55 protein-coding genes, 2 tRNA genes and 1 other RNA gene are annotated in these 52,473 nt (G+C 45.1%); 30 read left to right on the top strand and 28 right to left on the bottom strand.

All coding sequences use genetic code 11. The features are described from left to right. Window positions 1-241 precede the first annotated feature (241 nt). Window positions 242-1,246 carry an oxidoreductase gene (locus C6H04_RS02980; protein ID WP_104732284.1) on the top strand — a complete coding sequence of 335 codons (1,005 nt, stop codon included), beginning with the start codon at window positions 242-244 and terminating at the stop codon, window positions 1,244-1,246. Window positions 1,247-1,536: 290 nt separating this feature from the next. On the opposite strand, the gene C6H04_RS02975 is transcribed toward C6H04_RS02980, so the two are convergent. The 4 genes from C6H04_RS02975 to C6H04_RS02960 form a co-directional block, all read right to left on the bottom strand. Continuing rightward, window positions 1,537-2,262: an HpaA family protein gene (locus C6H04_RS02975; protein ID WP_104696069.1), complete on the bottom strand. Its 726-nt coding sequence runs from the start codon at window positions 2,260-2,262 to the stop codon at window positions 1,537-1,539. A 161-nt stretch (window positions 2,263-2,423) separates the two neighbouring features. Continuing rightward, entirely contained in the window at window positions 2,424-3,863 is a 1,440-nt protein-coding gene (glnA, locus tag C6H04_RS02970; RefSeq protein WP_104732283.1) for a type I glutamate--ammonia ligase, read from the bottom strand. A 46-nt stretch (window positions 3,864-3,909) separates the two neighbouring features. Further along, window positions 3,910-5,964 carry a carbon starvation CstA family protein gene (locus tag C6H04_RS02965; protein ID WP_104732282.1) on the bottom strand — a complete coding sequence of 685 codons (2,055 nt, stop codon included), beginning with the start codon at window positions 5,962-5,964 and terminating at the stop codon, window positions 3,910-3,912. A gap of 277 nt (window positions 5,965-6,241) precedes the next feature. Next, complete coding sequence (locus C6H04_RS02960) at window positions 6,242-7,606, bottom strand: COG3014 family protein (protein WP_104732286.1); 1,365 nt, start codon at window positions 7,604-7,606, stop codon at window positions 6,242-6,244. An 80-nt stretch (window positions 7,607-7,686) separates the two neighbouring features. Between C6H04_RS02960 and ffs the strand changes: the two genes are divergently transcribed. The 24 genes from ffs to C6H04_RS08265 all read left to right on the top strand — a co-directional run bounded on the left by ffs (window position 7,687) and on the right by C6H04_RS08265 (window position 24,766). Then, an RNA gene (gene ffs / locus C6H04_RS08350) (signal recognition particle sRNA small type) lies at window positions 7,687-7,784 on the top strand. Window positions 7,785-7,807: 23 nt separating this feature from the next. Next, entirely contained in the window at window positions 7,808-8,707 is a 900-nt protein-coding gene (gene fmt / locus C6H04_RS02955) for a methionyl-tRNA formyltransferase (RefSeq protein WP_104732281.1), read from the top strand. Next, window positions 8,707-9,327: a biotin--[acetyl-CoA-carboxylase] ligase gene (locus C6H04_RS02950; protein WP_104696073.1), complete on the top strand. Its 621-nt coding sequence runs from the start codon at window positions 8,707-8,709 to the stop codon at window positions 9,325-9,327. The genes fmt and C6H04_RS02950 overlap by 1 nt, the downstream gene beginning before the upstream one ends. A 47-nt stretch (window positions 9,328-9,374) precedes the next feature. Continuing rightward, complete coding sequence (locus tag C6H04_RS02945) at window positions 9,375-9,800, top strand: F0F1 ATP synthase subunit B family protein (protein WP_104696074.1); 426 nt, start codon at window positions 9,375-9,377, stop codon at window positions 9,798-9,800. A 9-nt stretch (window positions 9,801-9,809) separates the two neighbouring features. Next, the gene (locus tag C6H04_RS02940; protein ID WP_104732280.1) at window positions 9,810-10,334 is read left to right on the top strand and encodes a F0F1 ATP synthase subunit B family protein; all 525 of its coding nucleotides are present in this window, start codon (window positions 9,810-9,812) and stop codon (window positions 10,332-10,334) included. Beyond that, the gene (locus tag C6H04_RS02935) at window positions 10,331-10,849 is read left to right on the top strand and encodes a F0F1 ATP synthase subunit delta (protein ID WP_104696076.1); all 519 of its coding nucleotides are present in this window, start codon (window positions 10,331-10,333) and stop codon (window positions 10,847-10,849) included. The genes C6H04_RS02940 and C6H04_RS02935 overlap by 4 nt, the downstream gene beginning before the upstream one ends. Window positions 10,850-10,867: 18 nt before the next feature. Then, complete coding sequence (gene atpA / locus C6H04_RS02930) at window positions 10,868-12,373, top strand: F0F1 ATP synthase subunit alpha (protein WP_104696077.1); 1,506 nt, start codon at window positions 10,868-10,870, stop codon at window positions 12,371-12,373. Between the two features lies 1 nt (window position 12,374). After that, the gene (gene atpG / locus C6H04_RS02925) at window positions 12,375-13,268 is read left to right on the top strand and encodes an ATP synthase F1 subunit gamma (protein WP_104732279.1); all 894 of its coding nucleotides are present in this window, start codon (window positions 12,375-12,377) and stop codon (window positions 13,266-13,268) included. A gap of 39 nt (window positions 13,269-13,307) precedes the next feature. Beyond that, window positions 13,308-14,735, top strand: coding sequence for a F0F1 ATP synthase subunit beta (atpD, locus tag C6H04_RS02920; protein ID WP_104696115.1), 1,428 nt, complete (start codon window positions 13,308-13,310; stop codon window positions 14,733-14,735). 9 nt (window positions 14,736-14,744) lie between these two features. Beyond that, entirely contained in the window at window positions 14,745-15,107 is a 363-nt protein-coding gene (atpC, locus tag C6H04_RS02915; protein ID WP_104696079.1) for an ATP synthase F1 subunit epsilon, read from the top strand. Window positions 15,108-15,110: 3 nt separating this feature from the next. Continuing rightward, window positions 15,111-15,653, top strand: a complete 543-nt coding sequence (locus C6H04_RS02910) for a MotA/TolQ/ExbB proton channel family protein (protein WP_104696080.1) — start codon at window positions 15,111-15,113, stop codon at window positions 15,651-15,653. 2 nt (window positions 15,654-15,655) lie between these two features. Further along, window positions 15,656-16,057 carry an ExbD/TolR family protein gene (locus C6H04_RS02905; RefSeq protein WP_104732278.1) on the top strand — a complete coding sequence of 134 codons (402 nt, stop codon included), beginning with the start codon at window positions 15,656-15,658 and terminating at the stop codon, window positions 16,055-16,057. Beyond that, window positions 16,057-16,746, top strand: a complete 690-nt coding sequence (locus tag C6H04_RS02900; protein ID WP_104732277.1) for a TonB C-terminal domain-containing protein — start codon at window positions 16,057-16,059, stop codon at window positions 16,744-16,746. The genes C6H04_RS02905 and C6H04_RS02900 overlap by 1 nt, the downstream gene beginning before the upstream one ends. Beyond that, a complete protein-coding gene (gene tolB / locus C6H04_RS02895) occupies window positions 16,746-17,993 on the top strand; it encodes a Tol-Pal system protein TolB (protein ID WP_104696083.1) in 1,248 nt (415 codons plus the stop codon). Before C6H04_RS02900 ends, tolB begins: the two co-directional genes overlap by 1 nt. A 62-nt stretch (window positions 17,994-18,055) precedes the next feature. Continuing rightward, entirely contained in the window at window positions 18,056-18,601 is a 546-nt protein-coding gene (locus tag C6H04_RS02890; RefSeq protein ID WP_104696084.1) for an OmpA family protein, read from the top strand. Then, complete coding sequence (locus C6H04_RS02885) at window positions 18,601-19,572, top strand: tetratricopeptide repeat protein (protein WP_104732276.1); 972 nt, start codon at window positions 18,601-18,603, stop codon at window positions 19,570-19,572. Before C6H04_RS02890 ends, C6H04_RS02885 begins: the two co-directional genes overlap by 1 nt. A gap of 11 nt (window positions 19,573-19,583) precedes the next feature. Further along, a complete protein-coding gene (locus C6H04_RS02880) occupies window positions 19,584-20,087 on the top strand; it encodes an FKBP-type peptidyl-prolyl cis-trans isomerase (protein ID WP_104696086.1) in 504 nt (167 codons plus the stop codon). Between the two features lie 19 nt (window positions 20,088-20,106). Then, window positions 20,107-21,309, top strand: a complete 1,203-nt coding sequence (locus tag C6H04_RS02875; protein ID WP_104732275.1) for a homoserine dehydrogenase — start codon at window positions 20,107-20,109, stop codon at window positions 21,307-21,309. Further along, complete coding sequence (locus tag C6H04_RS02870) at window positions 21,296-21,634, top strand: YraN family protein (RefSeq protein ID WP_104696088.1); 339 nt, start codon at window positions 21,296-21,298, stop codon at window positions 21,632-21,634. The genes C6H04_RS02875 and C6H04_RS02870 overlap by 14 nt, the downstream gene beginning before the upstream one ends. Window positions 21,635-21,699: 65 nt before the next feature. Further along, window positions 21,700-22,017 carry a thioredoxin gene (gene trxA, locus C6H04_RS02865; RefSeq protein ID WP_104696089.1) on the top strand — a complete coding sequence of 106 codons (318 nt, stop codon included), beginning with the start codon at window positions 21,700-21,702 and terminating at the stop codon, window positions 22,015-22,017. Next, window positions 22,014-22,952, top strand: coding sequence for a thioredoxin-disulfide reductase (gene trxB, locus C6H04_RS02860; protein WP_104696090.1), 939 nt, complete (start codon window positions 22,014-22,016; stop codon window positions 22,950-22,952). Before trxA ends, trxB begins: the two co-directional genes overlap by 4 nt. Beyond that, complete coding sequence (gene dapB, locus C6H04_RS02855) at window positions 22,949-23,716, top strand: 4-hydroxy-tetrahydrodipicolinate reductase (RefSeq protein ID WP_104696091.1); 768 nt, start codon at window positions 22,949-22,951, stop codon at window positions 23,714-23,716. The genes trxB and dapB overlap by 4 nt, the downstream gene beginning before the upstream one ends. Before the next feature lie 69 nt (window positions 23,717-23,785). After that, a complete protein-coding gene (ung, locus tag C6H04_RS02850) occupies window positions 23,786-24,520 on the top strand; it encodes a uracil-DNA glycosylase (RefSeq protein WP_104696092.1) in 735 nt (244 codons plus the stop codon). A gap of 111 nt (window positions 24,521-24,631) precedes the next feature. Next, complete coding sequence (locus tag C6H04_RS08265) at window positions 24,632-24,766, top strand: hypothetical protein (RefSeq protein WP_267892225.1); 135 nt, start codon at window positions 24,632-24,634, stop codon at window positions 24,764-24,766. 98 nt (window positions 24,767-24,864) lie between these two features. Here the strand turns inward: C6H04_RS08265 and C6H04_RS02845 are convergent, their stop codons facing one another. The 5 genes from C6H04_RS02845 to C6H04_RS07900 all read right to left on the bottom strand — a co-directional run bounded on the left by C6H04_RS02845 (window position 24,865) and on the right by C6H04_RS07900 (window position 28,949). Next, complete coding sequence (locus C6H04_RS02845; RefSeq protein ID WP_104696093.1) at window positions 24,865-25,989, bottom strand: NAD(P)/FAD-dependent oxidoreductase; 1,125 nt, start codon at window positions 25,987-25,989, stop codon at window positions 24,865-24,867. Then, a complete protein-coding gene (locus C6H04_RS02840; protein ID WP_104732274.1) occupies window positions 25,989-27,089 on the bottom strand; it encodes an NAD(P)-dependent alcohol dehydrogenase in 1,101 nt (366 codons plus the stop codon). The genes C6H04_RS02845 and C6H04_RS02840 overlap by 1 nt, the downstream gene beginning before the upstream one ends. Window positions 27,090-27,148: 59 nt before the next feature. Continuing rightward, window positions 27,149-27,994, bottom strand: coding sequence for a YihY family inner membrane protein (locus C6H04_RS02835; RefSeq protein WP_104732273.1), 846 nt, complete (start codon window positions 27,992-27,994; stop codon window positions 27,149-27,151). Then, window positions 27,994-28,833, bottom strand: coding sequence for a biotin synthase (locus C6H04_RS02830; RefSeq protein ID WP_104696096.1), 840 nt, complete (start codon window positions 28,831-28,833; stop codon window positions 27,994-27,996). The genes C6H04_RS02835 and C6H04_RS02830 overlap by 1 nt, the downstream gene beginning before the upstream one ends. 21 nt (window positions 28,834-28,854) lie before the next feature. Further along, window positions 28,855-28,949: transfer RNA gene (locus C6H04_RS07900), tRNA-Sec, on the bottom strand. Between the two features lie 222 nt (window positions 28,950-29,171). On the opposite strand from C6H04_RS07900, the gene C6H04_RS02825 reads away from it, so the two are divergent. The 3 genes from C6H04_RS02825 (at window position 29,172) to C6H04_RS02815 (ending at window position 30,779) form a co-directional block, all read left to right on the top strand. Continuing rightward, window positions 29,172-30,110: an LPP20 family lipoprotein gene (locus C6H04_RS02825; protein WP_104732272.1), complete on the top strand. Its 939-nt coding sequence runs from the start codon at window positions 29,172-29,174 to the stop codon at window positions 30,108-30,110. Window positions 30,111-30,234: 124 nt separating this feature from the next. Continuing rightward, window positions 30,235-30,504: a TrbC/VirB2 family protein gene (locus C6H04_RS02820; RefSeq protein ID WP_104696098.1), complete on the top strand. Its 270-nt coding sequence runs from the start codon at window positions 30,235-30,237 to the stop codon at window positions 30,502-30,504. Next, a complete protein-coding gene (locus tag C6H04_RS02815) occupies window positions 30,504-30,779 on the top strand; it encodes a competence protein ComB (RefSeq protein WP_104732271.1) in 276 nt (91 codons plus the stop codon). The genes C6H04_RS02820 and C6H04_RS02815 overlap by 1 nt, the downstream gene beginning before the upstream one ends. Here the strand turns inward: C6H04_RS02815 and murG are convergent. From murG to C6H04_RS02775, 8 genes are all read right to left on the bottom strand, one after another. After that, entirely contained in the window at window positions 30,770-31,843 is a 1,074-nt protein-coding gene (gene murG / locus C6H04_RS02810) for an undecaprenyldiphospho-muramoylpentapeptide beta-N-acetylglucosaminyltransferase (protein WP_104732270.1), read from the bottom strand. The genes C6H04_RS02815 and murG overlap by 10 nt on opposite strands. Window positions 31,844-31,846: 3 nt before the next feature. Further along, window positions 31,847-32,257 carry a flagellar assembly protein FliW gene (gene fliW / locus C6H04_RS02805; RefSeq protein WP_104696101.1) on the bottom strand — a complete coding sequence of 137 codons (411 nt, stop codon included), beginning with the start codon at window positions 32,255-32,257 and terminating at the stop codon, window positions 31,847-31,849. Window positions 32,258-32,329: 72 nt separating this feature from the next. Next, a tRNA-Ser gene (locus C6H04_RS02800) sits at window positions 32,330-32,420 on the bottom strand. Between the two features lie 94 nt (window positions 32,421-32,514). Continuing rightward, on the bottom strand, window positions 32,515-34,017 hold the full coding sequence (locus tag C6H04_RS02795; protein ID WP_104732269.1) for a hypothetical protein: 1,503 nt from the start codon (window positions 34,015-34,017) through the stop codon (window positions 32,515-32,517). A 3-nt stretch (window positions 34,018-34,020) separates the two neighbouring features. Further along, window positions 34,021-35,805 carry an AAA family ATPase gene (locus C6H04_RS02790; protein ID WP_104732268.1) on the bottom strand — a complete coding sequence of 595 codons (1,785 nt, stop codon included), beginning with the start codon at window positions 35,803-35,805 and terminating at the stop codon, window positions 34,021-34,023. Window positions 35,806-35,814: 9 nt separating this feature from the next. Continuing rightward, window positions 35,815-36,843 carry a hypothetical protein gene (locus C6H04_RS02785; RefSeq protein ID WP_104732267.1) on the bottom strand — a complete coding sequence of 343 codons (1,029 nt, stop codon included), beginning with the start codon at window positions 36,841-36,843 and terminating at the stop codon, window positions 35,815-35,817. Window positions 36,844-36,937: 94 nt separating this feature from the next. Next, window positions 36,938-39,376, bottom strand: a complete 2,439-nt coding sequence (locus tag C6H04_RS02780; protein ID WP_104732266.1) for an SIR2 family protein — start codon at window positions 39,374-39,376, stop codon at window positions 36,938-36,940. Between the two features lie 75 nt (window positions 39,377-39,451). Beyond that, the gene (locus C6H04_RS02775; RefSeq protein WP_104732265.1) at window positions 39,452-40,336 is read right to left on the bottom strand and encodes a hypothetical protein; all 885 of its coding nucleotides are present in this window, start codon (window positions 40,334-40,336) and stop codon (window positions 39,452-39,454) included. 307 nt (window positions 40,337-40,643) lie between these two features. On the opposite strand from C6H04_RS02775, the gene C6H04_RS02770 reads away from it, so the two are divergent. Further along, the gene (locus C6H04_RS02770) at window positions 40,644-41,210 is read left to right on the top strand and encodes a YceI family protein (RefSeq protein ID WP_104696106.1); all 567 of its coding nucleotides are present in this window, start codon (window positions 40,644-40,646) and stop codon (window positions 41,208-41,210) included. A 9-nt stretch (window positions 41,211-41,219) separates the two neighbouring features. Next, window positions 41,220-43,199, top strand: coding sequence for an ATP-dependent helicase (locus C6H04_RS02765; RefSeq protein ID WP_104732264.1), 1,980 nt, complete (start codon window positions 41,220-41,222; stop codon window positions 43,197-43,199). Between the two features lie 252 nt (window positions 43,200-43,451). Here the strand turns inward: C6H04_RS02765 and C6H04_RS08100 are convergent, their stop codons facing one another. The 11 genes from C6H04_RS08100 to C6H04_RS08335 form a co-directional block, all read right to left on the bottom strand. Beyond that, complete coding sequence (locus tag C6H04_RS08100) at window positions 43,452-44,000, bottom strand: BspA family leucine-rich repeat surface protein (RefSeq protein WP_233711833.1); 549 nt, start codon at window positions 43,998-44,000, stop codon at window positions 43,452-43,454. Next, the gene (locus C6H04_RS08095) at window positions 43,951-44,409 is read right to left on the bottom strand and encodes a hypothetical protein (RefSeq protein ID WP_233711832.1); all 459 of its coding nucleotides are present in this window, start codon (window positions 44,407-44,409) and stop codon (window positions 43,951-43,953) included. Before C6H04_RS08095 ends, C6H04_RS08100 begins: the two co-directional genes overlap by 50 nt. A 145-nt stretch (window positions 44,410-44,554) precedes the next feature. Continuing rightward, on the bottom strand, window positions 44,555-45,745 hold the full coding sequence (locus C6H04_RS02755; protein WP_104732263.1) for a sensor histidine kinase: 1,191 nt from the start codon (window positions 45,743-45,745) through the stop codon (window positions 44,555-44,557). After that, window positions 45,742-46,383, bottom strand: a complete 642-nt coding sequence (gene crdR / locus C6H04_RS02750) for a copper response regulator transcription factor CrdR (protein ID WP_104732262.1) — start codon at window positions 46,381-46,383, stop codon at window positions 45,742-45,744. Before crdR ends, C6H04_RS02755 begins: the two co-directional genes overlap by 4 nt. Beyond that, window positions 46,376-47,401 (bottom strand): A/G-specific adenine glycosylase, encoded by a 1,026-nt coding sequence (locus C6H04_RS02745; RefSeq protein WP_104732261.1) that lies wholly within the window; start codon window positions 47,399-47,401, stop codon window positions 46,376-46,378. The genes crdR and C6H04_RS02745 overlap by 8 nt, the downstream gene beginning before the upstream one ends. Further along, entirely contained in the window at window positions 47,376-48,170 is a 795-nt protein-coding gene (locus tag C6H04_RS02740; RefSeq protein WP_104732260.1) for a glycosyltransferase family 25 protein, read from the bottom strand. Before C6H04_RS02740 ends, C6H04_RS02745 begins: the two co-directional genes overlap by 26 nt. Further along, window positions 48,170-49,018, bottom strand: a complete 849-nt coding sequence (locus C6H04_RS02735) for a sulfite exporter TauE/SafE family protein (RefSeq protein ID WP_438940239.1) — start codon at window positions 49,016-49,018, stop codon at window positions 48,170-48,172. Before C6H04_RS02735 ends, C6H04_RS02740 begins: the two co-directional genes overlap by 1 nt. A gap of 198 nt (window positions 49,019-49,216) precedes the next feature. Continuing rightward, complete coding sequence (locus tag C6H04_RS02730; protein WP_104732259.1) at window positions 49,217-49,702, bottom strand: shikimate kinase; 486 nt, start codon at window positions 49,700-49,702, stop codon at window positions 49,217-49,219. Continuing rightward, complete coding sequence (eno, locus tag C6H04_RS02725; protein ID WP_104696113.1) at window positions 49,702-50,967, bottom strand: phosphopyruvate hydratase; 1,266 nt, start codon at window positions 50,965-50,967, stop codon at window positions 49,702-49,704. Before eno ends, C6H04_RS02730 begins: the two co-directional genes overlap by 1 nt. Window positions 50,968-51,058: 91 nt before the next feature. After that, window positions 51,059-52,147 (bottom strand): lipid-A-disaccharide synthase, encoded by a 1,089-nt coding sequence (gene lpxB, locus C6H04_RS02720; protein WP_104732258.1) that lies wholly within the window; start codon window positions 52,145-52,147, stop codon window positions 51,059-51,061. A gap of 75 nt (window positions 52,148-52,222) precedes the next feature. Next, complete coding sequence (locus C6H04_RS08335) at window positions 52,223-52,465, bottom strand: zinc ribbon domain-containing protein (protein ID WP_438940240.1); 243 nt, start codon at window positions 52,463-52,465, stop codon at window positions 52,223-52,225. Window positions 52,466-52,473 lie beyond the last annotated feature (8 nt).

Below are 52,473 nucleotides of genomic sequence, written 5' to 3'. Positions count from 1 at the left end.
GATGCTTTTGTTCCTAGCTCCTATGCTCTAAAGCCCGCAAGTTTAAAGTTATGGGGATAGTTAGCTGCATGTGGCAAATTTGTGTTATAAACATAAAAGGCGCTATGCGTAAGAGTTGGAGCATCGACTCTTGGCGTAGGCCTTTTAGCAGATGGATTTTGAGATGACACAATCTTTAAAGGGGTGTGTCAACAAGAATTGATGTGGGCGTTCGCGTCCATTTTTGGAACAAGGAAAACCCATGAAAAATACATTATTCAGTCCATGGAATATTAAAGGTTTAGAATTAAAAAACCGGGTAGTGATGGCGCCGATGGATCAATACAGCGCAGAAAATGGTTACACAAACACATGGCACACACATCACTACACAGCCCGAGCGATTGGGCAAGTCGGACTGATTATTTTGGAAGTAGCAGCTGTGAGTGCAGAGGCTAGAATCGATACACGAGATTTAGGCATCTACAAAGAGGGGCATGTGGAGGGTTTGGCCAAAATTGTTGCAGAATGCCATAAATACGACTCTAAAGTGGCCTTGCAAATTGGCCATGCCGGACGCAAGGGCATGCCAAATACCCCCCTTTTAGCCCCCTCAAGTCTGCCCTTTAGCACAGAAGGTCCCACACCTGAGGAAATGGATCAAGCAGACATTGCACGCGTGATTTTGGACTTTAAACAGGCTGCCATGAGGGCTAAACAAGCAGGCTTTGACGCGCTTGAGATCCATGCCGCACATGGGTATCTACTTAGCAGTTTTTTATCCCCTTTGAGTAACCAAAGGGACGATATTTATGGCAAACAACGGGCCTTGTTATTGCAAGAAATCTTAGAGGCTATTAAGACAGCTACAGATTTGCCCCTGTTGTTGCGTATTTCGGCTACAGATCACCATCCACAGGGTAATACTCCTGAGAAAATGGTAACTCTGCTTGAGCCGCTTAATCTCTTATATGATGCCTTGGATGTGAGTAGCGGAGGTGTGGTGAAAGGACAGCAAATTAAGCCCTATCCGGGTTACCAAATCCCCCATGCAATGTTTTTGAAAGAAGCGCTTAATAAGCCTACAATAGGGGGAGGCATGATCGATAGCCCACACATGGCGCAAAAAATCATCTCTAATGGGTGTGTGGATGCAATCTTTCTAGGTCGTGCCTTATTGCAAAATCCCTTTTGGTGTCTGAATGCAGCCCATACATTAGGGCAAGAAATTAAAATCCCTGAACCCTATGCCCGCATGTTTTACTAACTATCTAATTGAGCTTGTAGATGATTTGAGGTTTTTTTAGGTGCACTTTGAACCGCAAGGGACTATAGATTTATGCGATCAACTTTCCATATTATCTGAGAGCCTCCAAAATTGGGAACACCAATCTTTGACACGCTCCCCATAACTAGAAGCTAGGGGATCGCTCCCCATGGGATCGTGGTATCTCAAAACCTACCTTCCAAGAAGTCTTATGGTTTTTACTCTAGGGGCTGATGCCCCAACTAAGAGGTAAAAAGTGGGATTTCTGCCAAGAATGATTAGGGAATATTTTAGTGCGCTTGAGCGCGTTTAAAATTCTCAACCAAATGCTCGTAAGGTTTAAAATTCTGGGGGATCAGGTCTTGGGAGAGTTTTTGCATGCTTTTGGCGTAGACCTTGGATAGGACTCGATTCACATTTTCCTCAAACTTCTCACCCCGTATAACTGTGGTTTGACTTATGGGCATAAAGCCACCCGAACTGGTGCGCTGTCGACTCACACGCACATGGGCTTTAACCTTGAAATCGGGCAACTCTATACTGGCCATGTGAAAAGCACTACCGCTTTTAGGTTCAATGAGCTTAAGGCGCAAGAAGCCTGCTGATAGATCTGTGACATCCTCTTCGATACCCTGGTTATTGCCAGAGAGCTTCATGTCTGTATCTTCCAAAATATTCACAAACGCACCCACATTGACCACTGCAAAAACATCCGCCTTCTGTGTTGCATTCAGGTCACTTAAAGATGCCCTGATAACCGAGAAACCCCGTTTTTCTAACATCTCAGTGAGCTGCTTTTGTAGAGATGTCTTGAATTTATCTCGCAAAACACTGGGCACATTTTCACTGAAGTTGAGCGCAAGAGGTGCTAGGGCTAAAGTATAGTGGTTTTTTGGCTGCGCATCCTCGTGCAAATCATAGGTATAAACACCCTCAACATGGCGTGTCTCCTTGTTGGCTGCCTGTGCGACTGCAGAGATTCCTAAAAGCGAACACAACACAATCTTTTTGTACATATGAATCCTTTTTTTAAAAAATCTTTCTATGCTAGCTTAAAATGGTTAATACCATGATTAGCGCTTTTTTAAGAAGCGCATCGCTAACTTAAGCATGCGCATCACCAAGTTAAATTTTTTGCGGCTGTCCCAAAAAGATGCGCCCCTTCTACGCCTGGCCATCAGCAAGAATAAGTGGTTTCAAATTCAAAGGGGTGGGGTTTGCTCTCCCAAGGGAAGACTTCAGATTTGAATTTGAAACTCTGGTAAGCTTGGATAAATTCCTCACTAAAAACCGAACCCTTTTTCAAGTAGTCCTTATGGGCTAACATTTCCTCTAGGGCACTGCGCAAGGTATGAGGTAGCTGTTTAATGCCCTGATCTCTGATCTCATCCAAGGTGAGTTTGAAAAGGTTCATGTCCATCGGGGCACCTGGATCGCTTTTAGTATACACCCCATCTAAGCCAGCCATCAAGATCGCCGCAAAGGCCAAGTAGGGGTTAGAAGAATTATCCGGAAAGCGCAATTCAAAACGGGTTGCCTTGCCACTCACCCCATAGGGAATGCGCACGCTTGCGCTGCGATTTTGTGCTGAATAGGTCAGAATTGAGGGGGCTTCATACCCGGGGATCAAGCGTTTGTAAGAATTGCTAGAGGCGTTAGTGAAGGCAGCTAGACTCCTAGCGTGTTTCAACACCCCACCTAAAAAATACAATGCCATTTGGCTGAGATTCTTGTAAACATCTCCACAAAAGAGGTTTTCACCCCCTTTCCAAACGCTCACATGGGTGTGCATTCCACTCCCATTATCCCCATAAAGGGGCTTGGGCATGAAAGTGGCGGTTTTGCCATTGAGATGGGCAACCATTTTCACCACATACTTGAGCTTTTGGACATTGTCAGCGGCCTCTACCAGAGTACCAAAACGCACCCCGATCTCCCCTTGTGCCTGGGCTAACTCGTGATGCACCACATAGGTTTCTAGTCCTACCTGATTTAACACCTTGACAATCTCGGCGCGCAAGTCCATCATGGTGTCTGTGGGAGGGGTTGGCAAATACCCACCCTTACGCCCAGTGCGATGCCCAAAATTCACCCCGCCCTCAAAGCTGCGATCGCGATTCCACTCTCCCTCTTCACTATCAATCTCGTAGTATTGGCAATTCACATCCCCTTTCATCTTGATAGAATCAAAGATGAAAAACTCATTCTCAGCCCCAAAGTAAACCATGTCCCCTAGTCCACTCTCTTGCAGGTGTTTTAAGGCGCGCTTGGCAATTACCCTAGGGCATTTTTCGTATTCTTGTTGCTTGTAAATGTCCCACACATCGCAAAACACAACTACGGTGATGTCCGCACTGAAGGGGTCAATGAAGTAACGCACCAAATCAGGCTGTAAAATCATGTCCGATTTGTCAATGCTCTGCCATGCCTTAAAGCAACTCGCATCAAAGGGGATACCATGTTGCAATAAATCCCGATCCACACTGGAAAAAGAATACCCGATGTGATTCCAAGTGCCTTTTACATCAGTAAACCTAAAATCCACAAATTCCACTTCTTTCTCTTTGCAAAAATCCAGGAATTTTTGCACATCTGCATCGCTGTTATGAAGTTCCATTGACCACCTTGTATTTTTTTGCGCATTGTAACATAAAAGACTAAAATCAAGCGTGCGCGGGGGGACTTTCTGCCAAGGGTGGGTTAATCACGCCACGCCATGCACGATAACAAATGCGCACGCTTGCCACTAACACCATCAGCGCGACCACCATGAAAAAAATACACAGGACTGCGTCAATGCTGTGGTTAGCGATGGATTGCTTGAGCAGATCAATTTGCTTGGGGTCATTAGTGTGAGCGAGTTTTTCTAAGAGAATCTGGGCAGTGGCAACGTGGGATACATGGTTTAACACGCTATCACTCCCCCTAGGCAGCACCTTTAATATCCCACTATAAAAGGTGATCCCTAAAATTAAGACCGCAGGGATTGCTGTTACCAGCGCGTATTTAAAGCGTTGCATTTTAAAGAGAATGGTTGTGCCCAGCAAAAGTGCCATGCCAGCTAGCATTTGGTTGCTCACTCCAAAAAGGGGCCAGAGCGTGTAAATGCCTCCCTTTGGGTCAATGGTGGCTTGGTGCACAAAATGCCCCCAAAGAGCTACACATAGCAGAGTGGCAAAAATCCCCGCGCCATAGGATTGTGTATTGCCCAGAGGCTTGTAGAGATTACCCAAAATGTCTTGGATCATGAAGCGAGCCGTGCGTGTGCCCGCATCCACAGCTGTGAGAATAAACAAGGCTTCAAAGAGAATAGCAAAGTGATACCAAAAAGCCATCACACTGGGATCACCCAGGAGTTGGTAAACCACCATGCTCAGTCCAATAGCAAAAGTGGGCGCGCCCCCCGTGCGACTCAAAATAGTTTGTTCACCGATGTTTTTGGTGATATTCTCTATCTCTTCCTTACTAATGGAGAAACCCCAAGAGCTGATCACCTTGGCCGCTTCTGTGATGTCGCTCCCAATTGTGCTTTGGGGCGCGTTGATGGCAAAATATAGCCCAGGGTGCAAGATGGCAGCCATGAGTAAGGCCATGATGGCCACCGCGGATTCCATCACCATAGAACCATAGCCTACAAGACGCGCATGACTCTCCTTGGCAATCATCTTAGGGGTGGTGCCTGAAGCGATCAGGGCGTGAAAACCACTAATCGTCCCACAAGCAATGGTGATAAAGAGAAAAGGAAAAAGCGCGCCAGCAAACACCGGTCCGCTTCCATCGACAAAATGCGTTAATTTGGGGATTTGCAAGGGCGGAGCGACAAAGATAATCGCCAAAGCCAACACCAAAATCACGCCAATTTTTAAAAAGGTGCTCAAATAATCCCTAGGAGCTAGCAAGAACCACACGGGCAAAATGGAAGCGATGAACCCATAAGCGATAATGAGCCATGCTAGCGTGCCCTCTGAGAGAGTGAAGTAAGAAGCTAACAGAGGATCATTGGCCACGATTTTGCCATAATAAATCGCCAAGAGTAAGAGCGCAAAACCTAGTAAAGAGCTCTCTAGCACTTTCGCTCTGAAAAAGCGCATGTAAAGTCCCATGAAAATGGCGATGGGAATGGTGCAGGCGATCGTAAAAAGCCCCCATGGGGAGTGGGCTAGGGCCTTGACCACCACCATCGCTAAAATTGCAATGATGATGATCATGATCCCTAAAATCCCCAACATCGCAAACCAGCCTACCAACGCTCCCATCTCTTCCTTGACCATCTCACCTAGAGATTTTCCATTGCGGCGCATTGAGACAAATAACACCACAAAATCGTGCACACAGCCCCCCAGCACGCTCCCAATTAAAATCCAGAGAACCGAGGGCAAATACCCCATTTGGGCGGCTAAAATAGGCCCCACTAAGGGCCCTGCCCCCGCAATGGCTGCAAAATGATGTCCAAAGGTGATAGCTTTATTGGTAGGAACATAATCGCGTCCATCATTGCGGATGCAGGCAGGAGTTAGGCGCGTATCATCTAAACATAACACTCTATAAGCGACAAAATGGCTGTAAAAACGATAACCTAAAGAATAGATACAAATAGCAGCACACACCAGCCAAAGCGTGTTAATGCTCTCGCCCTTGTGTAAGGCCAACACCCCCAAGCATACTGCACCCACGATGGCTACAAGACCCCAACCCAAATTACCCAACGCTTTCTTCATGCAACTCCCTTATTTGTTACCATGCGCACTATAAGACGCTGTGTTAGCGTCAACCTCTAATGCCCGCCATGGGGATTACCAACTCTAAAAAAGAGGAAAAGCCAGAGTGACTAGCAACCAAATTTTGAGATAGCACAACCCTCTTGGGAAGTATGCCAAAAGTTTACGCCTCTTTGGACTTATATGAGGTAGAGGAGGTATGTATGAGTTTCTAATCATCAAAGACTCGCTCATTGAGTTTTGAGGTAATGTAGGAGCTATCTTGTCACAAAAACTTCTACCATAAGGCCTTAGCGATACTGGTATAGCCAAAGCTACGGATGTAAATAATATTATGCTTATTAACACAGAAAGTGTTGGGAGATAGAGGCACAGCACCGTGGCATTCCACGAAAGTGAAGTTGTAAATATCCTGGTCATCTGCTCGAATATGCACCTGCTCGCCAGAGGCATTGTTCACGCGCGCTATGTAGATTTTATGTGGGAAAATCGTAGGGGAACGAATATCCGCAGAGGTACTCACTGCAGCGTAGAGCGAGGAAAACAAGCCTCCCAAAACGCCTAGATATTGGTTGGAAATGGCCTCTAACCCTACTTTTAAGACTGTGGAAGTGATTGCACGGGTAATGATGTAGGGCAGTTGTTTTTTAAATTCATTCCCAATTAATCCGTCTAAGAGAACTAGCTCTTCAAAATTGCGCTGTTGGTGCGCTGTGCTCAAACTGAAATTGCTGTGAAAGTCCGTGCCATCTACCAGCTGGGGTAGAGCTAAACTTGCCGTGTAAATCCCTTCAGGAATGGGAATAGGGAGGGTAATCTTAAACTCCTGCTTGGTGGCTTGTTTGCCATCTTCAATGAAAATCCATGTGAATTTTTGTTCAGAAGGGTGCTGAAAAAATAGCAAATCTTCACCGATGCTGATAGCATGGCTGATGCCATACGCCTCCTTGAGATAGTCTACCCCTTTAGCGCGCTCACTATTTAGGGCAAAAAACAATCCCGAGAGATAAGAAACGGCTGGGTTAATTAAATCACTATAAGCGGCAAAGCGGTCCAAATTAGAATAGTTTTCACTCAGCACTTCTTGGACTTTCGATTCGGAATCCTGTGCACTCAGTCTGGCAGACCCCTTTTCGCGCATCTTCTCGATGGCTTTTTGGATTTGTTTGTAGTAAAATTCCTTGGCGCGCCGCTGCCTATCATTGGCGCGGTTAAACTCCACGCGTGCATTTGCTGGATCGCCTATGAGCATGTAGTCCATGGCTTTATAATAATTCATGAGCACACTCTCATAGATACTGCCTATATAAGTCTTGACATTGTCATTGACCAGCACCGCACCTACATTGCTCATAGATTTGTTGAATAAATTAATGTGGTGATTATACAGGGTTTCTGCCGCATCGAGCGCACTGATGGAATCCTTATACTGTCCCAACATCAATGCGCTCATGCCCCTTTGTAAATCCCAAAGCGAACCATCTTTATGATCTTTAGTGCTCATTTGTGTGGAAAAGAGATAAGCATTTTGCATGCCAAGAGGAGAATAATATGCACGATCAAAACGAGCGAATTCTGAACGATGCCCTGTGCAGCCCGCAAAGAATAATACAATCAAGATTGCATAACAATAACGCCACATTTTCACATGCTCTCCTTAGATCTTATTCTATCAGATTTATCAGAGCATAAGCAATATTGTGCTAGAATCGGGCTTGCCTTTTTTCAGACCTATGCAATAGAGTGTTAAGTCAACGCTTCAGGGTGGAAACACAGCAGAGCAGCTTGGCATTTTGTGTGCCTTAGCCATCTGGGGAAAGGCGATCTTCATTGAGAATGACACATGCGTTTAATTTTCATGGGAACTTCCCCCTTTGCCCGAATTGTCCTGGATTATCTCTTAGATCACTTTGACATCGTTGCCCTTTTTACACAACCTAGCAAACCTTTTGGGCGCACCCAAAAACTCAAGCACTCTGCCACCAAAGAGTTCTTGCAACGCACCCATCCGCATATTCCCATTTTCGAACCAATCAAGTTAGATACTTCTATGATTGAGACAATAGCTGCCCTTAAACCTGATGCAATCGTCGTGGTCGCTTATGGCAAAATTCTCCCCCAAACTCTGCTGGACATTGCGCCTTGTTTGAACTTGCATGGCTCGATTTTGCCCCAATTCAGAGGAGCATCACCCATCCAGGAAATGATTTTAAAAGATGTACCAGAATTTGGAGTGAGCGTGATTGCCATGAACGCACAGATGGACGCAGGAGATATTTTGGGTACTGCACGCATGCCCAAAGAACGCTATCTAAGTGCGCCAGAGTTGAGCGCGCTTTTGGCTCCCCTGGGGGCTCAATTACTCAGCGATATTTTGAAACAACCCTTTAACCCCATCGCTCAAGATCATGCTCAAGCAAGTTATTGTGCCAAAATTCTCAAGCAGGACGGATTAGTTGCATTTCACAATGCTAAAGAAGTGTTTTTAAAAGCCCTAGCCTATGACCCTTGGCCTGGGGTGTTTTTGGCAAGTGGACTCAAACTCTTTGGCGTAGAATTGCTGGATGAGCAGAGCGTGCATGAACTAGGAAGCCTTTTAGGTTTCGATCAAGAAAGTGTGCTGGTGGGTTGTGCTCGGGGAATCCTTAAAATTGCACACCTGCAAGCCCCCGGCAAGCAGAGAATCTGTGCTAAAAGCTATGTGAGTGGTAAACGCCTCAAACTGGGAAGTGTATTAACATAATGCGGATTTTGTCATTTGAGCATCTGCCTTCCACACAGGTTTACCTAGCCGAACAGATCAGGCAGAACACGATTGCGTTACCCATATGTGTGGTTGCCAAAGTGCAGAGTGCAGGAGTGGGGAGTCGCGGTTGCGCGTGGGAGCAGGTAGAGGAGGGCTTGACTTTTTCCTTTGCAATGAAAATACGAACTCTGCCTCACGATGTGCCCAAACAGAGTTGGAGCGTGTATTTTGGTTTTCTTTTCAAAGAAAGTTTGGACAATGCACGGGTATGGCTCAAGTGGCCCAATGATCTCTATCTTGGAGGTGATAAAATCGGGGGAGTGATGAGTCAAATGATGCGCGATACTCTGATCTGTGGGATTGGCCTTAATCTTAGGGCAGAACGCTATGGTGCACTGGGGATCGTGGATAAAGACGCGTTATTACAGAGATTTTTGGCACGCGTTCAAGAGCGCATTGGGTGGTCAGAAGTGTTAGAGGCTTATCGCCTAGAATTTAAGGCACACCATCATGGCTTCTTCCACCATGGGGGACTCAAAGTTCCTTTGCGTGATGCTGTGATTTTGGAAGATGGAGGTTTACAGATTGGAGAGCAGGTCTATTACGGGGCTAGGTGATTTAAGCAAAGCTTTGTTAGAATCGCCCCTTTAGGCAAGGATCAAGCGTGGATATTTCGATTAACCTATATTTGATGTTGGTAGTGTTTGTGACTTTTGTGTTGCTCATGTGGTTCTCTCATGTGTGGATTTACAAGCCCATGTTGACTAACATGGACACACGAGAGGGCTCTATGGGACAGGATGGGGCTTTCATCGAAAAAACTACCCAGGAGATCGCGCACTTAAAGCAAGAGGCTGATCGTTTACTCAGAGAGGCGCGACTCCAAGCCAATACGATTCTCCAAGATAGCTTACAAAAAGCCAGGGAGGATTATGAAAATGTGCTCGCCCAAAAGGAGAGCGATCTGCAGAAAGAACTAGAGATTTTTATGCAAGGTCTAAAGGAAAGTAAAAGTGAATTGCAATTACAATTAAACCAGAATTTGCCCGCCTTGGAGATGTCTTTGCGACAGAAAATATCTCAAATGTAGGAACAAAACTTGGTACAGCGTGCGTTACTCGGATTCTTATTGTGTGGGGGGGCGTTTTTGTGGGGTGCTGGAGGGCATGATATCTCTCAGACAGATATTGTCTTGAGGGTTGTGAACTTTGTCCTATTTGTGGCTTTGGTTTGGTATTTCATTAGTGGGAGCTTGAAACGCATGCTGGAGCAGAGGCGTGCTAAAATTGCGAGCAAGTTGAGTGCCCTGCAAGAACAACGCCAAACCATCAAGGAGGAAAAGGAGCGCGCGCTTAAGACCTTGGAGCGAGCCAAGCAAGAGGCTAATCAGATCATTTCTGGCGCCAAACAAGAAGCCTTCTTGTTGGAGCAGAGATACGAACAGCAAGCTAAGAATGTTATTGAAAAACTGATCAAAGACAATCAGAATACGAGAGATAAAGAGATGTTAAAAATCCAACAAGAGGTCGTTGCGGAACTCTTGGATACTCTCTTCAAAACTGAGCAAGCTGGTTTCGACGCTTCCACTTATGTACACTTACTCCAAGATAAGGTGGCGGGATGAGTCTTGTGGCAAAGAAGTATGCTCGGGCACTTAGGGAGAGTTTTGGCGATGATTTACAAAGGGCCATGGAGGCCTTGGAGCGTGTCTGTGTGCTCTATACATCTCCAGACTTTATAGAATTCTTGCAATCTCCCTATTACTCGCGTGTTGTTAAACAAAAATTCTTGAGCGATGCTTTAAAAGATGAGGATACGCGCTTACAGCACCTGCTAGAAGTCATGGGTGATCATAGGCGTTTGCTGTGCTTGCCAGAAATTTACCATGAGTTATGTGCATGGGTACAAAAGCAGAAAAATGCCTACAAAGGTTACCTTTACTGCAATCAAGAAATAGGGGATTTGCGCGCGCTCGAGACACAGGTTGCCAAGCGTCTGGGGATTACTTTGAGTTTGGAGAGCGTGTGGACAGAACATGAGGGCATTCGCCTTGAAATCCCCGATTTAGGTGTGGAAGTGGCTTTTTACAAAGAGCATTTCTTCCGTCAGCTCAAGTACTTCATCATGGAAGCGGTTTAAATTTCACAAGGAGAGTAGGTGTTAAAACTAAAAGCCGAAGAGATCAGCGCAATTATCAAAGAGAGAATTGAGAGCTTTGCCCCTGACATCAATATTACCCAAGTAGGTAAGGTGATTGCTTATGCCGATGGGGTTGCTAAAGTGTATGGACTTAAAGATGTGATGTCTTATGAGGTCGTAGAGTTTGACACGGGCGATCGTGGACTAGCTTCTAACCTAGAAGAGGGTAGTATCGGGGTGATTGTCCTGGGAAGTGGGAAAGATATTAAAGAAGGTACAAGTGTTAAACGCACCAAGCAGTTGATGAAAGTGCCTGTAGGCGATGCGGTAGTAGGACGCGTGATCAATACCTTGGGCGAACCCATTGATGGCAAAGGACCTATTGGCGCAGAGGAATTTAGATTTGTAGAGCAAAAAGCCCCCGGAATCATGGATCGTAAATCCGTGCATGAGCCATTGCAAACAGGTATTAAAGCCATTGATGCGCTTGTGCCCATCGGGCGCGGGCAGCGTGAGCTCATCATTGGGGACAAACAAACAGGTAAAACCACTGTTGCCATCGATACCATTATCAATCAAAAAGATCAGAATGTGATCTGTATTTATGTTGCCATTGGGCAAAAGGAATCCACGGTAGCTCAGGTGGTGCGCAAATTAGAGGAATACGGCGCGATGGAGTATAGCGTGGTGGTGAATGCCCCTGCTTCGGCTTCTCCTGCTATGCAGTATCTAGCCCCCTATGCTGGAGTCACCATTGGGGAGTATTTCAGGGATCATGGCAGACATGCCTTGATTATTTACGATGATCTGAGCAAACACGCTGTGGCGTATCGTGAGATTTCTCTGATCTTGCGCCGCCCTCCTGGGCGCGAAGCCTTCCCTGGAGATGTGTTCTACATTCACTCTAGGTTGTTAGAGCGTGCGGCTAAAATGAGCGATGAAAAGGGTGCGGGCTCTCTGACTGCTTTGCCGATTATTGAAACCCAAGCAGGCGATGTATCTGCCTATATCCCCACTAATGTAATTTCAATCACAGACGGACAGATTTTCTTGGAAACCGATCTATTCTATTCGGGTATCCGCCCGGCGATCAATGTGGGTCTGTCCGTTTCTAGGGTAGGCGGGGCAGCCCAAATCAAAGGCACTAAACAGGTGGCGGGCACTTTGCGCTTGGATTTAGCGCAATACCGCGAATTACAAGCTTTCGCCCAGTTCGCCTCCGATCTTGATGAGGCTAGCCGCAAGCAGCTCGATCGCGGACAGCGTATGGTGGAAGTGCTCAAACAACCCCCCTATTCTCCCCTGCCCATTGAAAAGCAAATTGTGATGATTTATGCGGGTGTAAAAGGGTTTTTAGACGATGTGCCAACTAATAAAGTGGTTGCTTTCGAGGAAAGGCTTTATCCCTTTTTGGAATCCAAATACCCCAATGTCTTAGAGGATATCCGCACTAAAAAGGCCTTAGATAAGGACTTAGAAGCGGCACTCAAAGTGGCGATTGAAGAATTTAAACTAGGCTTCTAAGATGGGTGGAAGTCTCAAGGATATTCGAAAAAAAATCGTCAGTGTCAAGAACACTCAAAAGACTACCCGCGCTATGAAGCTGGTATCTACCTCCAAGCTCAAAAAGACAGAGGAAGTTGCCAAGCGTTCTAGGGTATTTGCCCAGAAACTCACGGAAGTTGTGGGAGATATTTGCGCCAAGATCAAGGCGCGCAATGTTAAGGGCATTGAGAGCAAGTATTTTGCCCAGCTCGAACACCCCGCCATTCAAAAACTGGATATTGTTTTTGTGACAGCAGACAAAGGGTTATGTGGGGGGTTCAACATGACGACTATTAAGGAAGTCTTGCGCTTCATTAATCGCTACCAAGCGCAGGGTATTAAGGTGCGTTTAAGAGGGATTGGCAAGAAAGGCGTGGCGTATTTTACATACAATGGGATTGATTTGCTGGACAAAGCAATCGATCTAAGTTCAGCCCCTGATTATGAGAGGGCAAGCGTTTTTATTGATAGAGCGGTGCAGGATTATCTCAATGGCTTGACAGATAGCGTGGTGATCATTCACAATGGCTTTAAGAATATGATTTCACAGGAATTGCGCGTGCAACAGATTCTGCCCTTAGATTTTGCGGAAGTGAGCCCAGATACCCAAGAGGGCATTGTAGTAGAGCCAGATGATGAAGAGGGGGTTATTTTAGATGCTTTAGCTAAGAAATTTATCGACTTTAGCATGTACTATGCCTTGTTGGATTCGTTGGCTGCAGAGCATAGCGCGCGCATGCAGGCTATGGACACCGCGACAAATAATGCCGCCGATTTGGTCAGGAGTTTGACAATTTCTTACAACAAGGCCCGTCAGGAAGCGATCACCACGGAGCTTGTAGAGATCAATGCTGGCGTAGAGGCGATTAAATAAAGGAGTAACATGGAGAAGATGGTAGAAAACACGGGAACTATGGAGGGGAAGATCATACAGATCATGGGACCCGTAGTGGATGTGGATTTTGAAGACTACTTACCCGCTATTTACGAAGCCTTGGACATCGTTTACGATTTTGAGGGAGAGAGTAAAAATCTTGTTTTAGAGGTGGCGGCACACTTAGGAGATAATCGTGTGCGCACCATTGCTATGGACATGACGGAGGGCCTTACACGAGGGCAGAAGGTTGTTGCGCGGGGCAAAATGATTGAGGTACCCGTGGGCGAAGAGGTGCTGGGGCGTATTTTCAATGTGGTGGGAGAGGTGATCGACGAGGGCGAACCCTTGAAAGAACCCACCACTTGGCCTATCCATAGAAATGCGCCTTCTTTCGATCAACAGAGCACCAAAACGGAGATGTTCGAAACAGGGATTAAGGTTGTGGACTTGCTCGCTCCTTATTCTAAGGGAGGTAAGGTTGGATTGTTTGGAGGGGCGGGAGTGGGCAAAACCGTTATTATTATGGAGCTCATCCATAATGTGGCTTATAAACACAGCGGGTATTCTGTCTTTGCCGGCGTGGGTGAGCGCACTAGAGAGGGTAATGACCTTTATCATGAGATGAAAGAAGGGGGAGTTTTAGACAAAGTTGCGCTTTGCTATGGACAGATGAATGAGCCTCCGGGGGCAAGAAATCGCATTGCCTTTACAGGGCTAACAATGGCCGAATACTTTAGGGATCAAAAAGGCTTGGACATTTTGATGTTCATTGACAACATTTTTAGATACGCCCAATCAGGTGCAGAGATGTCGGCTCTGCTAGGGCGTATTCCCTCTGCCGTGGGTTACCAGCCCACTTTGGCGAGCGAAATGGGTAAACTTCAAGAGCGCATCACCTCTACAAAAAATGGCTCGATCACTTCTGTGCAGGCGGTTTATGTGCCGGCTGATGACTTGACGGACCCAGCCCCTGCCTCAGTCTTCGCGCATTTAGATGCCACAACGGTGCTCAATCGCAAGATCGCTGAAAAGGGGATTTATCCGGCTGTGGACCCCTTAGATTCTACCTCTAGGATTTTAGACCCTCAAGTCATTGGTGAGGAGCATTACCGCGTGGCTACTGGTATCCAACAAATCTTGCAAAAATACAAGGATTTACAAGATATCATCGCAATCTTGGGGATGGATGAGCTTTCTGAAGAAGATAAGAAAGTTGTTGAGCGTGCGCGTAAAATTGAAAAATTTCTCTCCCAGCCTTTCTTTGTAGCGGAGGTTTTTACGGGCAGTCCCGGGAAATATGTGACTTTAAAGGAAAGTTTAGAAGGCTTTGGGGGGATTTTAGAGGGCAAATACGATGAGATTCCCGAGAATGCTTTTTACATGGTGGGCAATATTCAAGAGGTAGTAGAAAAATACGAGAAAATGAAAGCTGAGGGCAGCAAGGATAAAAAGAGCGCGTCATAAAGGACAGACATGGGATTGGTCGTGAGTATTGTCGTGCCCCAGGGGTTGATTTTTTCAGGAGAAGTGGATCGCATTACCTTGCCCGGGGCAGAGGGAGAGTTTGGAGTCTTGGAGGGGCATAGCAATATGGTGTCCTTGCTAAAAAGTGGGGTGATTGAGATTGAACGCAATCAGGAAAGCAGCTTAATTGCTATTAGTTGGGGTTATGTAGAGGTCAAGCATACTAGTGTGGATATTTTAGCTGATGGGGCGGTGTTTATTAAAGGTGATGACGAAGTTTACAAGGCTAAAAAGCTCTTGGAGGACGCCACTGCTGATAGGCTCGCCATTTCTAGCGTTATTGCGCGTATTGAAACGCGTGGCTTGAGGTAGGGCGTGGCCTCCTTACAGAATTTCATTTACGAAAGTGGGTTTGTTACCCTGGCTGTACTTCTTTGTCTTTCGCTTTATTTTATCTTGACTCTGTGGATATTCTTCTACAAGTATGTGGCGATCAAGACCAATATTCTCAAGGAGCGGCGCGCACTCGAAGCCCTTATGGCAGGCAATACGAGTCTGTTGAGCGTGAAATTCGATCTAGAGCGTTTCTCCAAAGAGCTCCTTTTGATCTGGAAAAATCAAGTGCTTCAACAGAACACGACGGGACTCGTTGTGCTAAGTATCATCGCGTCCACGGCACCTTTTATCGGATTATTCGGAACGGTGGTAGAGATTTTAGACGCTTTTGGACGCTTAGGCACACAGGTTTCCTTTGATGTGATCGCTCCTGTGATCTCTAAAGCACTTGTGGCTACAGCTGCGGGCATTTTAACTGCAATTCCGGCTTATTCTTTTTTCTTAATTCTCAAACGCAAGGTCTATGATCTTTCTGTCTGTGTACAGATGCAAATAGATTTTTTGGTGGCTAAGGAAAGCTGATCGTGTTCGAAGTGGAACACTGGGATGCGGACAAACCTGAACTTAACATCACACCTCTGGTAGATATCATGCTTGTCTTGCTGGCGATTTTGATGATTGCCACCCCCACGATCACTTACCAAGAAAAGATCAGTCTTCCCAGGGGTTCTAAAAATAAACAGACCACAAAGGGCACTGTTTTAGAAATCCGCATGGATTTTGCAGGTAAAATTTATGTTCACAACAAAGTCTATTCCTATAACACTTTTCCGAGTGCTTTCCGCGTTCTTGCAGCTTCCTATGATAAAAATACAGCGATTTATGTGCGTGCAGATAAGCGTCTAGCTTATGAGAAAATTATCTACTTACTCAAGAGTATCCGAGAAGCAGGTTTTGCTAAGGTTTCTCTAGTCACTAGTGCGTGATGAACAAAAAGCTTGTCGTCGGCTCAGGGGCTTTGGCTTGCTTGTGCTATGCTCTCCTTTTTGTTCTTCTACTCTCTACTAAACAAATGCAAAAGGTGCATATCCAAGAGAGTATGGACATCGCCTTAATCATGGATACTTTGCCAACCCCAGCCTCCAATCCTTTTCAAGATTTGGGTGTTAGCAGCATGTTTGCCTCTATCCCAGACAAAGAGCCTAGCGTTTCTAATGAGGCCCAAAATCAAGAACATCTTCAGGCTTTGGAGCGCACACAGGCATTTCTCAAAAATATCTCTTCTAATCAGCACCAACAAGCCCTAAAGGACTTGCAAAATAGTCTTAGCAATATTACAGAACAGCTCCAAACCCTGCAGCATAAAAGTATTGACTTTCAAATTCCCAAGGAGGAAAAGATATCCCAGGAGGAGTATCAAGCTTGGTTTCAAGAAATTTACAAAATTTTGTATGGGCATTGGAAGCTCAGTTTTAAGAAACCCGCATCGGTAGGAGCTTTGATCACCATTTCTGCTAATGGGCAATTTAGTTTTGCCATTGTGGAGTACTCTCCCTTTGCAGACTATAATCGAGAAATTGAAAACCTCTTAGCTTCTCTGCAAACTCAAAAATTCCCCCCCTATCCCAAGGGCTCCATCACCCTGAAGGTAAATTTCAAGACAAAGGATCAATGATGCGCATTCTCTGGATACTGCTAGCATGTTGGCAGACCTATCTCTTGGGTGTGGATGCTACTTTGGATATTGTGAAAGATATTGAAAAATTGCCCAAAGTGGAAGTGCGTTATCTTGATAATGCGCAAGAACCTTATCTCTCAAAAATTTACAATCTATTGCTCTCGGATCTGAGAATCAGTAACCATGTGGAAGTGGTTGGCGTGGGTGCACAGAGTGAAAATGTGGATTACACCACGATGGCAAACCAAGGAATCGCCTTGCTCGTCAGCCTACGAGTCGACAAACCAGATCAGATTAGCGTGCGTCTCTACGACATTACCCATCAGAATGTGCTGGGGGTCAAAGATTACACTTTTACAAAGAAGGAACTTTATCCTTTTATCGCACACCGCGTCGCAATTGACATTAACGATGCGCTCAAAGCCCCTTCTATTGCGTGGATGGATCGCTTTGTGGTTTTTGCAAAGTATCTAAAACCTGGAGTTACTAGTATTGTAGTTGCAGACTATAGTTTAACCTACCAACAAGATATCATTAACAACGGAATGCTCAATGTTTTCCCTAAATGGGCTGATGCGGAACAAAGTGCCATCTATTATACGCAGTATTTGCGCCAACCTACGATCATTAAATACAATTTGCGCAATGGCTCCAGTGAAGTGATCGCCCAAAGCGGTGGTATGGCCGCTGTCTCTAGTGTAAGTCAGAATGGGGAAAAATTACTCTTAACCCTAGCCCCAGAAGGTCAAAGCGATATTTTTCTCTACGATACACTGAAAAAAACTCGAACGCGCCTGACAAATTATCAAGGCATTGATGTGCTAGGGAATTTCGTCGACCACGAAAAGGCCATGGTGTTTGTTTCAGATCGAGCAGGCTATCCTAATGTTTATCTCAAGAAACTCAAAGCTGATGCCCCCATAGAACAGGTCATTTTCTATTCCAAGAATAACGATTCAGTCGCCACTTCAGGTGATAATATTGTCTATGTGAATCGTGAGGATCGCGATGCGAGTGGGCAAAGCAATTTTAATCTCCATCTCATCACACTGAAAAGTGATTATGTGCGCCGTTTGACGGCAGGTGGAGTGAATCAAATGCCACGCTTTTCTCGAGATGGACAAGCCATCATGTTCTTAAAAAAAGCGGCCCAGCAAAGTGCCCTGGGCGTTATCTTGCTAGACTACAATCAAAGCTACCTCTTTCCTTTAGAGGATGTGCAGATCCAGTCCTTTGATTGGTAGTTTAAGAGAGAAAAAGCTATAATGGAGGAATTGTTTTGCAAAATTGAGCTCAAAGGAGAGTTATGAATAAATGGGCAGTGGCTGGGGCCTTGGCCACCTTGTTAGTGATTGTGGGTTGTGGTGGTAAAGGGCAAGCGGGGCCAACACCCCAACCTCCACAAGCTCAGAGCATACAACCTCCAAGTGAGCAGCCCGTTCAAAACCAGACCGTTCAGCCTGAAGAAGCACATCAGGAAAGCACGCCAGCTCCAGAGCCTAGCCCTCATGTAGAAAGTGGAACGGTCGTGAGTCAGGTTTATTTTGATTTTGATAAGTATGACATCCGTGCGGATATGCAAGATGCTCTTGATCAGGGGGCAGAGAAAATCCAGGAATACAAAATGAAGGTGCTCTTGGAGGGCAATACAGATGAATTTGGCACAGGTGAATATAACTTTGCTTTAGGCAACAAGCGAGCCTTAAGTGTTAAGCAAGCCCTGGTTCTCAAGGGTATTGACGAGTCTGAGATTCAGGTCGTGAGTTTTGGAGAAACCAAACCAATTTGTCAAGAAAAAACCAAAGAGTGCTATCGAAAAAATAGAAGGGTAGATATTAAAGTCGTCGATTGATGTGTGTGCGTTATTGGCTATTGGTCGCAGGAGGGGCCCTAAGCCTCAGTGGTGGCGAGCCTTCTGCCTTTGACTTGCAGAGTGGAGCGACCAAGCAGGAACTGGGCGCGCTTAAATCTAGCAATAAGAATTTGGAGGGCATTATCACAGCCTTGAAGAGCCAGGCAGACTCTCTTTTGCAGAGTCAAGATGGTCTCAGGAGTCTTGTTGAGGGTCAGGGTTCTAAACTTAAAGAAGTCACTGACACTTTGAATACTTATAACGACACCTTAAAAACACTCAAAGCAACTCAGAGCATGCAGGAAAATGTGCTCAAGGAACAGGCAAGCTCAGTAGAGACTCTAAAATCTCAAGTGGAAGCTAATAAGAACTCACTCAGTCAACTGGATCAAAGACTTAATGAAATGAATAGTCTGCTCACTCGGATGAATACGGATTTTGCAACTAAATTAAAATCCATCCAGACATCTATCCAGGAGCAGGCAAATCTGAATGCCAAAAAACTTAAAGAGCTCGCCCAACTTCAAGCGAATGCGATGCAAAGAAAGACAACACCCGCTCCTGAGCAGGATGAAGTAACTTTTGAAAAAGACCCTGCTAAACGCCAACAAATTGCCCAGGAAGCCTTAAACCTCTATCGTCAAAAGCGTTTTGATCAAGCCCAAGCCCGTTTTGCGTGGTTGGGGGAAATAGATTATAAATCTGCATATCACTATTACATGGCAGGCGAAGCTGCTTACATGCAAAAGAAGTATAAGGACGCCATTGCCCTTTACAAGAAAAGTGCGCTCATTAAGGATAAAACAGAATATATGCCCATTTTGCTGTGGCACACAGCGTGGGCCTTTAAGTTCCTGGGTGATCAAAAAAATCACCGCAAGTTTCTGCGTTCATTGACCAATCTCTATCCAGAGAGCGAACAGGGCAAAAAAGCCTCGATAGCCTTAGATAAAAATCCTAAACTTAACTAATAAGGGTAACCATGACAACACAGACTAAACAAGTCGCTATCATTGAATATCAAGTGATTGACCCCCAGACTCGAGAAGTCATCGACTCCAATATCGGAAAGAAGCCTTTAGAATTTGTAGTGGGTGCAGGGCAGGTGATCGTAGGTGTGGAAAAAGCACTTGAAAAAGCGACTATTGGGGAAGTGCTCGTGGTGGACATTCCTCCTCAAGAAGCGTACGGAGAGTACCGCACGGATTATTTACAAGAGGTACCTAAAAGTCAATTTGAAGGAATCGAGTTAAAAAGAGGAATGACTTTGTTCGGACAGGGGGAAAATCAGGAAAGCGTGCAAGTTAGCGTTAAAGATTTTGGGAGCGAGATGGTTATGCTAGACTACAATCACCCATTGGCAGGCAAAACCCTCACCTTTCATATTAAACTTCTAGGTTTCAGAGAAGCTTTAGAGCAAGAGATTGCCAATGTGCACCATGCTTCTAAGCAGTGTTGTGGGGGCGGATGTGGCTGTAAACACTAAGCAAGATTACTAGGATTGTATGCACATTTTAAATCTTGGAATCATCGGGCTGGGCTGTGTGGGCATGGAGGTGGTCAACATTTTAGAGCGCAACCGCGCGTGGATTACACAACGCTGTGGCTGCACCTTACAAGTGCGCAAGGGAGTAGTACGCGATCTTTCTAAAAAGCGCGTGCTCAATTTTCCTCTTAGCGATCGTGTAGAGGATGTCTTAGAGGACGCAAGCATTGATATTGTTGTAGAATTAATGGGGGGAGTGCAGGAAGCCTTTAGCATCGCGCAACAGGCCCTTAAAAACAATAAGGCCTTTGTCACAGCCAATAAAGCAATGCTCGCACAACACTACCACACCCTACAATGTTTGACTAAGAGGGCCATTGGTTTTGAAGCCAGTGTGGGGGGTGGACTTCCCATTATCAGGGCGCTTAAAGACGGGTTGGGGGCTAATCAAATTCTTTATCTTGCGGGGATTTTGAATGGGACAAGTAATTTTATTTTAAATCAAATGGAGCTGGGCGCTCCCTTTAAAGAAGCCCTGCAACAAGCCCAAGCACTGGGCTATGCAGAAGCCGATCCCAGCTTGGACATCAGCGGAGAAGACAGTGCGCATAAACTCTTAATTCTAGCTACTCTAGCATTCCATACCCAACCTAATCTCAGCCATGTGGAAGGGATTGAACATATTGAATTCATAGATATTCAATATGCAAAACGCCTAGGATACCGCCTCAAACTCTTAGCCACCGCACGGTGTTGTGATCAACGATTAATGCTAGCCGTGCGCCCCACTCTCATCCCTCAAGCCCATTTTTTAGCCCAGGTGGATGGAGTGATGAATGGAGTGGTTGTGGGGGGAGATTGTGTGGGCGAAACTTTCTTTTATGGTGCGGGTGCAGGGGGCTTGGCAAGTGCTAGTGCAGTGGTGAGCGATCTGATGACTGTGGCTAGAAATCCTAATCCTGCACCTCCTTTAAGGACCCTTATGTACACAAATTTAGAGGTTTCTCAAGCCTATTATTTGCGCCTAGAATCTTTGGATTTAGACCAAATTATCACCACGCTCAAGGCCCATGCAATCCAACTATCCAGTTGCCAAGTAGAGCATCACAGAGTCTTCTGTATTACCAAGCCTACCACACAGCTTGCGATTCAAGAAGCGCTATTTAGTTTCCAAAAGCGCCAACAAAAACCATGCGCTTTGGCCATTTATGAGTCGCCATAAAGGCCTACAAGCAGAAAACCTAGCCTGTGCTTATCTACGTGATCATGGCTACACAATTGTAGCACGCAATTTTGCATGCCGTTTTGGTGAAATTGATATTATCGCACTTAAAGAAGGGGTGTTGCACTTTGTGGAAGTTAAGAGTTGCCAGCGTGGTGCCCCTATCCACGCACTCACGCCTACAAAATTGGAGCGCATCACTAAAACAATTCAAGTCTATCTGCAAACTTATACTAATTCGATGCCTTATTGTGTCGATGCGGTATTAATTCAGGGCACTTTACAAAACTACACAATCGAATGGCTGGAAAACATTGGTCTGTAGAGTAAAGGTGGACTTTATCTTTGGTGTTATAGAATACGCGGTCTCATTAATTTTAAGGAGTAATTATGGCGGATTATATTGAATTAACCAGTGAAAATTTTGAGAGTGTCACAGGTAGTGGTGTAGTTGTGGTAGATTTTTGGGCCCCCTGGTGCGGGCCTTGTAAAATGCTCTCCCCAGTGATTGATGAGCTCGCCAGCGAATACAAGGGTAAGGTTAAAGTCTGTAAGGTCAACACGGACGAACAGGAGGAGCTTTCTGCGAAGTTTGGGGTGAGAAGTATCCCCACTGTACTTTACATGAAAGATGGTGCGGTGCAAAACCAGACTGTGGGCGCGCTTTCCAAGCAAGCTCTCAAAGACCATATTGACAAATTACTATGATCGATTTAGCGATTATTGGAGGTGGGCCTGCGGGTCTAAGTGCGGGTCTTTATGCTACTAGAGGGGGCTTGAAAGATGTGGTGCTCTTTGAAAAGGGGATGCCTGGAGGACAGATCACGCAGAGCAGTGAGATTGAAAATTATCCAGGCGTGAAAGAAATCTTAAGTGGTATAGATTTCATGCAGCCCTGGCAGGAGCAATGTTTTCGTTTTGGTCTGAAACACGAGATGATTTCTGTGGTGCGCCTCAGTCGACAAGAGGAGCATTATGTCCTGCACTTGGAAGATGGGAAGTGCGTGGAAGCTAGAAGTGTAATTTTGGGCACAGGAGGCCGCCCTAAACGTACAGGCATCAAGGGTGAGGCAGAGTTTTGGGGCAGAGGGGTTAGTACCTGCGCCACTTGCGATGGTTTTTTTTACAAAAATAAGGAGGTAGCCGTTTTGGGAGGAGGGGATACTGCCCTGGAGGAGGCGATTTACCTCACGAAAATGTGCAGCAAGGTGCATTTGATCCATCGGCGCGAGCATTTTAGAGCCGCGCCCATCACCATTGAGCATGCTAGAAATAACCCTAAGATCGTGTTTTTAACTCCGACTGTGGTTGAAGAAATCCGAGGCGATGCTAGTGGTGTCAATTCCCTCTTGCTCAAAAATACACAGAACGGAGAGCTACAGGAGCTTCATGTGTCCGGCATTTTTATTTTTGTAGGCTATGAAGTCAACAACGAAATCCTCAAACAAGAGGATGGGAGCATGCTCTGTGCCTGTGATGACTACGGCTATGTGCTTGTGGACTTGTCTATGAAAACGAATTTGGAGGGTCTATTTGCCGCTGGAGATGTGCGCACTCAAGCACCCAAACAGGTGGTGTGTGCGGCTGGAGATGGTGCGGCAGCTGCGCTCTCTGCGATCGCTTATCTGGATGCACATCCTTGAATTGTCGCATCGGAATCTTTGGAGCAGGCAGAATGGGACGCCTGCTTGTGCAAGAGAGCAAGAAATACCCTAACTTATGCCTCTCTAGCGTTTTTGTGCGCAAGGGTCTTAGCCCTGCGTTGGTTCAAATCCTCCCTGAGAGTGCCTTTGTAACCAATGACTTAGAGCAGTTTTTAGCCCATTGCTCCCTAGTGATCGATTTTTCTCTTCCACAAGCCCTCCCTATTCTTTTAGAGGCTTTGTCTAAACATCCCTTACCCTTGGTTTCTGGAACAACAGGTTTGAGTGTGCAGGTTTGCCAAGATTTGCGCAATCTGGGTAAGCAGGTGCCTGTTTTATATGCTTCTAACATGTCCCTAGGCATGGCTACGCTTTACAAATTAGCCTCTTTGACAGCACAAGCCTTAAAACATGCAGATATTGAGATTGTAGAAGCACACCATCGTTACAAAAAAGATGCCCCGAGTGGAAGTGCGTTGCGTTTAGGTGAAGCGTGTGCGCAGGCAAGGGGATGGGATTTTGCGAAAGCATGTGCAATGCGTAGAGATGCTCAACGTCAAGAGCACGAGATTGGTTTTGCAAGTGTGCGGGGAGGAGATGTGGTGGGTAAACATGAAGTAGGGTTTTACTTAGATGGAGAGTATGTGGAGCTAAGACATGTTGTTACAGAGCGCAGTATTTTTGCCAAAGGTGCCTTAGAGGCAGCCAAGTGGCTTGCTGCGCAATCCCCAGGTTTCTATGGAATCGAACATCTCTACAAGTGATCGCATAGGCACTGGACATTGTGCAACTCTACTAGCTGTGTTGTCATGCAAAGGTATTGAGGGATCAGCGTGTTATTCCACGCCCTAGCGCGTCTTGAAACCAGCGCGTGGAATTCTTTGCTCCAACCTCTTACGCGGGGTGTCTCATTTTCTGCCCTTAATCGTAACTACATGCAGGCTATTACAGACGCTCAGAAACGCCGTAAGCGTGTATTCCCTTTACCTAATGCACTCTTTAAGGCCTTTGAAGTCACGCCCTTGGAATCTCTGCATACTGTGTTACTTGGCCAAGACCCCTACCATGGCACTTTTGAATACCAGAAACAAGAATATCCATTGGCTATGGGATTGAGTTTTAGTGTTCCTAGCCATGCCCCTATTCCTAAGAGCTTGCAAAATATTTACCAGGAATTGCATCAAAGTTTAGATATCCCAAAGCCAGCTCATGGGAATTTGCAAGCATGGGCAGAACAGGGTGTCTTACTCTTGAATGCGATTTTGAGTGTGGAACAAAACCAAGCCAAGTCGCATGCGCATCTAGGTTGGGAAGGTTTTACAGATCAAATTTTGAATCAACTTTCCAAGTTGGAGCGTCCGTTAGTGTTTATTTTTCTGGGTAAAGTAGCTCAGGAAAAGCGCAAATTTTTGGTCCATAACCCCCAGCACCTGATCTTGTCTGCTCCACATCCAAGCCCCCTCGCACAACATAGACCTCCATTTTTTCTAGGAAGCGAGGTCTTTTCGAAGGCACATGCATTTTTGCAAGAAAAGGGGATTAGCATGCAATGGGGCTTGACATCGTAGAGAAATTACGCTAGAATACGGGCTTTTGGAGAAATCTGATAGAAAAGAGACGGGGACGCAGAGAAACCCGGCCCCCACAGCGACGGGGACCGGGCGCAGGCACAACTAGTCTTGGTTGTTGCTGTTGTTATTGCTATTGTTGCTGTTGTTGTTATTGCGGTTGCTGTTGTTGCTGTTATTGCTATTGTTGCTGTTCCTGCTGTTATTGCTGTTGCTATTGTTGCTCATAGTCTGCTCCTTTCGTAAATTTGGAAACCTTCAATTTCCATGTGAGAAATATAGCATGCCTTCCGTTTACTTTGGTAAATGACTACATTGAACGACTAGTACCTTTTAGATGGCTACTAGGTTACTATGTTTCTCTTCCAACACCATTCAATATATTTTTTGACCCAAATACACCATTTGCCAGAGATATTAAAACCACCCACATGTCCGATGGCGTAGTGTGCTCCTAGAGAACAGACAAGGCCCTTAGATGTAAATACAAAAGGGGTTGTAGGTCTCTTATGCTCTAAAATCTGTGCGAAATGTGTGCCTAAATAAGTCCCCATTTGGCTCGCCAACTGCGCGCTAGGTGGGTAAAATTTACCCTCAGGTGATTTCAATAGAGCGCAATCGCCCAGCACAAAAACCCCTTCTTCTGATAAATCCATAGGTTCTAAAAAACCATTCACTTCTACCCTGCTGTGTAGACTCTTGAATAAGCTAGATTTCTGAATCACTGCATTTCCGCGCACGCCGCAAGTCCATACCAGAAAGTCTGCTAGAATCTCCCTACGCTCCTGGCCTTGCTCTACAAGCACCTTCCCACTTTGGCACTCTAGGATCTTGGCTCCTAGTTCTAATTTGATTCCTTTTTTTTGCAGATAGGCGATCCCTCTTTGCACTAATTTAGGGGTAAACATCGGTAAAATGCTCGGCATCGCCTCAACGCAGGTAAGCTGGTATGTCTTGGGGGCACATAGGCGAGGTAGTGTATCGCTCAGTGCTCCCACAAGCTCCACTCCACTCAACCCCCCCCCACATACCACCACATTGAAAGGGCGCGCTTGATCAAAAACCTTGATAGCATGTAAAAGAGCTTGGTGTGAGGCCTGCGCACCCGCGTAATTAGTTAAACCATGCGTGTATTCTTCAACGCCGAGTACCCCAAAGCTCTCGCGTGCAAAACCTAAGCCCACTATAAGATAGTTATAAGCGTAGGTCCCCAGCTCTCCAACGACATGCCCTTCTTGAATTTCCACCACACGATCTTGCACCAATTCTATCTCTGAAGGTAAAATTTGATTCAATTCTAAAGTGTAATGCCCATCGACACCTGCCAGCACTTCATGTAAGAGCACGCTAAAGTAATGTAAAGGTGAATCTGAGATTAAACAAATCTGGCATGACCTGCGCACTTGCGCACTCAACGATTTCAAAAAAGCAAGCGAGCCATAGCCCGCTCCCAACACAATAATCTTCATCACCACTGAATTGTAACGACAGGTTTAATGAAATTCTCTGGTTTGTCTTTCATCCACGCGAGGGCTTGGGCAATTTCCTCAAACCCTCCCTCTAATCTGTGTGTAATGATGGGCTTCACATCGAGCTTTTTGGTTTGCAACAAGCGCGCAAGCTTCTCCATGCGATAACGCCCTCCTGGAGTGAGGCCTCCTTTGATTGTTTTGTGGCCCATTCCCACATTCCATCCTAGTCGCGAGATGCGCAAATAATCCCCACATCCAAAATAATTGACATTGGACACCACACCACCGTTGATCACGCAATCACACGCATCGCTCAAAATATCAGTCCCTCCCCCTGCAATAAGCACCTTATCCACACCCACGCCTTTAGTAAATTCCATAATTTGCTCTTGCAAGGGTGCTTTTTTGAAGTCTACATAGTGGGTTGCGCCATAATGTTTATGCGCCACTTCGTAGCGAAAAGGCACACAATCCACAGCATAAATTTCAGATGCACCCATCAGATTGGCTCCTGCGAGTGCCATTAAACCTACAGGACCTAGTCCAATGACAGCCACTCTATCCCCAGGTTTAATATCCGCCTGTTCTGCGCAGTGAAAACCTGTGGTAACCATGTCACTAAGCATCACCGCATCTCTAAAATCCACATCTTCAGGCAAATGGCCTAAATTCCCATCTGCGTCATTAATATGAACTTGCTGTGCAAAAACACCATCCTTAAAATTGGAAAATTTCCAACCCGTTAAGGGCCCTTCTTCATGCTGAGGATAACCTCTCTGTGCTCCCGAAGTATTCCACTTAGGCGTGATTGCAGGGATGATCACCTTATCACCGGGTTTAAAATCCTGCACTAAAGCCCCCACTTCCAACACCTCGCCCACACCCTCATGCCCTAAAAACATATGATGTCGTTCCCCAATCCCCCCTTCATAACAAGTGTGCAGATCAGAAGTGCAAGGCGCAACGGCTAGAGGACGCACTAACGCGTCCAGTGGTCCACATTCAAGCCTTTTACGCACGGGCACTACACACTCTAAACTCTCTTTTTCAATGATACCAACCTTGCCAATCTCCAACATGGCAAAACCTTTAATCATAAGACACTCCTTCCATATCAAGATGAGGTGTCATTATAGTACACTTGAATGAATGTGCATTAGGCGTTTTCTTGTTCGCACACCTCGCAGGCATAAAGACCAAATAATAGGAGAAGCCAGGAAATGTAGATATAGGACATCAGGAACCAAAGAATAGAAATCGAACCATAGAGTTCGTGGTAGGTGCGGTTGTAGAGAACATAATAGACAAACCCCCATTTCATCACAGACCAGCACACACTCGTAATCAGACTCCATAGCAAGGGGTGGCGCATGCGTTTGAAAATCTTGTTGGTAGGTAGTAGAAACAAGATCACAAAGAAAACATATGCTCCTAACCAGCGCAAGAAAACTAATACCCACATGCTTTGGATAAATGCCTGTATCTGAATGTTGATAAAGACAACGGCTGGCAATACGACTAAAAAAACCACCCCCGTCCCAAAACCCCAGAAAACAAAAATCTTCTTTCCCCTAAAGCTGATGTAATCCCTGGGAGCAGCTTTGAGAATTTGGGAAGCGATGTAGCGGTAGTTTTCACAAAACAAAAAGAACGCCAAAGCAATGAAAGCAATTTCTACAACCCCCAGTGTGCGATCATTGCGCATGAATGACTTAAGGAAGAACTGACTGACATGGACAAAATCGGGGCTATTAGGAAAGAAAAAACTCTCAATCTCAAAAGTTTTAGAAAAAGGACTGACAAAAATCAGCGCCATAAAGAGCAAAATAGGAGACAGAGACAAAATCGTGTAAAAACTCAAAGAAGAAGCGTAGTAGAAAATCCGTGCTATCTCGTCTAAGTGCCTCTTGAGCTTAGGACTCAGAAGATATTCACACGCGTAAAAAATTCCCGCCACTATTTCAAATGCGCGCGTTATTAACGCACGCAACTTGGCCCACATTAATGGCAGGTCGTTGCGATCGTCAATCCATAACTTTTGAGCATGTCCAAATCTTTGGCAGGTGCATCACCCTTTGTGGTCAAGTAGTCCCCCAATACAATCGCATCCACACCGCAATCAAAGATTTCCTTTTGCATATCCTTAAACACAACTTCTCGCCCTCCTGCAATCATCAGGCGTGTCTTGGGTAAAAATTCTTTGGCTAAAACCAAGCACTCTAAGGCCTCTTGCGCATCCAGAACATCTTGCTTAATGGGTAGAGCAGGATTGGGAATGAAGAAATTAATGGGAGTTGTAGCTGGAGTTAAGGACTGCAAGGCACGCAACATTTCAATGCGTTCCTGGTAAGTTTCACCCAGTCCAAAGATTCCTCCGCTACACAAGCTCAAGCCTACTTCCAGCACATTTTCACAGGTTTCAAAACGCTCCTGCCATGGGTGCGTGGAACAAATTTGAGGGAAAAAACTCTGTGCGGTTTCCAAATTATGGTTATAGCTGTCAATCCCATTTTCTTTGAGAAAGGTCAAAGAATCTTTATCTGCCCTACCACAGCATGCAATGAGGTGTAGCTCGGGCTCTTCTTGTTTGATGGCGCGTGCTAAGCTGGCAATGTAGTCGCATTTTTTGTGATCCAACCCCCTCCCTGAAGTGACTAAACAAAACCCTAAAGCCCCAAAACTCCGCCAATGTTTTGCTTCTAAAACCACATCCTCCACTTTTTTATATTTGTAGCGCTTAATCTTGCCCTGATGATGCGAACTCTGTGTGCAGTAGGCACAATCCTCGCTGCAATCCCCGCTACTGACATTAGAAATGGAACACAGGAAAATCTCTTGCATAAAGACCTTTCAATGATTAGGCAAGAGAGCCAAAGAATCGAACTCTGCAGCGCTTAGGACACCTAAACGCCCATTGGGTTTGAAGCCCAAGGCACGCACCAGCCATGCTCGCTCTCCATGGGAGAGTATAGCAAAAAGCCTTGCTACACAAGTTTAATTTCTGCTTGAGGAATTGCTTACACACCACTATCCTTGCACTAATTTATGCTATAATGCCCGCCTAGAAATTGGGGCATCAGCCCGTAGAGCAAAAGCCATGGGGTCTGTCGGTGGTTGGGCTTTGGTGATCCCAAAATTCCCCAGCTTGAGCTGTGAGGGGTGTGTTTAAAAGGAGAAACATGATAGCTCGGTGTCTTAAACTTTCTTTGGTTGTCTTAGTCCCGGTGATGCTCCAGGCTGCTTCTCACTCTGCTCCTGGCTGGTATGAAAATTTCAAGGGTGACTCGGCGTATTTTTATGGGAATGGCTCTGGGGAGAGCAAGGAGATTGCTAAACAAAAAGCCCTCAACGATTTGGCTAGTAGCATTGTCGTCAGTGTGTCCTCTACAACTACCAGTCAGACTATGCGGAATAATAAGACCCTAGATAAGCACTCTTCGCAAGATATTCGTCTAGTTGTGGATTCGATCAAGTTTGTCAATGTTAAAACAGACAAGCAGGAATGCACGCGCCATGGTTGCTATACACGCCTCAAACTCAACAAGGACATGTTCTTGAACACGCTGGCCAAGCGTTACAGCAATCTCTATAACAATCTCAGTGCGCTGCACCCTCAAGAGGGTTGTAAGGGGATATTTTTGAAGGAGATGCAGAAGTTGCAGAGTGCGGTCTCCCAGGCCATGCCCCTGCAGGAAATCCTCAATGCTTATGGGCGCGGGGTGGCCTCTTTAGCTCCCTATCAGGAGCTGATCAAGGAAAACAGCCCCCACCCCAAGGCAAATCTCATCTACGCGCCTGGCTCAGATGAAGAAATTGCAGATGCCCTCACGGGGCAGTACGCGCGCTTTATCCAGCAGTCCGATGCGCCCGGTTTGTACCGTATTGAGAATAAAATCTATGAAAGCACCGCTAATGGGTTGTTCCACATCGGACTCAGCCTCAATATCAAGGATTGTCAGGGCAATATTGTCTACTCTAAAACTCTGAGCGCAGATCAGCCCGATCGTAGCGCCGCTATTGAGCGCATCAAAGCCCAAGCCTTTAAGCAATTACGCAATTACCAGCAGGGTGTGGGCGCGGGCACGGCCGATGTCAATAATAATAAAATAGATTTCTAGTCTATTACCCGCTCCAATAAATCTATTAGCAATGTTATGGGTCACAGGCTCCCCGTAGTTAGAGATAGGGCCTTAGGGCGTGGGTAGTCGACATACTACAATGAGGGTTTTAAGGAGGTGAGAGATGGTGCGTTTTTGGGTACTATGGGTTTTTAGCGCGGGGATGGTGCTGGCCCAGGGAGCAGAGAGCTTTTTTGGCGCAATCGAAGCTCAATTAAAGAGCAACACTGCTAAGGGTATCTTAATGCTGATTTTCATCGGCATTGCCTTTTATGTGTGGCGCAATCTGGATCGTTGGCGTGAAATTTTCTTTACAATCTTAGGAGTGGTGCTAGGGATCATGCTCTTTTTCAAGGCCCCTGCTTTGGCTTCATGGTTTATGGAGTTATTCTGATGGGTTCTACTTATCCCGTATTAGTGGTGTCTGTGCCCAATCTCAAAGAAATTTCTACAAAAGACAAGTTTCTTTGGCTCAATGCAAAATCTTGGATTTTATCCATCTTCATTCCCTTTGTGCTCTTCCCATGGTTGGGTATTCTCTACGCCTTACTTCTCTATGCCGGGTTTTTACTGCTCTTCAGTGTTTTAGAGTTTTTTGATGAGGACATTGCCGACATTCTAGTTGCCCGCTCGCAAATCAAGACCCCTAGCAATGATTTTTATGCCTGAGCGTTTAGGTCAGCCAAGATATGATCCACAATCGCGCGCGCGCCGTTGCCAGCTATCCTTTCTCTGAGCTTTAGGCTCACTTGAGAAATGTGCAACCCTTGTGTTTTAGGGGTTTGCAACCACTCAATGAAGTCAAAAAGTTGAGAGGGGTGTAAATCCTCTTGGAGGACAATCTTAGCTAAACTATCTTGTTCAAATTCCAAGGCATTGAAATACTGGTGATTCTTGGCGGCATAAGGATAGGGAACAAACATAGCGGGCAAATTATTGGCACAGAGCTCCCACACACTGCTAGCTCCTGCCCGACTCACACAAATATCTGCCTGTTGCATTTTTTCCACTAAATTTGGCTCAAAGGCAAATAAGTCGACCATGTCTAAAATACCCAAATCTTGATAGAGAGTGGCCACGCGCTCGTAAGCAAGTGTGCCACACTGGTGGAGAATTTTTAAACCTCTCTGGAGGAGTTCTTTTGCGCATGAGAGGGCAAATGTGTTGATGGCACTAGCCCCCTGCGAACCTCCCAAAAATAAAATCGTGTTAATTTGGTTGCGGATACGGGCTTTCTCAAAAAAGACCTGTTGCACAGGGTAGGGGGTTTTACAAAACTTCGCCCCCGCATTCTGGTTTTCAAAGCTACCAAAAACGCGTTTGGCATAGGGAGTGACATATTTATTAAGTGTGCCTTGAATCGCGTTTTGCTCGTGCACATAAAGAGGAGTGCCCGAAAAGATACTAGCTAAACTGCCCGGTCCAGCACTAAAGCCACCCACACTGATAAGAGCCCGCACCCGGTGTTTTTTCAGCAAACCTAGGGCTATCCTAGCCCCCTTAAGTTGTGCCCACAGAGCTGGAATTCTCTTCCAAAAGTCCTTATTGACCACCCCGCTACTCTCCAAGAAATAGCGTTCCACAAATAGGGGGCTGTTTTCAAACCAGCCACGATCTTGGCCTGTGGTGCTCCCAATATAAATGAGCTCCTGACCTTGACTTCTAAACTCTTGGGCTAGAGCCTTGGCAATACACAAATGCCCCCCTGTTCCCCCACCGCTAATAGCAAGCACGGCCTAATAGCTAGCCTGTAAGGTTGCCTGAACAGGAGGCACAAAGGATTTAATCGTTTCTCTGAACCCAAAATCTGGATAATCCATAATAGAGAGGGGGATTTGAGCGGCATAACCATTATTGGGGTTGAAGATCAAGGGTGCTAGGAAATTGACCATGGAATCTTCCAAATTCTTTTGGACGACGACCACGCAATAAACCTCCACTTCAGAGCTAGAGTCTAGCTCTAAGAGTAATTCTATGTACTTGGGAATGCTAAAGCTGTACTCTCTAAGTTTGTAAGGGTTGGCCAAGACTAGACTGATCGTGCCATCTAAGCTACTCACTTTGCTGAAGAGGTCGTCGATCTTAGTGAGCTCAACCTCCATGATATTTTCAAATCCAAGAATAGGTGCCTTGAGTTGGTAATGCATGCTGTTCCTTTAAGCAAATATGCTAACTCTTCAGCAAAAGCCGTTCCAAAAACTCGAGGGGATTTGAGGAGGTGGCGGACAGGGAGGGATTCGAACCCTCGGTAACCTTGCAGCTACGCATCCTTAGCAGGGATGTGGTTTCAGCCAACTCACCCACCTGTCCTTCAGACACAAAGGCGCATTATAACGATCTAAAGTTAACAGACATCTTAAGAGGACAACCTTTCTTTATTTGTCGGTAATAATCCTAGCAAACTTCACCCAAATACACTTGCTACTACATTGAATACCGACTTAATTCCGCTAGCAACAGACTTAGCTACACTGACAACACTATTCACCACAGACCTAACTGCGCTTACTGCAGTGGAGACAACAGATTTAGCCACTTGAGCGATGCCCTGTCCCACTGCTGAACCTGCCATATATCCAAGTGTTCCGCCTATAAAACCACCCACAGCCGCCCCCACTGGTCCTAAAAAAGCTCCAATAGCTGCCCCCACTTCTGCACCCTTAGCCGCTGCAACAACACCAGCCATGGTGGACATAGTTGTTTCATTGAGTTTTTCAATCGTCTGTTCACCAGTGAGTTTGCCTTGAGCGTATTGGTAAAGCACTTTGATATTTTCTATGGCAGTACTAGCCACCGCCACAAAGACATTTTTAGACCCCAACACTTTAGGCAAAATCCCCTTTTCTGCTGCCACTTTGATCGTGGCAGCTAGCGCGCTCTTTGCCCCCGTGTCTGCTCCGCTGACAAGGGCACGCTTGGTGATTTCTTGCACCTTTTGTTGGTCTAATTTTTCTCCAGAAAAAATATGTGAAACCACATCTATGCCTAGAGAAAACCCTGCCCCATAGAGTGCGCTTTTACCCGCCTCTTTGCCTATACCCCTAGCTAAATCTTTGGCTTGATAATCATTGTAATCTTTTTGGGGGATTTCATTCTTTTGTTGGGCTTTTGTTTGTAACTCTTTAGCCTCTGCCTTGCTTAAAGGCTGGCTGGTCGTGCCATCGGGGGCTTCTATTTTGTCCGTAACTTTAAGCCCTTGTGCCTCTAGCTGTGCCTTTTGCTCGCCAGGGACTAATTTTTGTTGCCCGCGATAGTCGCCCTTTTCAAAAAGTTCTTTTGTACTCTGTGCGTCCTGCCCACATTTGGATTGGTAGCGGCTAACAATCTTACCCTCTGCGTCTTTTACCACAATATCCACGCCATTTTTGGTGTATCTGCCCTCGGGTGTAAGTACCTCGGCTCGATACTCTGAACCTCTCGCAGTAGCGTTGAGATTATGTTGATTCACATGCTGTTGCTCGGCAATCAAGCCATCTAAATTGGGGTTTTGGCTAATCACCCCCTCGTTAGTGAGTAAGGCACTTTGCATTTCATAGTTAGCTTGCTGGATCGCCTGATCTAGGTTATTCAGATAGGGCATAGCCTCTTGGGTGGCTAGGTTTTGGGTGGCTCTGTGTATTTCGCTCGCCAGCCATTGCTCTTTGGTGCGTCCATTTTCTAGGGCTTTTTCTAGGGATTGTTTTTTTGCCTCATAAATTTTAACTTCTGCCTCTATCTCCTCTCTAATTGCCTTGGCATTACTTTCGGGCAACTCTATAGCTAATTGCGCCTCAATGCCCGCCATGCCGTCTTTTTCTTGTGCCTCTAAGAAACGCCCTAGAATTGCGCTAAAAGCGTGGGCTTGCTCGGGAGTGAATGTAGGTAGGGAGTTAGACAGAGGGGTTAAAACAAGAACATCAGACTGCATGTCTTAATCCCTTTTATCGTAGTCAAGGACTTTAGGTTCTTTAAAACTCGTGCTACTTTTTCCAGAAGTGTAAAAACCATCAATGGATTGCACTAAATTCAACATAGTTGAAATGTCAGAAATCTCACTCGCATCGTATTCTGCACCCGCGTTTTTATCTAAACGCACCAAAGCACTCACTAATTTTCTACGCACATTCAAGCGGATTTTTTCCCTTAGAGTGGTGCTATAATCACAAGTCTTGCTATCACTCACGCTCTCTTGCTCAACTACAGCATTGCCCGCACTTTGCAAACACAACTTCTTAGCTTGGATTCTAATGGCGTGGATTTTGGCGTGCATGGTCTTGGTGATGGGTGTGGTGGCTTTTAAGGCTTTTTGCAAGAAGTCAATGTTTAGGCTTTTATTTTCAATAAAAGCTTCTTGCACGGCAAGTTTGACTAGGTTTTCTAAATCTGCTCCGCTAAAGCCCTCGCACGCTTTGGCAACGCTGGCTAGATTGAGATTTTGGGGGTTTTGGTGGCGTTTTTGCAAATGGATTTTTAAAATCTGTTCTCTCTCTGCTACACCGGGCAAATCCACGAAAAAGAGTTCATCAAAACGCCCTTTTCTCAAAAACTCGGGGGGAAAACGGGTGATGTCATTGGCTGTGGCTACGATGAAAACCATGCTACTTTTCTCCTCCATCCAAGTTAAGAAATGCCCAAATAGCCGTCTGCTCACCTCGTGCGCGCCCTCATTAGCCCCCATCCCGCTAAAGGCCTTTTCAATCTCATCAATCCAGAGCACACAGGGGCTAATGGCTTCAGCTAGTTGCAAAGCCGCGCGCATATTCTCCTCACTCTGCCCGACAAATTTCCCAAATAAACGCCCCACATCTAGGCGCACTAAGGGTAGTTTGAACAACCCCGCGCACGCCTTAGCGCTCAAAGACTTCCCACACCCGGGCACGCCCACCACTAGCACGCCCTTAGGCATATCCACGCCCTTTTGCATGGCTAAATCCAAATGGGCGATGATTTTAGCTTGCTTGGTTAGCCAAGCCTTGAGCTTTTCTAACCCGCCCATATGCGCTAAGTCCTCGCCCTCTTTGGGGCGCACCATTTCTAAAAGATTGGTCTTTTTAATGCGCTGTTCTTTTTCCTTGATCACAAAATCCCGACTTTGAGCATCAATGCACCCCTGCTCATAAAGAGCCAAGCGCAAAATCTGCTCAATCTGCACGCCCCTTAAGCCCTTGCAATCTAGGGCGAGCTCATTGGCTACTTGGGGTTCTAGGCTTAAGTGGTTGGCTTGTACAAAGCGGTTGATGATTTCTAAAATTTGCGCTTTATCCGGGAAGGGAATATCAAAAATGCGGGTGTAAATCTCGAGTTCTTTGGGAATGTTGGGTGTGCCTAAATGGCTAGAGAAGATAAAGATAGTTGCGCTGTAATCCTCTTTGCTTAAGATATAGCGTGCCATGCGTTGCAAGAGGGCGACCACTTTGGGGTTTTGTTCTAGCTGTAAATCGATGTCTTTGAGCACGATAAAGAGCTCTTGGTCAAAGGGGCGATCGTAGACTCCTAATAAAAAGCTCTCTAGGTCTTGGGGGTTGTTTAAATCTGAAGGTCTTTTGGTGGCAAAGTCTAGCGCACCTAAGGCGTGGTCAAATTCTAGGCACTCTCTGTCCCCTCTGACTTGCGCGATCAAGCTATCTAGCGCGTCCTTATCTTGGCAAGACATGTAGAGAATAGGGGCATGGGTGTCAATGAGTTGTCTGAGTTGGTGGGTTAGGGATGTGGGCATGGAAGTCCTTTAAAGGGCGGGGAGTTCGATAATACTACCACACATATCTATTGCTACATCAGATGAGGGAATGACAAGAGCCACAGTACGTACGTCATACGTCTTTACGGCATTTCTAAAAAAAACACCCCTTGTACCGACATTACATATGGTGGAATACCGCAGTCTATTCCTTTCTGATTCTTCATTGATATAGGAGAAAAAACTTTCTAGGTTCAGGATGTAATTGTCTGGGAAGCTTTCTAGTCTTTCGTGTAATTCCCTCTCTTCATCGCAATAATCGTGATTCAACCAATAACAAGCATAGATGATTGCATTTTGATCTATGGCATCCTCCTTTTTTAGCCATCTCACATACTTCATCGTTTCTGCTATTTTCAGGTCATCCAACTTAAAAGAATATCGCAATGTGAAGAACTCGTATTCTTTGAGCAAGTGATGGCACATATAAAAAAATAAAATGAGAAAATGGTAATTTTCGTGGCGTTTGTTGTAACAATAACGGAGTATCTCTAGTCTCTCCATTTTTGACAGGTCAGCATAATCCTTTAGCAACTGCTTAAAAATCTCTTTACTACTTTCCAAGTTTGAGGTGTTAAACAGCTTCTCTTTAAGCGCATAGTAGGACTTTAGACATTCTGCTAAATTAGAGACATGAGCAGTGGTAGGGTTCTTAGATGGAGTTTTATCTTGTAATTGCTGCACTCGTGCTTGAGTGGCTTTGAGTTTTGCTCTGAGTGCCTCGTTTTCTTGTTCTTGCAAGTTTCTACGGTTTTCTAACACTTCCTGGATCATCTGCAAATCCGCCTCTATTCCAAACACCTCACACAAGGCTTTTAAAATCTCCTTATCTTGTGTTACCTTGATCGCCTCCACACCTTGTAATTCATTTTGATACCCCCTTGACCTAAGCCAACGCCATAGGGTGTTAGTTTTGTAGTGTTCCAACACATCTAAGAGATTAAAATGTTCTTTAAGCTGTTCTAGGCTGGTGATCTTTTCACCATCGCAAGTTAAGGCAAATTTAGCTAATTTCATATAATCCTCCTTAAAAAATAAGCCCCCATTATAGGACTTTTTGCCTTTTAATCTGCATAAAAGACTTAAAGTGTGCAAACTACATGGAAGCTAACTAACTATCTAGTTTCTTAATCAACTCTTCAAGCCATTTACAATATTTTTCGCTCCTGTTAGTTTGTTCGTATTGATCCTTATGTTTTAGAATACCCCGCAACTTTCTTTTTATGGCCTTTTTGACATCCTCATTGCTAGATTGATAAAGAGCTTTGATGAGGGGGAGAAAAGTTTCCCCATATTGAACTTCATCGCTGTTTATTATGGCTTTGAGATCTTCCTGTAAATCAGGATTAGAGGTCAACAAATCGGTAAAGCTAGGCTTTGCATTATCATCTATGCGGACATACTGGTGAACTCTGTCTACAAACTCAGTGATTAAATTTTTATATTCTTCACCAACAATTTTTATTTTTTCTACAATCTTTGAAAAGATTGATCGCGCCTCTATTTCATAACCCCCGGCTTTGTTTTCAATAAAAAGATTGAGGTAAGACAGCACGACCTCTAAACACTTTTGCAGACTAAGAACATCATTTTTGGATTGTTCAAGTACAAATTTCTCAAGTTGTTCATATTGATCAAGGCTCGTTATTCTTGCTTGGATTTTATGATTAACCTCTTCTACTATCCTATCAAAAGTGCTTTGTGCGAGCGAACAATGTGAGGCCAAGAATAAGAAATTGTCAAACCAACGGCTACCCCTGGTTGTAAAAGCTCCATACTGTTTGAATTTAGAACAAATATTTGTGAAAATCTCCCTTAAAAATTCCTCATTGATTTCAATGCGAAGCGTTAGACCCTCAAAATACCTCAAGAAAATATCTTTCAATTCTCTAGTGCGGAAATACCTAATGCTGTAGCTGAAAACTTCTTTACGCACAGACAATGAAGTCATTTCTTTCTTTGTTTTTAGAATGCCCCTCATTTCATACCAGCAACATTCAAGTGCTCTTGCATAAGCCGTTCCGCAACTCTCAAACCTTGGTATGGTTAGACAATTACCAATTCTAGTCCGATCAAACTCGTGGAGCTTTTCTAACACTTCTCCAAAGCTATTGTCGTTATCATTAAAAAATTTCCTGGCTTTCAAGTATAAACGGATTCTTTCAACTTTTCTTTCAAAATACTTCTCAAGCCGGATGAGATGTTCTAACTTACTTCTCTCACTTAATGTTAATGTTGATAAAAATTTATTCCACTTATTATGACCTAGTCCATCGTATTCGTTAGAATAAAACATCCAGTACCTATTGGATGCGTTTGAAAACCATATCTCAAGCTCTTCATTGCGAATAACTTCTCCTAATCCTCTTTTGTATTCTCTATCGATTTCCGACATATTCTCGTCATCGATACGGTTTTCAAAAAGTAAAAAATATCTTAAACATTTATCTTTAAACGATATTTCTTTAGACTTCCTAAGAGTACGAATTTTTTCCTCTAAAGTTTTAGAATTAAGACATGTGGAATTAAAACATGTGAAAGTATGCCTTATCTTCTCTATCTCTTCATTGCTTAGAACTGGTGTTGCATTATACTTCTCTTTAATTTTTTCAAAGAAATGTTTTAGTTCCCTTTTACGCTCTCGCCTCTCATCTAGTCTTTTCGTAAAGAGTTCACTAAGATACAAGACATGAATATTTTTGTTTTTGTAAAACTCAAATTCAATCCGTTCAAATGGATCGTTCGTCTTGATGAAGTAGATCGGCTTTACATTATCCGAGCAAGAATTTACCCAAGAAATGATTTGTTTAACATTTGGATCGCCCAAAGAATAACCGATCAAGACGACAACATCTGTTGCGAATACCCCTTTAACATAATTTTCAATGAGGGGAAAATTATGACTATATTCTAAATAGTCTTTTTCTCGAAAAACAACATTCCTTCGATTCAAACTTCCATGTATTTTAAGAAGCTTTGGCAAACCCGTAGAGTTTCCAATGTTTGCATCCATCTCTACAATGTCAAATAGCTTCTTTACTTTAGAACTCGCTAACTCGAATAAGTTATCCCAATTTGTTGTGATGAGATTTTTAAGATTAAGCTTGACAATTTCAAAATGTAGGGTGTTTGGCTCGGCATTATTGCCATCCGGAGTTTTTAGTGCTTCTCTCAGTACATGATAGTAAATATTATGCCCAAATTGATTGAAAAACTTCTCGGCTAAAACCGTGTAATCCCCATCTCTTTTAATATCATCAAAAAGTTTTTTTTCAAGCATCTTTATTAGGTTTATCAAATCTTCATCTGATAGAAAACCATGTTGCTCAATATGCTTCTTGGCAGATGTGGAATAGGTGTCATACTTTTTGGATTTTGCATAACCATAAAGTTTCTCTTTGAGAATATCTATTAACTCTCCCCACCTTGGCAAACCAGAAAAAGCACTGATTCCAGCCCCCGCAAAGATACTCAAATAATTTTCATTGTGTGCTTTTCTGATATTTTCTAGAGATGTTTCAATAAAACTTCTGTATTCATTGTCAGTCATCCAACTCTCCCAACACACCCCACTTTATCTTAAGCTCTTTGGATTGATAGGTCAAGTCTGTAAGCACAGGAGTCCTTAAAGTTCGATTTCTATGTAAAACAGAGGGATTTCTTCCTTTCGACTTTCGTTTAGATTTCTTTTGATTTTTACCGCACCTTCGAGTAGATAACAACGCTTATGAGGATACTGCGCCTCAAACAGCATTATATTATCCCCACAAGCTTTAGGTTCATCAGAAAATCTACTCAAGAATCCATAAGATTTATAGCGAATTACCCTACCGACTTTAAGATCATAGGGGCTGATTATCCAATTATATGCCCCACTAGCACAAACTACTTTTTCAAATACATGCACTTTCCCTTTTCGAGGAATCATAAGTTTTTGTGGTTGCATAAAGTGCATAATATCCCGAAAATCAGGTTGAAAGTATTGGCGGGCATCATAGGCATCCGGCTTGCTTTTCCACTTGAACCCCCAAAAATGGACTAGGAGATACAGCCAAAAAATGCGTTCAAGTGAAGGTTTATCTCCCTGTAATCGCACCTTTGTGCGTAATGGAGTGATGATGTTATACCTGTCCATTTCAAACAGCTCTGTATAATCTTGGCCCAACTCCTTCAAAATTGCCTTGCCACTTTCAAAATCTTGAGCATTAAAAAACTTTTCCTTAAGCGCGTTGTAAGACTTGAAATAATCCCCAAAGTTAGGAGCGGAAACTGGAGGCGCAACTTGCAAAGCTTGTAACTGCTCTTTACATGCTTTAAGCTCCGCTTTTAATGCCTCGTTTTCTTGCATGCGCTGGTGATTTTTTGGTGTCTCTTGGATCATCTGTTGATCTGCCTCTATTCCAAACACCTGACATAGCGCGCTTAAAATCTCTGTATCTTGCGTAGCTGTGATCGCCTCTATGCCTGCTAATTCATTTTGATACCCCCTTGATCTAAGCCAACGCCACAAAGTATTTGTTTTGTAGTGCTCCAGTACATCTAAGAGATTAAAATGCTCTTTGAGCTGTTCTAGGCTGGTGATCTTCTCCCCATCACAAGTTAAAGCAAATTTAGCGAGTTTTATAGTGCCTCCTTATATTTTTAAAGCGCCCATTATACATAAAAGCCACCACCCCACAGCTTTAAAGGCAGGCTAAGGCATTGTGAGGATATAGGGGTGTGGCGCAATCAATTTGAATGCGTAGCAGGCATTCTATGTTGGTTTTACTGAGAAGTTTGTGTTATAATGCCCCACATCTTACAAAAAAAGGAAGTCAGTGAAACGCGTTTTACAATGTTTGTTTGTGTCATGTGTTTTGAGTGCTGGGTTGGTAGCCCAGGAATATGAAATTGACAAGGCTCACAGCCATGTGGGTTTTAAGGTCAAACATTTAAAGGTTAGCAGTGTGCGTGGCGATTTTCAGGACTACAGCGCAATCATCGATTACGATCCAGCCAGCCATACTTTTAAGAAATTAGAAGCCACTATTAAAGCGGATTCCATCAACACGCGCAACTCCAAGAGAGATACGCACCTGCGCTCGGATGACTTCTTTAAGGTCGCAGAATACCCCGATCTCCACTTCGTAATGCATGAATATCAAAAGCTAGACTCCAAGCGCGGGCGTGTAGTGGGCACCTTGAATATCGCAGGGGTTTCCCATAAAGTGGTGTTACAAGCTGAAATTGGAGGCATAGCCCAGCAAAATGGCCGCAAGAAATTAGGTTTTTCTCTCAATGGCAAGATCAACCGCGCAGATTTCAAATTCGCTCCTAGCACCTCTATCCACAGCGTAGGCGACGCAATTGCACTCAATATCGAGGTAGAGGCCGCTCAAAAATAGTAGGTTTATTTGCAACTCAATTTAGAACAACAAGAGGCAACGCAGGCCAAGCTCGGGCATAATTTGGTGATCGCCTCGGCGGGCACAGGCAAGACTTCTACGATCGTGGGGCGTATTCTACACCTCTTGGCGCATGGAACACGCCCTCAAGAGATTTTGCTCTTAACTTTCACCAATAAGGCTAGTTTGGAGATGAAGGAGCGTTTAGCAATTTACACGCCACACGCCCAGCATATCCAAGCAGGTACTTTTCATGCGCTAGCTTATCGTCATCTGAGAGAGTTCCATGCGCATTTGAGTTTAAAGCAGCCCAAAGAATTGCATGTCTTGCTCAAGAGCATTATCGAAACCTGTCCACTCAATGTTGAAAATAACTTTTACACCGCGAGTCATCTTTACGATTTGTATTCTCTCTATGTAAATGCGCAAAGCCCGCAAGACTTTGCTACATGGCTGTGTGTGCGTAAGCCAGAGCAAGAACCCTATGCCCTAGCTTACGAGAATATCTTGGAACAATTCTGTGCCATCAAGCAAGAGTATCAATATGTCGATTACAACGATCTCCTCTTGCTCTACCGCCAGCATATCGCCCCCACGCAGCATTTTAGTGAGGTGCTCTGTGATGAATACCAAGACACCAATCCCCTGCAAGATTCCATTTTGGATGCCCTCAAACCACCAAGTCTTTTTTGCGTTGGAGACTATGATCAGAGTATCTACGCTTTTAATGGAGCGGATATCTCCATCATCAGCAATTTTACGCGCAAGTATCCCCGTGCGCGCGTCTTTACCCTGAAGAAGAACTATCGTTCATCACGGGCTATTTTAGACTTAGCCAATCGTGTGATTGCGCACAACCCACGCATTTATCCTAAAAACCTCGAGGTGGTTAAAACTGCCAGTCCCTCTTTACCCACTCTCCTAGAATACGACGAACTCATGATGCAATACAAAGGAATTGCCCGCCATATTGCACGCAAAAAAGAGGGGTATGACCATGTAGCGGTGCTCTTTAGAAATAATGCCAGTGCTGATGGATGCGAAGCCTCTTTGCGCCAATTGGGGATTCCTTCCAAGCGTAGGGGGGGCTTGAGTTTCTTTGAGAGCAAAGAAATAAAACTCATGCTCAATGTATGTGCGTTTTTGAGTCACCCCAAGGACATGGTCGCCACACTGGAACTCTTAAACCATGCTCCGGGCGTGGGCGCGGCGTTAGGCAAGGAGTTTTACCATGCATTGCAGGTACTAGGCGATGGGGATAGTTTACGGGGTTTGGTGAGCCCCAACGATCAAAAACCTTTCAAAACCCCGCAGATAGGTCTCTTTGATGCGCAATTTAGTGCGCAGAGTCATGCACGCTTCAATGTGCCCCCTGCTTTTAAATCCCATCCTCTTTTAAGCCACCCTAAGATCACCCCTTCTATGGCGTGCTTCTTAGGATCGCTCTTCACACTCTGCCAACATGCAGGGGGATGCCAACCTGCTAGCAGTATTGCCAAAATTGCCCAATCTTCGTGGTGGATGGAGATTGTCAAAAAAATCAGTGCCGATCGTGCCAAAAATAAAGATGGTAGCATAGACGCTACCCGCGCGCAGGACGCCCAACACAGAATTAAGGTCAAGGTAGACCTCTTGGTGAATCTAGCCAAACCCTATGCTACTTTGAAAGATTTTATGAATGCGATGGTACTAGGGTCTAGGGAGGCCTCTAGCGGGGAGGGGGTGCATTTACTCAGTGTACACGCGAGTAAAGGCTTAGAGTTTCAAGAAGTGTATGTGATCGATTTAATGGAGGGGCGTTTTCCCAATACCAAGCTGGCTAAACAGAGTGGAAGCCTAGAGGAAGAACGCCGTCTATTCTATGTGGCTGCCACGCGCGCTAAGGACCATCTCTACCTCTCCTATGCTAAACAGGACAAACAGCGCAACATCGATTACGAACCCTCCTGCTTCCTGAAAGAGGCTGGACTCATTGTCCCTAAATCGTAAGCTGTCTAAAACCTCTCAAGCAGAGGATTTAGATAGACAGATGCAAGTTTTAAGGGTAATGCTAGAGGAGTAGTCAAACTCGCACGCCTGCCCTAGACATGGGACCCGATCCAATGAATAGAATTTTTTGAAAGTTTTGCATAAGAGAGATTATAGCAGAAGCTGTGGTAGGCTGGAGGGCTAAGGCATAGCCTTAGCTTTTAAAGGTGGGGGTTTAGAGCTTAAGCCCATAATCTTAAGCCACAGCAAGGATTAGTCATTTTCTGTTAATTTTATGCGGAGACACATGGGGTTGTATGTGAAGCCCTCAAACATGGCTTCTCGATTTCTGGCCTGTGCTATTTTGAAATTCCACCTATCTAAAGCTTGATAAAACCCTGTGCAATCTTTTAGCATCTCTTCCAGGTCCTCCACACTAAAAATATCCCAATCACCTAGTGGCTGGTTAAATCGGTAGCAACCCAAAAACATGCGTTTCATGCTTTTTACCTTAGAAACATCCCAATTTTGAAAGGGTTGGTTGAATTGTCCGCACTCGTAAAACATCTCCTCCATGTTCTCCACATTAGAGACATCCCAATCATCCAGCGATTTGTTAAAATTCTCGCAAAATTGAAACATGTGGCTCATGTCCTTTACCTTAGACACATCCCACTGAGAAATCTTGTAGTTAAAGTGTATGGCGTTGTAAAACATGCCCCGCATATTTGTTACATGAGAAGTGTCCCAAGTTTCTAAGCCCTCAAAGTTTTTACGCGCGAAAGCGGGCGTACCCCCCCCCCGAATAATGCGAAAACACAAAACTCAAATCCGTAATCTGACTAATATCAATCTCCCCCAAATGCACGCTCTCATCAGCCACCAACTTTTTAAGCTCTTCTTTGCTCTGGGGGCAATATTTTTTAGCCATTTTGGGCGCAGCTTTGGGGCTAGCAGGGGTGCTTAAGGTTGGGTGTTCTTTTAGGGTAACTAACACGCCTTCTACATCTAAAACACTTTGTTCTAGGCTAGCTAGAGAGTCTAAAGCTTCCTTAGCTGTGCTGGCTTGCTCTAGGCTGGCCAGGGGCGTGTTGATCCTAGCTCTAACACGCTTAAGCAAGATTAACACTTCTTCTAAGGCTGTATCGTCCTCTAGGCTAGCGTAATGCTCATCTAAGGCTTTGCTGACATGTGTGAGTGCCTCTACTAGCGCACTAAACTTGGTGTGCAATTCTTGAGCTTCTGCCTTAAACTTCTAGTCCCTCTTCTAACACACTCTTACCCAAGCGGCATGCGCGCTTGGCGGCTTTGATTTCTTGTTCTAACTTTTCTAAGACTCGTTGCATGGTGATCCTCCCAATTAATAGAATAGGGGGCTATTCTAACATATTCTTTGCTGGAAAACGCACACTAAAAACATTGCAAGAGCCCTCATTGCTGACCTCAAGGCTGAGGTGGTATTGCGCGCAAATGCTTTTGACTAAATCTAGGCCAATCCCATACCCTTTTTTTGTGTGTGTGCCGCGCGCATAGCGCATGCTCAAGGCCTCTATGCTTTGGGGGCTTAAAGCTTGCCCGGTATTGCTAATGCTAAGATTGTCTCGCAAACGCACATGCACCGCGCCCTTAGGAGGGGTGTATTTGATGGCATTCATTAACAGATTACTTACCAAAGTAACCATGTCCTCTTCTAGGGCTTTGACAATCTTAGGGGCTAAGTCGTGGGTGAGTTGGATTTGGTAGAAATGCGCCATATCGGCAAAGGCACTGATTTGTTGGCTTACCAGAGTTTGCAGGTTTAATAAACTGGGTTCATCGCGGCGCAAATCCTGCATGAAAAGATAGGCTAATTGGTGATGCAAGTAGAAAATGCGCCGCGCGCTTACTAAAATCCCTAAGGCTTGGGGGGTGTGACGCGCCAAATGTTTTGCACTCATCAATAGGGCGGCAATGGGGGTGTTGAGTTCGTGGGCGATGTCCTTGCTGAAGCGGTCCAAGCGCGCTACCTCATCGCTGATAGGTTTTAAAAATAGCCGTGCTAGCCAATACGCCATCACACCCACACACACGCAAGCCCCCAGCAAGACCAAGAAAATAGAGCGATAAAGCGGGGCAAAAAGATGAGAGGGTTTAGGATGTTGTAAAATGAGTGTGATCACACCTAGATGCCCGAAAGTCTTGTTGTCTACCAAATAAAATGCGTCCTCTTTCTCTAAAAATAGGGGGAAGTTTTTGGCCGCGCCAAAGAAGACTAAACTACTACCTCCTAGAAAATTGTGCTTGTAAAGAACTTTGTTTTGCGCGTCTAAGAGCACGAAAGCTAGAGTATTGTGTTTGAGGGCGAGGCGTTCAAAGGGGTTGGGCGTGGCTTCCATGTGTTCGAGCACAATATCTTGGGCAAGATTGTTTGCTTGTAATTGCATGTGTTGCTGGATATTATGTAAGAGTGCATTTTTCTCATAGAATAAAAACAGGAGCGCGATTGTGCCCATCAACACAAACGAAGAACCCAAATAAATTCCCAAAAAACGCCATAGAGATTGCCGTTGGTAGCTATTGAGTTTCATAGACAAAGATAATACCCTAAACCCTTGACATTGTGGATGCTCTCTTTGCCTAAGAGTTTGCGTAAATTTTTGATATAGGTGCGTAAAGTGGAATGATCCACCCCGCTCTCATAGCTCCACACATTGGCGATAATCTGATCGCTACTGAGCACTTGGTGGGGGTGTTGTAAAAAGAATTCCAGTAATTGCCTCTCTTTGGAAGTGAGAAAAAATCGCTCTGTTCCCACGCACAACACTCCGTTTTCATAGTGTGTGTGTGCGTTGATAGTGATCTTTTGGGCTACCAATAGACGCTCGATTCTCACCTGTAACTCTTCTAGGTCAAAGGGCTTTTTGAGATAGTCGCTCGCTCCAATCCTAAAGGCTTTTCTCAAGGAAGCGATATCGCCCAACACACTAATCACCACCACTGGAGCTTGAATCTCCAACTCGCGCACCACCTGCAGGGTTTCAAAATTGGCACTACCGGGTAGTTGCACATCTAGCACCAAGAGATCAAAAGATTCTTGGCTCAAAATTTCCAAAGCGCTTGGAGTGTCGTAAGCACCGATGACACAATAACCCGCCTGCTCTAAAAAATCCTTGATCAAACTATGCAAGAGCACATCGTCTTCGAGTAAAAAAACGCGTCTAGTCATGGAGTGATGGCATGGATTTACGCCATAGTGCTAGGATTTTTGCGCCCAGCCCACTGATGGGAATGCGATCCAAATTATTGAGATCAATCTGTCTTAATCCCTCTGGCTGTAAGTCCTCCAATTTAGCCTTGTAAAGCATGACACGCACGCGGTACTTGGTGTAGCTATGCCTTACACTCCCTAGCAAGGGGAGAGCGACAAGCTCCTGGTTTTTTAAAAGGGGAAACTGATAGAGATGGGCGTATAAACCCTGTGTCGCATAGTGGAGATAAATCTGTTTATCCTCTACGCATACTCCACAATGCAAATCCAAAGGAATACTGGGAGTTTTTTTGAAGATACTGAATTGTTCTAGCGCGTCCTTACCTTGGCATGCAAAATTTAGAGGACATGCACCACATTGGGGTTGTTTAGTGCATACAAGCGCGCCTAAATCGATGAGAGCTTGGTTGTGATCAAAGGGGTTGAGCGGGTTGACAAAAGTATCAGCGCGCTCTTGGAGTAGAGAAGCTAATTTAGTTTGCTTGGGCACGATGGCAAATAGGCGCATCAATACCCTAGCCACATTGGCATCTACCACTCCTATTGTCTGCCTAAAACCAAAACAGAGGATCGCGCGTGCGCTATACGCCCCAATACCGGGTAGGGCACGCAATAGGGCATAGTCTTGAGGGAGTTGTCCGTCGTATTGTTGGCAACAAATCTGCGCGCTTCTGTGTAAATTTTTAGCCCGTGCGTAATAACCTAGTCCCTTCCACAAGCACAATACATGCTCTAAGGGAGCGCTAGCTAAAGCCTCTAAAGTGGGAAAAGTTTCTAGGAAAGGAGTGAAATATCGCTCTAGCACGACATTAATTTGGGTTTGTTGCGACATAATTTCTGAAACATAAATCTGATAGGGGGCATTAGGGCCACTTAGATGACGGATGGGCATGTCCTTGCGCCCGTGTTGAGTATACCATTTGAGCAAGGCTTCTTGAAGCCCTACAAGATTATTTAGAGTCTTGGAGTCTGACATAGAAGCGGTTCAACTCTCTCAGAAGGCGCAAGAAGATGTCATAGTGGCTATCTTCCCTTGCGATATTGCCCTGAGTGCTTAGGGACTGATTTTCTACGATACTAAAAGGTTCAAGGACAAGATTTGGAATACCATGCACATAGTGATTTTCCATGACCCAATCCACAGGCATGACCCATTTTTTGCTCACAGCTAAAAATGCAGCTGCTATCTTAGGAGTGATACAATAACCTTGTGCGCCACTCCCGCATGTGTTTTCTTTGATTTCTTGCACTCCGGGAGTCGCTGTGGGAGTTTTGGCATAATCAAATAGGTGCATCAAGCGCGCCCAGCCCAAAGAGGCCAAATTAGATTGTAAAAACTCTAAGCTTTCAAAGAAATGGGGTTGTAGAGTGATATCGTCTTCTAAAATACAAAGAGGTTCTTGGGAATCTATGCAGTGCTGCCAAAGTGTGTAATGGCTCGCATAACAACCCAATTCACTCAAGCTCATCATTTTACCCCTGAATTTGAGTGCATAATAGCACGCTTCTGGCCATGTTTTGAAGTCTTTAGCAAGCCCCACATCAGGACGCACAAAATAAGCTTGTGCATGGGCGCGCACCAAAGGGTGCAAGCCTCCATCACTCCTAGCATAGATCGCATCAAAAACCTCTATTTGATGTTGCTTTTGGGTGCATAGGGCTTCTAAAAGCGGTGTAATATCGCGCTCATGTAAACCATGTTGGGTACAGGTGGCTTTAGAGAGGTGGATAACAAAAACACGCATTAGATCAAGGACTCTATGAGTTTGTAGAGTGTGGCTAGAATACTTAAGAGATAAATACAGAGCAAAAGGACTTTATGGATATGCTCATTGGCTAACATAATTAACCTAATACCTATGCCCACCCCCAAGAGAGCCCCTAATCCCGTTATAGAGCCTGCCTGCAGCGCACGACTATCAAGCACCCCTGAATGGTATAGAGAAATCACTCCTGAGAGAGAAGAAAAAATCACAAAGAACAACCCTAAGGGCACGATTCTTTGGGTGTCATATTTTAAAAAATAACCCAAGAAAGGCACCATTAAAATCCCTCCACCCATGCCTAGTGGAATGGAAAAAATACCCGTAATCAAACCTGCTAGGCTTAAAATTGCATGGGTTTTACTCAGATGCCATGGCCCTATAGAGATGTTAAAGGGCTTTTTTTGGGAGTGCATATGAAAGTGTGCTGTTTGAAAGTGCTTATGTTGCTGGTTTCTGTGTCCAAAGGCGTATTTTATGAAAGTGTAGCACACCACCACTACAAACACGGCCATCAGAATACGATTATCAATAAATTTGAGTAAAAAGCTCCCTAAAAGAGCCCCTATTAAGCCTCCTATGGCCGCAAACACCCCTTCTTGTAAATCTAGCAAACCCTTTTTATAATTGATGAGCGAGCCTACTAGAGAAGAAAAGAGCATCTGAGCTAGAGAAATCCCTACGGCATGGCTGTAACTAAAGCCTGCAAAAATGACCGCTGGCACAACGATTTCACCCCCTCCAATGCCAAAGAATCCTGCCGTAATCCCTGTAATCAACCCCACTACACCTAGAACGAGGGCCTCTGTGTTTTCCAGCGCAGCGATCATGATCTAGTATCTGGTGATTGGCAAAGACATTGCACGCGCGCAACTTCAAGAGGTCTTAACAAACTCGCTCCTAATAAAGTAGAGATTTACAAAATACGAGGTCTAAAAACCCACAACCCACGCTCAGTGTCATACAGCATGGTATCCCGACAGCGGGCATTATAGCGCAATAACATTAACGCTAACCATCCGCATACTTTAGGATATGAATGCTAAGAATTTCAGTATCTCAGTCACCACTTGAGCGGGGGGTTGGTTTGCATTGATACGGTATTGGGCGATGCGGGTGTAAATGGGTAGGCGCTCTAAATAGAGTTGGTGGAGGGTTTGGGTGTCCTGAAAAAGGGGGCGGGGGGTGTTATCTTGTAAGAGTCGCGCATGCAGGTGCGCAAAATCGGTATGCAAATAGCACACCACTCCCTCCCCTAGTGTGTTGTAAATGGGCATTCCTCCCCCTGTTGCTACCACACATGGGGATACCTCTTGAAGGCGTGCGATCAGTTGGGCTTCTAAATTTCTAAAATGCGCTGCGCCATAGTGTGTAAAAATTTCTGTAATACTCAGGGCACATTCTTGGCTGATCACCAAATCCGTATCAATCAAGGGATAGCCCAACTCAGAGGCGAGTAAGTTCCCAATGGTGCTTTTGCCACTCCCCATAAATCCAATGAGCCATATTTTCATTAAAAGAGTTTGGCCCCCAAATATTCCCCTTGCATCTCCTCTTCAATTTCTAGGAGGCGGTTGTATTTGGCAGTGCGCTCTGCGCGCGCGGGCGCGCCTGTTTTAATCTGCGCTGTGTTGAGTGCTACGGCAAAATCGGCAATAAAACTATCCTCACTCTCTCCACTGCGATGACTCATCACACAGGCATAACCCGCTCGCTGGGCAAGTCGGATTGTTTCTAGGGTTTGAGAAAGGGTGCCGATTTGGTTGGGTTTGATGAGAATAGCGTTAGCTAACTTGGAGTCAATGCCTTTTTGCAAAAGCGTTCTATTCGTTACAAAAAGGTCATCTCCCACAAGTTGGACCTTGTGCCCCAAGCTACTAGTCAGTTGCGCCCATCCTTCGTAATCCTCTTCACCTAGCGCGTCTTCAATAGAAACAATGGGATACTCACGGCAGAGCATGCCATAGTATTCAATCAGCTCCTCTGTTTCTAAGGCTTTGTCTTCACTAGAGAGCATGTAACGCCCCTCTTTTGTGAGAAGCTCGCTACTAGCAACATCTAGGGCTAAGGCAATTTGTTCCCCAACCTTGTAACCTGCCTTTTCAATCGCCTTAAGTAACCATTCTAAGGGTTCAGTGTTGTTCTTAAAATTGGGTGCAAACCCTCCTTCATCTCCCACGCCTACACTATGCCCAGCCTGAGCCAACATCGCTTTGAGATGGTGATAAACCTCCACTCCTGCGCGCAAAGCTTGGGCAAAATTTTCAAACCCCAAGGGCATGATCATGTATTCTTGAAAATCTAAAGAATTATTCGCATGCACCCCCCCATTGATCACATTGAGCATGGGAGCTGGTAACACGCGTGCGTTAAGTCCCCCTAAATAACGATACAAGGGCAGGCGTAGAGATTGCGCGCTGGCGCGTGCCAACGCCATAGACACGCCTAAAACCGCGTTCGCCCCTAAATGTGCGTAATTAGGAGTGTTGTCTAAAGCCCGCATGCTCGCATCTGCGCCTGCTTGATCGTAGGGGTCTTTGCCCTGTAGAGCTGTGTTGATTTGCTGGTTGACAAAATGGCATGCCTGCAAGACTCCTTTGCCTAAGAACTTTTGCGCGTCGCCATCCCTAAGCTCCAAGGCTTCTCTCTTGCCCGTGCTTGCCCCGCTAGGCACAATGCCTACGCCCACACTCCCATCACTCAGCACCACCTTAGCCTTTAGGGTGGGATTACCCCGACTATCTAGAATCTGACTTGCATTAATATGTTGAATTTGCATCTATACTCCTTTTGAAATGCGGGCATGTTAGCAGAACCGAATTGAATCGTTCTTGGCAGAAATCCCACCCATCCTCAGCCAGTAAGACACGCTACTTTGAATGTGTAGAAGGATTGCCAAGAGCTTTCTTAATCCACTCTGACACACTCTGTGCACTTCCCGTATGGAGATAGGCACGCAAGCGTTGGGATTCACGCACAAAGTGGACGCGATCCATTGTGCTATATGCTTGTAATAAATTTTGCGCATGCAAGCCGTGTTGAATGTATTCGGGGTGAAGCATGGTTGTCCCACGACCCGGTCGCTCATGATGCAAGGCATTGTAAAAAATATTGGCTAACCCGATACAAGTGAGCTTAACCAAGCGCTTTGCAATGAAAAAATCTAAGGCCTTAGCTTTGTAGGCAAGCACAAAGGGCGTGCCAATCAAAGTAGCCTCCAGAGTAGCCGTACCGCTACAAATGAAGGCAAATTCAGCCTCATAGAGGCTTTGGGGTGCGTTGTAGGAGATCTCAAATAGGGCGATGTCCTTGCCATAGAGCACCTCCAAATCACTTCCTTTTAGACTTGCGGGCACGACTAACACGCGCAAACCGGGTAGAGCGCGCGCCACTTCTACAAAAATGGGAAAAATCGCGCGTATTTCTTGCTGACGGCTACCGGGCATAAACACCACTCCATGCCCTTGTGGGCGGATTTTATACAAGGGAATTTCATCCAAAAGTGGGTGGCCGACATAAGTTGCCTTATGGGAGTAATAACTCAACTCAAAAGGCAAAATAGCCCCTAATTGATCGCAGTAGCGCTCTAAAATCTTGGCACGGTAACTCTTCCATGCCCACACTTGGGGGAGAATATAGTAGATAATATGCTTATGCGGGGTGCGCGCTTTAATGCGTTTAGCCAGAGGAATATTGAAGGAGCTCGAATCCATTAAGAGTACGAGATCGGCTTGTGCGCAGAGCGCACTCATCTGGCGCAATGCCTTATAAAAAAAACTTAGTTTAAGTGCCACCTCTTTAAACCCCATGATGGAGAACTGTCTAGGGCTAAATAGAGGCTGATCTTCAGGTTCTAGCGCGTCGTAAATACCCAACCATTCAACATTTTTAAGATAAGTACGCAAAACCTTTAAATGCACATTAGCACTCACCTCTAGTGCACTCACAAGTATCTTCAAACTCCATCCTTTATCGATCTCTAAAAACTAGCACATCAAGTTGCTAAAGATAGCTACTCAACACACTCCCCTAGCTTAGTTGCTTGGCTTAGTGGCTTGCAAGATTACCAGAGACTTGCATGCTAAGCATGTCTTAGCTCCTCTACTCCAAGAGTTAAGCCCTCTCTCTATGAATATTATACTGGCATTTAAATTTCTATCCAAAGAAAAGCTACAGCCTAAGCATTTAAATACTCTATCCTTTAGGCTCAAATCCTCTTTGAGTGTCCTACAACTAGAGCAGACCTTAGAGCTAGGAACAAAAGCATCGCTTTTGATGAAAGCTA

It is taken from the genome of Helicobacter salomonis (genome assembly GCF_900197775.1).
Classification (GTDB): Bacteria; Campylobacterota; Campylobacteria; order Campylobacterales; family Helicobacteraceae; genus Helicobacter; species Helicobacter salomonis.
This window is presented reverse-complemented; position numbering and strand designations above follow the sequence as displayed.

What these genes read in the sequence shown, in the direction of transcription:
- glnA (WP_104732283.1), bottom strand. Translation starts at nt 3,863, where the DNA reads ATGGAACTTCATAACAGCGATGCAGATGTGCAAAAATTCCTGGATTTT.
- C6H04_RS02935 (WP_104696076.1), top strand. Translation starts at nt 10,331, where the DNA reads ATGAGTCTTGTGGCAAAGAAGTATGCTCGGGCACTTAGGGAGAGTTTT.
- C6H04_RS02755 (WP_104732263.1), bottom strand. Translation starts at nt 45,745, where the DNA reads ATGAAACTCAATAGCTACCAACGGCAATCTCTATGGCGTTTTTTGGGA.
- trxB (WP_104696090.1), top strand. Translation starts at nt 22,014, where the DNA reads ATGATCGATTTAGCGATTATTGGAGGTGGGCCTGCGGGTCTAAGTGCG.
- C6H04_RS02825 (WP_104732272.1), top strand. Translation starts at nt 29,172, where the DNA reads ATGATAGCTCGGTGTCTTAAACTTTCTTTGGTTGTCTTAGTCCCGGTG.
- C6H04_RS02790 (WP_104732268.1), bottom strand. Translation starts at nt 35,805, where the DNA reads ATGCCCACATCCCTAACCCACCAACTCAGACAACTCATTGACACCCAT.
- C6H04_RS02785 (WP_104732267.1), bottom strand. Translation starts at nt 36,843, where the DNA reads ATGAAATTAGCTAAATTTGCCTTAACTTGCGATGGTGAAAAGATCACC.
- C6H04_RS02965 (WP_104732282.1), bottom strand. Translation starts at nt 5,964, where the DNA reads ATGAAGAAAGCGTTGGGTAATTTGGGTTGGGGTCTTGTAGCCATCGTG.
- C6H04_RS02980 (WP_104732284.1), top strand. Translation starts at nt 242, where the DNA reads ATGAAAAATACATTATTCAGTCCATGGAATATTAAAGGTTTAGAATTA.
- atpG (WP_104732279.1), top strand. Translation starts at nt 12,375, where the DNA reads ATGGGTGGAAGTCTCAAGGATATTCGAAAAAAAATCGTCAGTGTCAAG.
- C6H04_RS02835 (WP_104732273.1), bottom strand. Translation starts at nt 27,994, where the DNA reads ATGTGGGCCAAGTTGCGTGCGTTAATAACGCGCGCATTTGAAATAGTG.
- C6H04_RS02820 (WP_104696098.1), top strand. Translation starts at nt 30,235, where the DNA reads ATGGTGCGTTTTTGGGTACTATGGGTTTTTAGCGCGGGGATGGTGCTG.
- C6H04_RS02740 (WP_104732260.1), bottom strand. Translation starts at nt 48,170, where the DNA reads ATGCGTGTTTTTGTTATCCACCTCTCTAAAGCCACCTGTACCCAACAT.
- C6H04_RS02885 (WP_104732276.1), top strand. Translation starts at nt 18,601, where the DNA reads ATGTGTGTGCGTTATTGGCTATTGGTCGCAGGAGGGGCCCTAAGCCTC.
- trxA (WP_104696089.1), top strand. Translation starts at nt 21,700, where the DNA reads ATGGCGGATTATATTGAATTAACCAGTGAAAATTTTGAGAGTGTCACA.
- atpD (WP_104696115.1), top strand. Translation starts at nt 13,308, where the DNA reads ATGGAGGGGAAGATCATACAGATCATGGGACCCGTAGTGGATGTGGAT.
- C6H04_RS02875 (WP_104732275.1), top strand. Translation starts at nt 20,107, where the DNA reads ATGCACATTTTAAATCTTGGAATCATCGGGCTGGGCTGTGTGGGCATG.
- crdR (WP_104732262.1), bottom strand. Translation starts at nt 46,383, where the DNA reads ATGACTAGACGCGTTTTTTTACTCGAAGACGATGTGCTCTTGCATAGT.
- C6H04_RS02960 (WP_104732286.1), bottom strand. Translation starts at nt 7,606, where the DNA reads ATGTGGCGTTATTGTTATGCAATCTTGATTGTATTATTCTTTGCGGGC.
- C6H04_RS02845 (WP_104696093.1), bottom strand. Translation starts at nt 25,989, where the DNA reads ATGAAGATTATTGTGTTGGGAGCGGGCTATGGCTCGCTTGCTTTTTTG.
- C6H04_RS02815 (WP_104732271.1), top strand. Translation starts at nt 30,504, where the DNA reads ATGGGTTCTACTTATCCCGTATTAGTGGTGTCTGTGCCCAATCTCAAA.
- fliW (WP_104696101.1), bottom strand. Translation starts at nt 32,257, where the DNA reads ATGCATTACCAACTCAAGGCACCTATTCTTGGATTTGAAAATATCATG.
- C6H04_RS02840 (WP_104732274.1), bottom strand. Translation starts at nt 27,089, where the DNA reads ATGATTAAAGGTTTTGCCATGTTGGAGATTGGCAAGGTTGGTATCATT.
- C6H04_RS02780 (WP_104732266.1), bottom strand. Translation starts at nt 39,376, where the DNA reads ATGACTGACAATGAATACAGAAGTTTTATTGAAACATCTCTAGAAAAT.
- fmt (WP_104732281.1), top strand. Translation starts at nt 7,808, where the DNA reads ATGCGTTTAATTTTCATGGGAACTTCCCCCTTTGCCCGAATTGTCCTG.
- C6H04_RS02735 (WP_438940239.1), bottom strand. Translation starts at nt 49,018, where the DNA reads ATGATCGCTGCGCTGGAAAACACAGAGGCCCTCGTTCTAGGTGTAGTG.
- C6H04_RS02745 (WP_104732261.1), bottom strand. Translation starts at nt 47,401, where the DNA reads ATGTCAGACTCCAAGACTCTAAATAATCTTGTAGGGCTTCAAGAAGCC.
- C6H04_RS02900 (WP_104732277.1), top strand. Translation starts at nt 16,057, where the DNA reads ATGAACAAAAAGCTTGTCGTCGGCTCAGGGGCTTTGGCTTGCTTGTGC.
- C6H04_RS02880 (WP_104696086.1), top strand. Translation starts at nt 19,584, where the DNA reads ATGACAACACAGACTAAACAAGTCGCTATCATTGAATATCAAGTGATT.
- C6H04_RS02975 (WP_104696069.1), bottom strand. Translation starts at nt 2,262, where the DNA reads ATGTACAAAAAGATTGTGTTGTGTTCGCTTTTAGGAATCTCTGCAGTC.
- C6H04_RS02730 (WP_104732259.1), bottom strand. Translation starts at nt 49,702, where the DNA reads ATGAAAATATGGCTCATTGGATTTATGGGGAGTGGCAAAAGCACCATT.
- tolB (WP_104696083.1), top strand. Translation starts at nt 16,746, where the DNA reads ATGCGCATTCTCTGGATACTGCTAGCATGTTGGCAGACCTATCTCTTG.
- C6H04_RS02950 (WP_104696073.1), top strand. Translation starts at nt 8,707, where the DNA reads ATGCGGATTTTGTCATTTGAGCATCTGCCTTCCACACAGGTTTACCTA.
- C6H04_RS02830 (WP_104696096.1), bottom strand. Translation starts at nt 28,833, where the DNA reads ATGCAAGAGATTTTCCTGTGTTCCATTTCTAATGTCAGTAGCGGGGAT.
- C6H04_RS02890 (WP_104696084.1), top strand. Translation starts at nt 18,056, where the DNA reads ATGAATAAATGGGCAGTGGCTGGGGCCTTGGCCACCTTGTTAGTGATT.
- atpC (WP_104696079.1), top strand. Translation starts at nt 14,745, where the DNA reads ATGGGATTGGTCGTGAGTATTGTCGTGCCCCAGGGGTTGATTTTTTCA.
- C6H04_RS02795 (WP_104732269.1), bottom strand. Translation starts at nt 34,017, where the DNA reads ATGCAGTCTGATGTTCTTGTTTTAACCCCTCTGTCTAACTCCCTACCT.
- C6H04_RS02870 (WP_104696088.1), top strand. Translation starts at nt 21,296, where the DNA reads ATGAGTCGCCATAAAGGCCTACAAGCAGAAAACCTAGCCTGTGCTTAT.
- eno (WP_104696113.1), bottom strand. Translation starts at nt 50,967, where the DNA reads ATGCAAATTCAACATATTAATGCAAGTCAGATTCTAGATAGTCGGGGT.